Annotated in this window: 41 protein-coding genes and 1 pseudogene (1 of these 42 cut by a window edge); 16 read left to right on the plus strand and 26 right to left on the minus strand. The window is 72.6% G+C overall.

The features are described from left to right. On the plus strand, positions 1 to 598 hold a 598-nt coding region (locus tag RZ84_RS41705; protein ID WP_241777851.1), incomplete at its 5' end, for a GDP-mannose 4,6-dehydratase. 71 nt (positions 599 to 669) lie between these two features. On the opposite strand, the gene RZ84_RS24955 is transcribed toward RZ84_RS41705, so the two are convergent. Continuing rightward, positions 670 to 1,305 carry a TetR/AcrR family transcriptional regulator gene (locus RZ84_RS24955; RefSeq protein WP_043270769.1) on the minus strand — a complete coding sequence of 212 codons (636 nt, stop codon included), beginning with the start codon at positions 1,303 to 1,305 and terminating at the stop codon, positions 670 to 672. Between the two features lie 394 nt (positions 1,306 to 1,699). Here RZ84_RS24955 and RZ84_RS24960 point away from each other — a divergent pair, with 394 nt between their 5' ends. The 4 genes from RZ84_RS24960 (at position 1,700) to RZ84_RS24975 (ending at position 5,997) form a co-directional block, all read left to right on the plus strand. After that, positions 1,700 to 2,671 carry a tetratricopeptide repeat protein gene (locus RZ84_RS24960; protein ID WP_043266169.1) on the plus strand — a complete coding sequence of 324 codons (972 nt, stop codon included), beginning with the start codon at positions 1,700 to 1,702 and terminating at the stop codon, positions 2,669 to 2,671. Between the two features lie 641 nt (positions 2,672 to 3,312). After that, positions 3,313 to 3,927, plus strand: a complete 615-nt coding sequence (locus RZ84_RS24965) for a DUF6230 family protein (protein ID WP_043266170.1) — start codon at positions 3,313 to 3,315, stop codon at positions 3,925 to 3,927. Positions 3,928 to 4,166: 239 nt separating this feature from the next. Continuing rightward, on the plus strand, positions 4,167 to 4,730 hold the full coding sequence (locus RZ84_RS24970; protein ID WP_043266171.1) for a DUF6114 domain-containing protein: 564 nt from the start codon (positions 4,167 to 4,169) through the stop codon (positions 4,728 to 4,730). After that, on the plus strand, positions 4,720 to 5,997 hold the full coding sequence (locus RZ84_RS24975) for a hypothetical protein (RefSeq protein WP_043266172.1): 1,278 nt from the start codon (positions 4,720 to 4,722) through the stop codon (positions 5,995 to 5,997). The genes RZ84_RS24970 and RZ84_RS24975 overlap by 11 nt, the downstream gene beginning before the upstream one ends. Positions 5,998 to 6,103: 106 nt before the next feature. On the opposite strand, the gene pyk is transcribed toward RZ84_RS24975, so the two are convergent. The 3 genes from pyk to pta form a co-directional block, all read right to left on the minus strand. After that, positions 6,104 to 7,531: a pyruvate kinase gene (pyk, locus tag RZ84_RS24980; RefSeq protein ID WP_043266173.1), complete on the minus strand. Its 1,428-nt coding sequence runs from the start codon at positions 7,529 to 7,531 to the stop codon at positions 6,104 to 6,106. Positions 7,532 to 7,648: 117 nt separating this feature from the next. Next, entirely contained in the window at positions 7,649 to 8,890 is a 1,242-nt protein-coding gene (locus RZ84_RS24985) for an acetate kinase (RefSeq protein ID WP_043266174.1), read from the minus strand. Between the two features lie 39 nt (positions 8,891 to 8,929). Then, positions 8,930 to 11,077, minus strand: coding sequence for a phosphate acetyltransferase (pta, locus tag RZ84_RS24990; RefSeq protein WP_043266175.1), 2,148 nt, complete (start codon positions 11,075 to 11,077; stop codon positions 8,930 to 8,932). 263 nt (positions 11,078 to 11,340) lie between these two features. Here pta and RZ84_RS24995 point away from each other — a divergent pair, with 263 nt between their 5' ends. Further along, entirely contained in the window at positions 11,341 to 12,366 is a 1,026-nt protein-coding gene (locus tag RZ84_RS24995) for an ATP-dependent 6-phosphofructokinase (RefSeq protein WP_043266176.1), read from the plus strand. Between the two features lie 64 nt (positions 12,367 to 12,430). On the opposite strand, the gene RZ84_RS25000 is transcribed toward RZ84_RS24995, so the two are convergent. From RZ84_RS25000 to RZ84_RS25035, 8 genes are all read right to left on the minus strand, one after another. Next, positions 12,431 to 15,013 (minus strand): ABC transporter permease, encoded by a 2,583-nt coding sequence (locus tag RZ84_RS25000; RefSeq protein ID WP_043266177.1) that lies wholly within the window; start codon positions 15,011 to 15,013, stop codon positions 12,431 to 12,433. 160 nt (positions 15,014 to 15,173) lie between these two features. Then, a complete protein-coding gene (locus RZ84_RS25005; RefSeq protein WP_052230151.1) occupies positions 15,174 to 15,995 on the minus strand; it encodes an ABC transporter ATP-binding protein in 822 nt (273 codons plus the stop codon). Positions 15,996 to 16,151: 156 nt separating this feature from the next. After that, entirely contained in the window at positions 16,152 to 16,868 is a 717-nt protein-coding gene (locus RZ84_RS25010) for a helix-turn-helix domain-containing protein (RefSeq protein ID WP_043266179.1), read from the minus strand. 176 nt (positions 16,869 to 17,044) lie between these two features. Beyond that, complete coding sequence (locus RZ84_RS25015) at positions 17,045 to 17,944, minus strand: carbohydrate ABC transporter permease (RefSeq protein ID WP_078894153.1); 900 nt, start codon at positions 17,942 to 17,944, stop codon at positions 17,045 to 17,047. Then, a complete protein-coding gene (locus tag RZ84_RS25020) occupies positions 17,944 to 18,801 on the minus strand; it encodes a carbohydrate ABC transporter permease (protein WP_043266180.1) in 858 nt (285 codons plus the stop codon). The genes RZ84_RS25015 and RZ84_RS25020 overlap by 1 nt, the downstream gene beginning before the upstream one ends. After that, positions 18,798 to 20,162, minus strand: coding sequence for an extracellular solute-binding protein (locus RZ84_RS25025; protein WP_043266181.1), 1,365 nt, complete (start codon positions 20,160 to 20,162; stop codon positions 18,798 to 18,800). Before RZ84_RS25025 ends, RZ84_RS25020 begins: the two co-directional genes overlap by 4 nt. 77 nt (positions 20,163 to 20,239) lie before the next feature. After that, positions 20,240 to 20,920, minus strand: a complete 681-nt coding sequence (locus RZ84_RS25030) for a response regulator (protein ID WP_043266182.1) — start codon at positions 20,918 to 20,920, stop codon at positions 20,240 to 20,242. Between the two features lie 52 nt (positions 20,921 to 20,972). Next, on the minus strand, positions 20,973 to 22,616 hold the full coding sequence (locus RZ84_RS25035) for a sensor histidine kinase (protein WP_043266183.1): 1,644 nt from the start codon (positions 22,614 to 22,616) through the stop codon (positions 20,973 to 20,975). A 143-nt stretch (positions 22,617 to 22,759) separates the two neighbouring features. On the opposite strand from RZ84_RS25035, the gene RZ84_RS25040 reads away from it, so the two are divergent. Continuing rightward, the gene (locus RZ84_RS25040) at positions 22,760 to 24,163 is read left to right on the plus strand and encodes a cation:dicarboxylate symporter family transporter (RefSeq protein WP_043266184.1); all 1,404 of its coding nucleotides are present in this window, start codon (positions 22,760 to 22,762) and stop codon (positions 24,161 to 24,163) included. Between the two features lie 83 nt (positions 24,164 to 24,246). On the opposite strand, the gene glgB is transcribed toward RZ84_RS25040, so the two are convergent. The 9 genes and pseudogenes from glgB to glgX all read right to left on the minus strand — a co-directional run bounded on the left by glgB (position 24,247) and on the right by glgX (position 43,411). Next, positions 24,247 to 26,442 (minus strand): 1,4-alpha-glucan branching enzyme, encoded by a 2,196-nt coding sequence (gene glgB, locus RZ84_RS25045; protein ID WP_043270774.1) that lies wholly within the window; start codon positions 26,440 to 26,442, stop codon positions 24,247 to 24,249. Positions 26,443 to 26,712: 270 nt separating this feature from the next. Continuing rightward, a complete protein-coding gene (locus RZ84_RS25050; RefSeq protein WP_043266185.1) occupies positions 26,713 to 28,176 on the minus strand; it encodes a maltokinase N-terminal cap-like domain-containing protein in 1,464 nt (487 codons plus the stop codon). A 332-nt stretch (positions 28,177 to 28,508) separates the two neighbouring features. Beyond that, positions 28,509 to 30,227, minus strand: coding sequence for a maltose alpha-D-glucosyltransferase (treS, locus tag RZ84_RS25055; protein WP_043266186.1), 1,719 nt, complete (start codon positions 30,225 to 30,227; stop codon positions 28,509 to 28,511). Beyond that, positions 30,224 to 32,227 (minus strand): alpha-1,4-glucan--maltose-1-phosphate maltosyltransferase, encoded by a 2,004-nt coding sequence (locus tag RZ84_RS25060; RefSeq protein WP_043266187.1) that lies wholly within the window; start codon positions 32,225 to 32,227, stop codon positions 30,224 to 30,226. Before RZ84_RS25060 ends, treS begins: the two co-directional genes overlap by 4 nt. Positions 32,228 to 32,855: 628 nt before the next feature. Further along, the gene (locus tag RZ84_RS25065) at positions 32,856 to 34,490 is read right to left on the minus strand and encodes a M4 family metallopeptidase (protein ID WP_043266188.1); all 1,635 of its coding nucleotides are present in this window, start codon (positions 34,488 to 34,490) and stop codon (positions 32,856 to 32,858) included. 320 nt (positions 34,491 to 34,810) lie between these two features. Next, positions 34,811 to 36,493, minus strand: a pseudogene (locus RZ84_RS25070) (M4 family metallopeptidase); the annotation flags it as partial. Between the two features lie 304 nt (positions 36,494 to 36,797). Continuing rightward, positions 36,798 to 38,684 carry an ABC transporter ATP-binding protein gene (locus tag RZ84_RS25075; RefSeq protein ID WP_043266190.1) on the minus strand — a complete coding sequence of 629 codons (1,887 nt, stop codon included), beginning with the start codon at positions 38,682 to 38,684 and terminating at the stop codon, positions 36,798 to 36,800. Beyond that, positions 38,681 to 40,864 carry an ABC transporter ATP-binding protein gene (locus RZ84_RS37045; RefSeq protein WP_043270776.1) on the minus strand — a complete coding sequence of 728 codons (2,184 nt, stop codon included), beginning with the start codon at positions 40,862 to 40,864 and terminating at the stop codon, positions 38,681 to 38,683. Before RZ84_RS37045 ends, RZ84_RS25075 begins: the two co-directional genes overlap by 4 nt. A gap of 252 nt (positions 40,865 to 41,116) precedes the next feature. Next, positions 41,117 to 43,411 (minus strand): glycogen debranching protein GlgX, encoded by a 2,295-nt coding sequence (glgX, locus tag RZ84_RS25085; RefSeq protein ID WP_043266191.1) that lies wholly within the window; start codon positions 43,409 to 43,411, stop codon positions 41,117 to 41,119. A 436-nt stretch (positions 43,412 to 43,847) separates the two neighbouring features. Here glgX and RZ84_RS25090 point away from each other — a divergent pair, with 436 nt between their 5' ends. From RZ84_RS25090 to RZ84_RS25120, 7 genes are all read left to right on the plus strand, one after another. After that, on the plus strand, positions 43,848 to 45,152 hold the full coding sequence (locus RZ84_RS25090) for a L,D-transpeptidase (protein ID WP_043266192.1): 1,305 nt from the start codon (positions 43,848 to 43,850) through the stop codon (positions 45,150 to 45,152). Positions 45,153 to 45,332: 180 nt separating this feature from the next. Continuing rightward, on the plus strand, positions 45,333 to 46,568 hold the full coding sequence (locus RZ84_RS25095) for a L,D-transpeptidase (RefSeq protein ID WP_107068168.1): 1,236 nt from the start codon (positions 45,333 to 45,335) through the stop codon (positions 46,566 to 46,568). Between the two features lie 52 nt (positions 46,569 to 46,620). After that, on the plus strand, positions 46,621 to 47,388 hold the full coding sequence (locus tag RZ84_RS25100) for an enoyl-CoA hydratase/isomerase family protein (protein WP_043266193.1): 768 nt from the start codon (positions 46,621 to 46,623) through the stop codon (positions 47,386 to 47,388). A 274-nt stretch (positions 47,389 to 47,662) separates the two neighbouring features. After that, on the plus strand, positions 47,663 to 48,190 hold the full coding sequence (locus RZ84_RS25105; protein WP_043266194.1) for an ATP-binding protein: 528 nt from the start codon (positions 47,663 to 47,665) through the stop codon (positions 48,188 to 48,190). Positions 48,191 to 48,617: 427 nt separating this feature from the next. Beyond that, positions 48,618 to 49,040, plus strand: coding sequence for a hypothetical protein (locus RZ84_RS25110; protein ID WP_043266195.1), 423 nt, complete (start codon positions 48,618 to 48,620; stop codon positions 49,038 to 49,040). Positions 49,041 to 49,099: 59 nt separating this feature from the next. Beyond that, positions 49,100 to 49,882 (plus strand): DsbA family protein, encoded by a 783-nt coding sequence (locus tag RZ84_RS25115; protein ID WP_043266196.1) that lies wholly within the window; start codon positions 49,100 to 49,102, stop codon positions 49,880 to 49,882. Next, on the plus strand, positions 49,879 to 50,805 hold the full coding sequence (locus tag RZ84_RS25120) for a cytochrome c biogenesis CcdA family protein (RefSeq protein ID WP_043266197.1): 927 nt from the start codon (positions 49,879 to 49,881) through the stop codon (positions 50,803 to 50,805). Before RZ84_RS25115 ends, RZ84_RS25120 begins: the two co-directional genes overlap by 4 nt. Here the strand turns inward: RZ84_RS25120 and RZ84_RS25125 are convergent. From RZ84_RS25125 to RZ84_RS25140, 4 genes are all read right to left on the minus strand, one after another. Next, positions 50,802 to 51,158: a hypothetical protein gene (locus tag RZ84_RS25125; RefSeq protein WP_043266198.1), complete on the minus strand. Its 357-nt coding sequence runs from the start codon at positions 51,156 to 51,158 to the stop codon at positions 50,802 to 50,804. The genes RZ84_RS25120 and RZ84_RS25125 overlap by 4 nt on opposite strands. Positions 51,159 to 51,336: 178 nt before the next feature. Then, the gene (nadE, locus tag RZ84_RS25130; RefSeq protein WP_043266199.1) at positions 51,337 to 52,176 is read right to left on the minus strand and encodes an ammonia-dependent NAD(+) synthetase; all 840 of its coding nucleotides are present in this window, start codon (positions 52,174 to 52,176) and stop codon (positions 51,337 to 51,339) included. Between the two features lie 97 nt (positions 52,177 to 52,273). Then, positions 52,274 to 52,828: a GH25 family lysozyme gene (locus RZ84_RS25135; RefSeq protein ID WP_043266200.1), complete on the minus strand. Its 555-nt coding sequence runs from the start codon at positions 52,826 to 52,828 to the stop codon at positions 52,274 to 52,276. Between the two features lie 195 nt (positions 52,829 to 53,023). Continuing rightward, complete coding sequence (locus RZ84_RS25140; RefSeq protein WP_052230546.1) at positions 53,024 to 54,295, minus strand: glycosyltransferase family 4 protein; 1,272 nt, start codon at positions 54,293 to 54,295, stop codon at positions 53,024 to 53,026. 345 nt (positions 54,296 to 54,640) lie between these two features. On the opposite strand from RZ84_RS25140, the gene RZ84_RS25145 reads away from it, so the two are divergent. Next, positions 54,641 to 55,387: a response regulator transcription factor gene (locus RZ84_RS25145; RefSeq protein WP_043266201.1), complete on the plus strand. Its 747-nt coding sequence runs from the start codon at positions 54,641 to 54,643 to the stop codon at positions 55,385 to 55,387. 66 nt (positions 55,388 to 55,453) lie between these two features. Further along, positions 55,454 to 56,890, plus strand: a complete 1,437-nt coding sequence (locus tag RZ84_RS25150; RefSeq protein WP_052230547.1) for a HAMP domain-containing sensor histidine kinase — start codon at positions 55,454 to 55,456, stop codon at positions 56,888 to 56,890. 253 nt (positions 56,891 to 57,143) lie between these two features. Here the strand turns inward: RZ84_RS25150 and RZ84_RS25155 are convergent, their stop codons facing one another. Next, positions 57,144 to 57,671, minus strand: the 3' portion of a protein-coding gene (locus RZ84_RS25155; protein ID WP_043266202.1) for a M56 family metallopeptidase. The gene runs 435 nt beyond the window's last position; only the last 528 of its 963 coding nucleotides appear in the window; the start codon falls outside the window, past its right edge; its stop codon occupies positions 57,144 to 57,146.

Below are 57,671 nucleotides of genomic sequence, written 5' to 3' on the forward strand. Positions count from 1 at the left end.
CGGGACCGCGCGGACCGCCCCGATCGGCGAGGAGCACCCGCTCCAGCCGCAGTCGCCCTACTCCGCCTCGAAGATCGGCGCGGACATGATGGCGCTGTCGCACTGGCACGCCTTCGAGCTGCCGGTGACGGTGGTCCGCCCGTTCAACACCTACGGTCCGCGGCAGTCCGCGCGCGCCGTGATCCCGACGATCCTGGCCCAACTCCACTCCGGCGCCCGGCAGATCAAGCTCGGCTCGCTCACCCCGACCCGGGACTTCACCTACGTCACCGACACCGCGGCCGGGTTCCTGGCGCTGGCCGACTGCGACCGGGCGCTGGGGCAGGTCGTCAACCTCGGCAGCGGCCGGGAGATCGCCATCGGGGCGCTGGCCGAGGCGCTGATCGCGGCCTCCGGGCGCCAGGCCGAGGTGGTGGTGGACCGTACGCGGCTGCGGCCGTCGGGCAGTGAGGTGGAGCGGCTGCTTTCGGACAACTCCCGGGCGCGGCAGTGGGCGTCGTGGGAGCCGCGGGTCCCGCTGAAGGAGGGGCTGGAGCGGACCTCGGAGTGGGTCGCGGACCATCTGCACCTGTTCCGGGCGGACCGCTACCAGGTCTGACCGACCCGGCGGGTGACGGCACGTCAGCCGCCTCAATCGGCCGGTCGGCCCGGTCGGCCCGGTCGGCCCGGTCAGCCCAGTCCGCCCAGGCCGGTCAGCAGCAGTGTCGAGAACTGGTGGGCCCAGGCGGCGTCCACCGGCTCGGCGCTGACCAGGGTGCGGTGCACGATCGCACCGGCGATCACGTCGAAGATCAGCCCGACGGCCCGGGTGGCGGCCAGCGCGCCCTCGGGCCCGGCGCCGTCGGGCGGCAGTTCGCCGCGCCGCTGGGCGCGTTCCCGGCCCAGCAGCACCAGCCGCTTCTGCCGGTCGACGATCGCCGACCGGATCCGCTCGCGCAGCGCGTCGTCGGTGGTCGACTCGGCGACCACCGCCATCAGCGCGGTCTTGGTCTCGGGCCGGGCGAGCAGCGCGCCGAACTGGAGCACCACGCCCTCGATGTCGGCCTGGAGGCAGCCGCGGTCGGGGAGTTCGAGTTCGTCGAAGAGGACCGCCACCGCGTCCACGACCAGCTCGTTCTTGTTGGCCCAGCGGCGGTAGAGGGTCGTCTTGGCGACGCCGGCGCGGGTCGCCACCTCGCTCATGGTGAGCTTCCCCCAGCCCACGTCGACGAGCGCCGCACGGGTCGCGTCGAGGATCGCGCGGTCCGTCTCGACGCTGCGAGGGCGGCCCGTGCGGCCTTTCCGGGGGCAGGGGGAGCGGTGCATGCGGGCGACCATACCGGCGGGTAAGGGGGCGGGCGGGACACCCCGTGAGCGAGATCACTCCCCGGCGTCCGGGAACCGGTTGCCGGGCGGGGGCGGCTACGAGTTACGCTACGACCCGTAGCGAAAGAGCGATAGCCACTGGCCGTGGGTGGGGACCCATGGCCGCGCGACACCGGCCCCTCGGGGCCGTACGCCGGTCCTCCCGGGACCGGACCGGGCACCGGTTTCCCGACGTACGCCGCATTCCGGCAGCGCGTACGGACGGATGCGGAGCCCACCGTCAGGCCCGGTCCGACCGCCGGTCCGGCGTGTGTACGAGGCATTCCGGGGTGTTCTCCGGACCGCTTTCCGGATCGCTTTCCGGAACCGGCCGCACAGGGGGGAGGATGGACTCATGCAGCCACGCAACATGTCCATGAGCGGAGTCGTCGATCTCGCAGCGGTGAAGGCGGCCGGCGAAGCGAAGCAGAAGGCGGAGCAGGCACGAGCCGAGGCCGCCCGTACGGGCGCGGCGCCCGCGACCGGCGCCCGTCTGGTGTTCGACGTCGACGAGGCGGGGTTCCAGCAGGAGGTCCTCCAGCGTTCCACCGAGGTCCCCGTCGTCATCGACTTCTGGGCCGAGTGGTGCGAGCCGTGCAAGCAGCTGGGCCCGCTGCTGGAGCGCCTCGCGATGGAGTACGCCGGCAAGTTCGTGCTGGCCAGGATCGACGTCGACGCCAACCAGATGCTGTTCCAGCAGTTCGGGGTGCAGGGCATCCCGGCGGTGTTCGCGGTCATCGCGGGCCAGCCGGTCCCGCTGTTCCAGGGGGCCGCCCCCGAGGCGCAGATCCGGCAGGTGCTGGACCAGCTCGTGCAGGCCGCCGAGCAGCAGTTCGGCATCGTGGGCGCGCCCGTCGACACCGCGGCGGCGGCCGAGGAGCCGGCCGCCCCGGCGCCGGCCCCGGCCGGTCCGTACGACGCGGCGCTGACCGCGGCGAGCGAAGCCCTGGACTCCGGCGACCTCGGCGGCGCCATCCGCGCGTACCGCAACGTCCTGTCCGACGACCCGGGCAACCCGGAGGCCAAGCTCGGCCTCGCGCAGGCCGAACTCCTCTCCCGGGTGCGGGACCTGGACGCGCAGCAGGTGCGCACCGCCGCCGCGGAGAACCCCTCCGACGTCACGGCGCAGGTCCGGGCCGCGGACCTGGAGCTGGTGGGCGGCCATGTCGAGGACGCCTTCGGCCGGCTGGTCGAGACGGTGCGGCGGACCGCCGGCGAGGACCGGGAGGCCGCGCGGGTGCGGCTGCTGGAGCTGTTCGACGTCATCGGCGCGGACGACCCCCGGGTGACCAAGGCGCGGACCGCGCTGGCCCGCGTCCTGTTCTGAGCCGACCCGCCCCGACTCACCTGCTCCTTCCGTCCTGCCCGCTTCTGACCTGTACGAACCCGCAGCAGCACCCGTGAGCCGGTCCGGCAAACGGAACCGCGGCCACGTTTTACCAAATCTTGGTAAGCGTGGCCGCTGTTACTTGGAGTAAGTCCAGACGGTCAACTTGTGGCCCTATGTCGGTAATTGCCCCATGTCCTCTTGCCGTTAGCGGCGACGCTGGGTACCTGGTCGATCCCGGTCCGTCGTGGCGTGGTTATCGGTCCGTTACCCGCAAGTAACGAGGGCCTTGTGCGGCGGGCTTGAATGCACGACGATCGGCCACGCTCGGTCCATTCCCGCAGCCCGGCATCCGGTCGGCGCCGCGGGGCACTTGGGTCCCCACCGAGTCGGCCGGCGGCAACACCGCCGACCGTGGACAGGGGGGTCTCTGCCGCAACCGGCAGGGCCTGTCCGGTGAGGTTGCGCGAGAGCGTGGCCAGTGGTTGTCGCTCGGGGGTGATCGCCGGTATTCGGAAGCACGCAACTCCGAGGACGGGCGCTCTCCTTCCCGAGGACGTAGCACTTCTCCCATCCCAGGTACGACCGCCCCAACTGAGGCGGAGCGTCCCGGAGATGTACGTCCGAGAAGGAGGAAAGTCATGGAGTCCCTGGCTCGTGGCGGGACCAGATGGAAGCGGTTCGCCGTTGTCATGGTGCCGAGCGTGGCGGCGACCGCCGCGATCGGCGTGGCCCTTTCGCAGGGTGCGCTCGCGGCGTCGTTCAGCGTGTCCGGCCAGCAGTTCAAGGTCAGCACTGACCGGCTGGACGGCACCGGCTTCGTTCAGTACGGAGCGGTCGACGCCCAGAAGGGCGGCAAGAACGTTCCGGTGGCGGTCTCGGGGTTCTCGAACGCCAAGATCCACAACCTGTGCCAGTCCGTCGTCGTGCCGGTTCCGGTCTTCGGCGACGTGTCGATGAAGCTCCAGGCCGGCGGCAGCCAGCCGGTCGAGGCCAAGAACCTCTACATCGACCTCGACCAGCTCAACGCGGACGCGACCTTCAACAACATCAACATCGGTGTTGCCGCGGGTTCGACGTCCAAGGGTCCCGGCATGCACAAGGGCGACAAGGCGGACCCGGGCTCCTTCGCCCAGGAAGCCGACTCGGCCACGCTGACCCACGTCCAGCAGCGTGCCTGGGCCACCACCGCCGGCACGTTCAAGCTCAGCGGCCTGAAGATGAGCGTCGCCAAGGGCAAGAGCGAGTGCTACTGACGCGCTGAGGCGGCGTGCGGGTGCGGGGTGGAGCCGCACGGCGAGAGCCGTTTCCCGTACCCGTACGCCGGGCAGCGCCGGGTAGCACCCACAGAACTACCGACTTGCCAGTCCGAGGAGCCGTACGACATGAGCGAGCGGAGCACGGGGGTCCTTCCGGCCGGAGGCTGGGGGAGAGTCAAGAACAGGCGCGCGCGGCACGACTTTTGCGGGCCCGCCGACCGCAGGGAGGCTGGTGTATGAGCGCCGAAACGCGAACAGGGCTGATCGGAATCCTCGGCCGGAAGCGGCTTGCGTTCCGGGAGTGGCGCGGGCACCGCCCGTTCTGGGGTGGCCTGCTGACACTGCTGGCCGGCATCCCGATCATGTACATCCCCTATGCGAACCTCACCATCGGTTCCCTGACCGTCCGCATGGCGACCACCGCCGGAGCCGGCTCGCTGATCATCGGCGTGCTGCTGGTGGTGCTCGGTCTGACCATGTGGTTCCAGCCGGCCTCGCGGGTCTTCGCGGGGGTCGCGGCGATCCTGCTCTCCCTGGTCTCCCTGGTCGTCTCGAACTTCGGCGCCTTCCTGATCGGCTTCCTGCTGGGGCTGATCGGCGGTGCGCTGGGTGTCGCCTGGGCGCCGGGCGAGCCCGTGCGGAGCGCGGACGAATCCGGTGAACCGGACCGCGTGGTGGGACCGGTGGTCGCCACCAACCCCGCGCCGACGGCGAGCGGTCCCGGGTCGGGCAACGGACTGGACAACCTCTCGGGAACGAGCCCGACCAACGGAGAGAACGGGAGGCACCGTGCCGGGTGACGAGCTGCACCAGGAGAACGCAGCCGCCGGGGCGAGATCCGGGCCGAGGCACGCGGCCCCCCGAAAGCCGCTGCTGACCCGGTTGCACGTGCCCGCGGGCAAGGCCATCGCGATCGCCGCGATGCCGTCCGCCGTGCTCATGGGCATGGGGCTGACGCCCCAGATGGCGATCGCCAAGTCGGCGCCGCCGGAGAGCCCCTTCAAGGACGGTCCGTGCGTCAGCGCCCCGGACACCTCCGGGCAGAACGCCAAGGCCAAGGACGACGCGAAGAGCAAGGACGGCACGGCCGGCAAGAGCACCGCCTCGCCGCCCGCCGCGCCCTCCGCGACGCCCTCGCCGTCCCCGGGCAAGGACACCGCGAAGCCCGCCGCCACCCCGTCCGCCACGCCCTCCGCCACCCCGAAGACCGACACGCCCTCGGACTCCGCGACGCCGTCACCGTCGGCCTCTCCGGAGAAGAAGGACGACGGCGGGCTGCTGGGCGGGATCGGCGATGCGCTCGGCGGTCTCTTCGGCGGCGGCAAGAAGGCCGACCCGCCGTCGGCCGCGCCGAGCCCCTCGCCGTCCCCGTCCGCCACCAAGGCACCGGCCCCGTCCACGCCGGCCCCGTCGTCCCCGGCAGCGTCGCCGGCGGACTCCGGGCCCGGTCTGAACGAGGTCACCAAGCCGGTCAAGGACGCGCTCACGAACCCGTCGAAGGCGGTCAACGACACCGTGCACGGCGCGGTGGGCACCGCCGACAACGCGGTCGGCGGCGGGCTGAGCGGCAAGGACAGCAGCGGCAAGCAGTCCTATCCCTGCGTCGTCGAGAACAAGCAGAAGGGCAAGGACGAGCAGACGCCCGTCACCCTGCCGGACCTCCCGTGGCACCTGGAGTCCAGCGGGCTGACCCTGCGCGGTCTGAACTACGAGGGCGTCGTCAACGTCACGACGCAGAGCGGCCACGTCAAGCAGGCCCTGAAGTTCACCGCGGACAGCATCGACATCGGCGACCTGCACCAGATCGTCGACGACCCGTCGTCGGGCAAGCACTACCACGTGCGGTCGACGCCGGGCTCCACGTCCACCATCCGCGGCGGCAAGGTGACGCTCTACACCGAGCGGTTGCAGGGCAACCTCTTCGGGCTGATCCCGATCGTCTTCGACCCGGAGCACCCGCCGCCGCTCAACGTCCCGTACGCCTACTTCAGCAAGGTGAAGCTCGACCAGGCCGGCCAGTTCGGCGGCAATCTGCACGTCCCTGGCATGGCCGTGTCCATCGAGTGACCGGGGAACCCCCGGCCGGAATCTTCCGGGAGCCGCGGAAACGGCGGTGGGCCGCCCCCGAGTCGAGGGGGCGGCCCACCGCCGTTGTGCGTCCGGGGACGGCGCGTCAGCAGCGCTCGCCGCCGAGGTGGTGCACCCGGACCATGTTGGTGGTGCCGGGGACGCCGGGGGGCGAACCGGCGGTGATGAGCATGGTGTCGCCCTCGCTGTAGCGCTTGAGCTTGAGCAGCTCGGCGTCCACCAGGTCCACCATCGCGTCGGTGTTGTCGACGTGCGGGACGACGAAGGAGTCCACGCCCCAGCTCAGCGTGAGCTGGTTGCGGGTGGCGATGTCGGTGGTGAAGGCGAGGATCGGCTGGGCGGCGCGATAGCGCGACAGCCGGCGGGCGGTGTCGCCGGACTTGGTGAAGGCGACCAGCGCCTTGCCGTCCAGGAAGTCGGCCATCTCGCAGGCCGCGCGGGCCACCGCACCGCCCTGCGTACGCGGCTTCTTGCCGGGCACCAGCGGCTGGAGGCCCTTGGACAGCAGCTCCTCCTCGGCCGCCTCGACGATCTTCGACATCGTCTTGACGGTCTCGATCGGGTACTGGCCCACCGAGGACTCCGCGGAGAGCATCACCGCGTCGGCGCCGTCGAGGATCGCGTTCGCGACGTCGGACGCCTCGGCGCGGGTCGGCCGGGAGTTGGTGATCATCGACTCCATCATCTGGGTCGCCACGATCACCGGCTTGGCGTTCCGGCGGCACATCTCGATGAGCCGCTTCTGCACCATCGGGACCTTCTCCAGCGGGTACTCCACCGCCAGGTCGCCGCGGGCCACCATGATGGCGTCGAAGGCCATCACGACCTCCTGCATGTTGGCGACCGCCTGCGGCTTCTCGACCTTGGCGACGACCGGGACCCGGCGGCCCACCTCGTCCATGACGCGGTGCACGTCCTGGACGTCCTTGGCGTCCCGCACGAAGGACAGCGCGACCATGTCGCAGCCCATGTGCAGGGCGAACTTGAGGTCCTCGATGTCCTTCTCGGACAGCGCCGGGACGTTGACCGCGGCGCCGGGCAGGTTGATGCCCTTGTGGTCGGAGATGACCCCGCCCTCGATGACGATGGTGCGCACCTGCGGGCCGTCGACCTCGACGACCTGGAGGGCCACGTTGCCGTCGTTGATCAGGACCGGGTCGCCCTTGGAGACGTCGCCGGGCAGGCCCTTGTAGGTCGTGCCGCAGATGTGCTTGTCGCCGGGCACGTCCTCGGTGGTGATGACGAACTCGTCACCGCGCACCAGCTCGACGGGGCCCTCGGCGAAGGTCTCCAGACGGATCTTGGGGCCCTGGAGGTCGGCCAGCACGCCGACGGCGCGGCCGGTCTCCTCGGCGGCCTTGCGGAGGCGGTGGTACCGCTCCTCGTGCTCCGAGTGGGTCCCGTGGCTCATGTTGAAACGGGCCACGTTCATGCCGGCCTCGATCAGCGTCTTCAGCTGGTCGTAGGAGTCGACGGCGGGGCCCAGGGTGCAGACGATTTTGGAACGGCGCATGGCTGGAATCCTATCGGTTTGTTTCAGAGCGGAATATTCCAGCTCTGCCTCCGGAAGCCGATGTCGAGCAGAGGCGGAGCGAGCGAAGCGGATGGAGCGTGCTGGAAGCACCAACGGCTACGCGTTGACCAGGGCGTATGTCTGCTGGGCGATCTCCAGTTCCTCGTCGGTGGGCACCACGGCGACCGCGACCCGGGCGTACTCGGGCGAGATCAGCCGGGCCTCGCCGGACCGTACGGCGTTGAGCGAGGCGTCCACCGCCATGCCCAGCTCCTCCAGCCCGGCGATGGCGGCGGCCCGCACCGGGGCGGCGTTCTCGCCGACGCCCGCGGTGAAGGCCACCGCGTCGACCTTGCCGAGAACCGCGGTGTAGGCGCCGATGTACTTCTTCAGCCGGTGGATGTAGATGTCGAAGGCGAGCGCGGCGCGCGCCCCGTCCTCTCCGCCCGCGTCGATCCGGCGGCGGATCTCCCGCATGTCGTTGTCGCCGCACAGCCCGAGCAGCCCGCTCTTCTTGTTGAGCAGCTCGTCGATCTCGTCCGTCGACATCCCGGCCACCCGCTCGAGGTGGAAGGTGACCGCCGGGTCGATGTCGCCGGAGCGGGTGCCCATGACCAGGCCCTCCAGCGGGGTCAGGCCCATGGACGTGTCGACGCACCGGCCGCCCCGGACGGCGGACGCGGAGGCGCCGTTGCCCAGGTGCAGCACGATCACGTTGACGTCCTCCGGCGCCTTGCCGAGCAGCTCCGCGGCCTTGCGGGAGACATAGGCGTGCGAGGTGCCGTGGAAGCCGTAGCGGCGGATGCGGTGCGCGTCGGCGGTGGCCACGTCGATGGCGTAACGGGCCGCGTACTCCGGCATCGTGGTGTGGAAGGCGGTGTCGAAGACCGCGACCTGCGGGAGGTCGGGGCGCAGCGCCCGGGCGGTGCGGATGCCGGTGATGTTCGCCGGGTTGTGCAGCGGGGCGACCGGCACCAGCCGCTCGATCTCCTTGAGCACCGCGTCGTCGATGACGGTCGGCGCGGTGAACTCCATCCCGCCGTGCACCACCCGGTGCCCGATCGCGGCCAGCTCCGGGGAGTCCAGCCCGAGCCCGTCGGCGGCCAGCTCCGCGGCGACCGCCTTCAGCGCGGCCTCGTGGTCGGGTATCGCCCCCTCGGCCACACGCCGGTCGCCGCCGGCCGAGGGGGTGTGCACCAGGCGCGAGGTCTCCTCGCCGATCCGCTCGACCAGGCCGGTGGCGAGCCGGGCACCCGCGGCCGAGCCGCTGTCCGGCGCCGGTCGCATGTCGAGCAGCTGGTACTTCACCGACGAGGAGCCGGAGTTGAGGACGAGGACGCGGGTGGCGTTGGCAGTCATGAAGCGGCTTTCCGATGGGGGAGAGAGGGTCAGGCGGTGTCAGGCGGCGGGTCCGGCGCCGGGCTGGGCGCCCTGGGCCTGGATGGCGGTGATGGCGACGGTGTTGACGATGTCCTGGACGAGGGCGCCGCGCGAGAGGTCGTTGACCGGCTTGCGCAGGCCCTGGAGGACCGGGCCGACCGCCACCGCGCCCGCCGAGCGCTGGACGGCCTTGTAGGTGTTGTTGCCGGTGTTGAGGTCCGGGAAGATCAGCACGGTGGCCTTGCCCGCCACCTCGGAGTCCGGCAGCTTGGTCCGCGCGACCGCCGCGTCCACCGCCGCGTCGTACTGGATCGGCCCCTCGACCAGCAGGTCGGGCCGCAGCTCGCGGACGATCTCGGTGGCCTTGCGGACCTTGTCGACGTCCGCACCCGACCCGGAGGTGCCGGTGGAGTACGACAGCATCGCGATCCGCGGCTCCACGCCGAACCGGGCGGCGGTGGTGGCGGACTGGATCGCGATGTCGGCCAGCTGCTCGGCGTCCGGGTCCGGGTTGACCGCGCAGTCGCCGTAGACCAGCACCCGGTCGGCCAGGCACATGAAGAAGACCGACGAGACGATCTGGGCGCCCGACTTGGCCCGCCCGTCGCCCGCCACCGCCCCAGCCGACGCGCTACGCGCGGCCCCGTTGGTCTTTATGATCTCGAAGGCGGGGCGGATGGTGGCGGCGGTGGAGTGCACGGCGCCGGACACCATGCCGTCGGCCAGCCCCTCCTGGACCATCAGCGTGCCGAAGTACGAGACGTCCGCGACCATGTCGTAGGCCAGCTCGTAGCTGACGCCCTTGTGGGCGCGCAGCCGGGCGTACAGCTCGGCGAACCGCTCGCGCAGCTCGGAGGTCTGCGGGTCGATGATCTGCGCGTTCGCCAGGTCGATGGCCAGGTCGGCGGCGCGCTTGCGGATCGCCTCCGCCTCGCCCAGCAGCGTCAGATCGCAGACGTCGCGGCGCAGCAGCACATCGGCGGCGCGCAGCACCCGCTCCTCGGTGCCCTCGGGGAGGACCACCCGGCGGCGGCCGGCGCGGGAGCGCTCGATCAGCTCGTGCTCGAACATCATCGGGGTGACCCGGCCGGAGCGGGCGACGGAGATGCGGTTGGTCAGCTCGGCGGTGTCGACGTGCCGCTCGAAGAGGCCGAGCGCGGTCTCCGCCTTGCGCGGCGAGGCGGCGTTCAGCTTGCCCTCGATGGCGAACAGTTCGGCGGCGGTCGGGAACGAGCCGGCCGGTACGGAGATGACCGGGGTGCCGGGCGCCAGCCGGGCGGCCAGCGCCATGATGTCGGGGCCGGGCCGCTCGTCGAGGGTGAGCACCACGCCGGCGATCGGCGGGGCCCCGGCGCTGTGCGCGGCGAGCGAGCCGATGACCAGGTCGGCCCGGTCCCCGGGGGTGATCACCATGCAGCCGGGGGTCAGCGCCTTCAGGAAGGTCGGCAGCATGGCGCCGCCGAAGACGAAGTCCCGCGCGTCCCGGGCGAGCCCGGAGTCGTCGCCGAGCAGCACCTCGGCGCCCAGCGCGTGCACGATCTGGTTCACGGTCGGCGCGGAGAGCGAGCCCTCCTCGGGGAGCGCGTAGCAGGGCACCGGCAGCCGGGCGGCGAGCCGCTCCACGACGGCCTCGCGCAGCCCGGGGGCGACGCGGTTGACGACCATGGCGACGACGTCGCAGCCCAGCGAGGTGTAGGCGCGGTAGGCGTTGCGGGCCTCGGCGCGGACGGCCTCGGCCTCCTGGCCCTGGCCGCCCACGACCGGTATCACCGCGGCGCCGAACTCGTTGGCGAGCCGGGCGTTGAGGTTCAGCTCGGCCGGCAGGCTGGTGCCGGCGTAGTCCGAGCCGAGGACCAGGACGTACTCGTAGTCCCGGGCGACCTGGTGGAAGCGGTCGACGAGCCGGGAGACCAGCTCGTCGGTGCCGCGCTCGGCCTGGAGGGTGGCCGCCTCCTCGTAGCTGATGCCGTAGACGGTCTCGGCGGGCTGGGTGAGCCGGTAGCGGGCCCGGAGCAGTTCGAAGAGCCGGTCGGGTCCGTCGTGGATCAGCGGGCGGAAGACCCCCACCCGGTCGACGTGGCGGGTCAGGAGCTCCATGACTCCCAGTTCGACGACCTGGCGGCCGTCGCCGCGTTCGATACCGGTCACGTACACGCTGCGCGTCACGTGTGCTCTCCGTCCGTCTCCGATGCCCGCGAGCGTGCCAGCTCACGAGTTTTCCCTGCTCGCAAGGTCAAATTACCCGTTATTGTGGGCTTGCCCCTCTTGACAATACCTGCGCGTGTGGCTAAGCCGCTCTCCCAGTTTCCCCGGTGCGCTCGGGGTGGGGACAGTGGGGGTGGTCCCTGTGTGAGGCCGGGGCCGGCCGGCCCGTGAAAGAATCGGACCGGCTCACACGAACCGACAGCGAGCACAGGAGACACAGCACGATGCGTATCGGAGTCCTCACCGCGGGCGGCGACTGCCCTGGCCTGAATGCTGTGATCCGGTCTGTCGTCCACCGTGCGCTCACCGGCCACGGTGACGAGGTCATCGGCTTCGAGGACGGCTTCAAGGGCCTGCTCGACGGCCGCTTCCGCAAGCTCGACCTCGACGCGGTCAGCGGCATCCTGGCCCGCGGCGGCACCATCCTCGGCTCCGCCCGGCTGGAGCGCGCCCGGCTGCGCGAGGCGTGCGAGAGCGCCAAGGACTTCTCGCGGGAGTACGGCATGGACGTGCTGATCCCGATCGGCGGCGAGGGCACGCTGACCGCGGCGCGGATGCTCTCCGACGCCGGGCTGCCGGTCGTCGGCGTCCCGAAGACCATCGACAACGACATCTCGTCGACCGACCGGACCTTCGGCTTCGACACCGCCGTCGGCGTCGCGACCGAGGCCATCGACCGCCTCAAGACCACCGCCGAGTCGCATCAGCGGGTCATGGTCGTCGAGGTCATGGGACGGCACGCCGGCTGGATCGCGCTGGAGTCCGGGATGGCCGGCGGCGCCCACGGCATCTGCCTGCCGGAGCGCGAGTTCGACGTCAACGACCTGGTCGAGATGGTCGAGGAGCGGTTCGACCGCGGCAAGAAGTTCGCCGTGGTCTGCGTCGCCGAGGGCGCCCATCCGCTCGCCGGCACCATGGACTACAAGAAGGGCGCCATCGACCAGTTCGGCCACGAGCGGTTCTCCGGCATCGGCACCGCGCTCGCCCGCGAACTGGAGCGGCGCCTCGGCAAGGAGGCCCGCCCGGTCATCCTCGGCCACGTCCAGCGCGGCGGCACCCCGACCGCGTACGACCGGGTGCTGGCCACCCGCTTCGGCTGGCACGCCGTCGAGGCCGCGCACCGCGGCGAGTTCGGCAGGATGACCGCGCTGCGCGGCACCGACATCACGATGGTCCCGCTGGCCGAGGCGGTCACCGAGCTCAAGCGGGTCCCGGCGAACCGCATGGACGAGGCCGAGTCGGTCTTCTGACCTCCCCTCAACACGCCGCGGGCGGCGTGCCGTTGGGCGCGCCGCCCGGGTGCTTTCCGGGACCTCACTGGTCGCCGATGGCCTCCAGCATGTTCAGCCGGGCGGCCCGGCGGGCCGGCCAGAGCGCGGCCAGGACGCCGACGACCAGGGCGATCAGCAGGAAGAGTCCCAACCTCCCCCAGGGCAGCACCATCTCGTACGCCTTGAAGGAGTCGCTGGAGCCGATCATCCGGCCGCCGGCCCAGGACAGGAAGATCCCCACGCCCATGCCGAGCGCTGCGCCGAAGAGCGAGATGACCACCGACTCCAGCCGGACCATCTGCTTGACACCGCGCCGGTCCAGGCCGATGGCGCGCAGCATGCCGATCTCGCGGACGCGCTCGAAGACCGACATGGCGAGGGTGTTGACGACGCCGACCACGGCGATGACGACGGCCACCCCGAGCAGCCCGTAGACCATGTACACCAGGGTGTCGATCTGCCCGGCGGTCTCCTTGCGCAGGTCGTCGTGGTTCTGGATCTTCAGCAGCGGGCTGTCGCCCAGCGTCCGCCGGATCTCCGTGGCCAGTGCCGCGGAACCGCCGTGGTCAGCCTTGACCAGGAGTTCCTGGTCCCGGAACCGGTCCAGGTGCGGATCGACCAGCGTGGTGGAGCCGAAGGAGTCGCCGAGGACCTCGTTGTCCTGGTAGACGGCGGCGATCCGCAGTGCCGCCCGCTTCTTGTCGGGGAACTCGACGGTGACGGTGTCACCGGCCTGCCAGCCGTGCTTCTCGGCCATGGTCCGCGAGACGGCGATCCCGCCGCTCCGGACGGCGTCCAGCGAGCCGTCGGTGAAGACGAGCCGGGTGACCTTGTCGATCTGGCTGAGATCGGTGCCGTGCAGCAGGCCGAAGCCGGTGGCGTCGCCGGCGGCGTTCTTGAGGCTGTAGCTGGTCTCGCGCACCGGGGCCGCCGCCGTCACGCCCGGGAGCTTCCCGACCCGCTCGGAGAGCTTGGGGTCCAGGCCCGCATACGTCGAGGTGGAGACCTTGTAGTCGGCCGTCAGCCCGTTGCCCGCCATCTTGTCCATCGCCAGCTGCGCGGAATGGCCGGTCACGGTCAGGCCGGTGATCAGGGTGAGACCGATCATCAGCGCGGAGCCGGTGGCCGCGGTGCGCCGCGGGTTGCGCAGCGCGTTCTCCTTGGCGAGCTTGCCGGCGACGCCGAAGAGGCGGGTGGTGACGGCGCCGGCGAGGGAGACCAGCGGACGGGACAGCAGCGGCGCCAGGACGATCATCCCGACCAGCGTCACCGCCGAACCGAGCATGGCCAGTTCGAGGTTCTTGGTGCCCTTGAGCGTGGAGACGTAGAGCATCAGCGCGACGCCGGCGGCGGTGAGCAGGCCGCCGAGGGTGTTGCGGAGGAGGAGGCTGCGCGGGGCGGGCGGCGCCTCGACGGTGCTCAGCGCCTCCACCGGGGCGATCCGCGCGGCCCTGCGGGACGGCAGCCAGGCCGCGAGCACGGTGATCACGACGCCCACACCCAGCGAGGCGAGGACCGTGGTCGGGCTGATGACGAGCGGCCCGTCCGGGAAACCGGCGCCCTGCGCGTCCATGATGGACCGCAGCCCCGCCGCGATCCCCGTGCCCAGCGCGAGGCCGACGGCCGAGGAGACCAGCCCCAGCAGGCCCGCCTCGGCGAGCACCGAGCGCACCACCTGACGGCGGGAGGCGCCGACCGCGCGCAGCAGCGCGATCTCGCGGCTGCGCTGGGAGATCAGCATGGTGAAGGTGTTGGCGATGATGAAGACGCCGACGAACAGCGCGATCCCGGCGAAGGTCAGCAGGGTCTGGCTCAGCGCGTGGTTCTGGGAGGCGATCATCTCGGCCTGCTGGGTGGCGAGTTGCCTGCCGCTCACGGCCTCGGCGCGCTTGGCGGGCAGCACCTTGCGGACGTCGGCGGTCAGCGCCGCCTGGTCGGTGCCGGGGGCCGCCGACACCACCAGCTCGTCGAACTGGCCGGGATGCAGGAACATCTTCTGCGCGGTGGCGGTGTCGAACAGCGCCAGGCTGCCGCGTGCGTTCACCGACGGGTCGTCGGTCGCCACGATCCCGACCAGCTTCTTCTTCATCACCGGTCCGTCGGTGGCGAACCGCACGGTGTCGCCGAGGGAGTACCCGGCGGCCTTCGCGGTGGACTCGGCCAGCGCGATCTCGTCCGCGTGGGCCGGGCCGCGGCCTCGGACCACCGGGTAACGGGGGTCCGAACCGTCCTTGCCCGGCTGGTAGTTGACGGCGCGGTTCTGCCAGCCGTTGCCGACCGGGTGGCCGTCGTCGCGGGCGGCCAGGGTCGCCTGGCCCGTGACGTCGGACCGTACGCCGGCCACTCCGGGCAGGACGCGTATCCGGTCCGCCAGCTTCTCGTCGAGGGCGGTGGCCCGCTTGCCGTCCTTCGCCTCGCCGGAGGGGGCGCTGCGGTCGGGCGCGGCGGTGACGGAGACGGCCACGTCGTTGAGGTTCTTGGCGGAGGCGTTCTTGACGGCCTCGCCGACGGAGTCGCTGAAGACCAGGGTGCCGGCGACGAAGGCGACGCCGAGCAGGACCGCGAGCGCGGTCATCAGCAGCCGGGCTTTGTGCGCGAGGAGATTGCGCAGGGCGGTTCGGAGCATGGTGGTGGTGTCAGTCCTGGGGTCCGGAGTGGTGGGGGAGTGCGGCGAAGGGAGGGCCGCGTCAGGCCGTCGGGCCTGCGGCCGGTTCGTCCGGCCTTCGGTCAGGGCCTGTCCGAAGGGTCACGGTCGGACGGGCCCTGGGTGTGCTGTCCCGGCACGCCTAGTTCGTCCGGCCTTTGGTCTCGAACATCCGCATCCGGTCCAGTACGGCGTCCGCGGTCGGCTCGGGCAGCTCCTCGACGATCCGGCCGTCCGCGAGGAAGACCACCCGGTCCGCGTACCCGGCGGCGACCGGGTCGTGGGTCACCATCACCACGGTCTGGTCCATCGCGCGCACCGACTCCCGCAGGAAGCCCAGGACTTCGGCGCCGGACCGGGAGTCGAGGTTGCCGGTCGGCTCGTCCGCGAAGATGATCTCCGGCCGGGCGGCCAGCGCGCGGGCCACCGCGACCCGCTGCTGCTGGCCGCCGGAGAGCTGCGCGGGCCGGTGGCTGAGCCGCCCGGAGAGGCCGACGGTCTCCACGACCCGGTTGATCCAGTCCTGGTCGGGGCGGCGGCCGGCGATGGCCATCGGGAGCGTGATGTTCTCCAGCGCGGTCAGCGTCGGCAGCAGGTTGAACGCCTGGAAGATGAAGCCGATCTTGTCCCGGCGCAGCCGGGTCAGCTGCTTGTCGCCCAGCGACGCCAGCTCGACGTCCCCGATCCGGGCGGAGCCGGCGGAGATCGAGTCCAGTCCGGCCATGCAGTGCATCAGGGTGGACTTGCCGGAGCCCGACGGGCCCATGATCGCGGTGAACCGGGCCCGGCCGAACTCCACGTTGACGGAGTCCAGCGCGACCACCCGGGTCTCGCCCTGGCCGTAGACCTTGCTGAGGTCGGTGGCGCGGGCGGCGACGGCGGCGGTGCGGGCGGGGGCGGTGGGAAAGGGGGTGGCGTGCGGCACCGGGACTCCTGAAGGGGGCGGAAAAGACGATGTCCCCATCCTCGATCCCGCAGGTCAGCAGGTCTTCGCCCGCAGGGACCGAAAGCCGCACCGGTCGGAAGTGCCATCCCGGCTGCCCGTGTAGTCCTCCGGACGGACGGGGCTCCGCCCCCAGACCGACGGGGACACGTCAGGGTCAGGGTCGGCCGAGGCCGGTCACCGCGGCGGCTCCGCCTCGCCGGTCCGGCGCCAGAACTCCGCCACGATGCCGTCGAGGAAGTCCCGTCCGGCCCTGCCGGACTCGTCGGGGGCGTCCCCGCCGGTCCAGCTCAGCGAGGCCGCCATGGTCGCGTGGTACTCCTCGTGCAACTGCTGGAGAACGTCCTGGAGCAGTTCCTTGGGCAGCGGTGCCAGCTTGCCGACCGGGCGGACAAAGCCCTGCCAGCGGGTGGTGGCGGCGCTGGTCAACAGCTCGGCGAGCCGCTCCTCCTGGCCGGTGAAGCGCACCAGCGCGGGCAGCGGCAGCCGCAGCACCTCGGCGAGGGCCGCCGCCTGGCGCTCGGTGCCGCGCCAGGGCCCGCCGCCTTCCAGACGCTGGTACGCGGCCTGGTCCATGCCGATCCGCAGGGCCAGGTCGGCCGGGGCGAGGCCGAGCGCGAGGCGGTACTGGCGCAGGGTGCCGGGCGTACCGAGGAGTTCGGCGGGAGCGCACCACAAAGCGCCCGCGAGTGCGGTCAGCTCGGCTTCCGTGGGGGAGCTCTCGCCCCGTTCCCAGGAGGCCACCGTCGCCGGTTGCAGCTGAATTCCGTAAGCCGCCCAGATTCCGTAGGCGACATGCGCAGGGGTCATGCCGAGCGCCTCACGCAGCCGGCGGGCGGCGGCGGCATGGAAAGGGGGCCTGCGCGCGTCCCCGTCGTGCGTGTTCACCGGCACACGGTAAGTGACGGTACGGCTTCGCACCTATCGTGCGGATATCCAAGTTTCCGGGTTGGAGGAAGGTACGTGGCGACAGAGGGTTCCCGGCCGTCTTTCGCCGCTTTTCGGCCACTGGACCGCCGCCGGCCGGTTCGCCGCCGCCTCACGGCTCCTGTTCCGGATGCCCCGGCCGGTCAGCCCTTCACCGCGCCGCCGAGCGCGAAGCCGCCGCCCAGCCGCCTGGAGACAAGGATGTACAGCAAGATCACCGGTGTCGAGTAGAGAATCGAGAAAGCGGCGAGTTCACCGAAGGCGACGGCGCCGTAATTGCCGAAGAAAGTGAAGATGCTGACCGACGCCGGAAGGTTCTCGGGAGAGAGCAGCAGCATGAACGGGACGAAGAAGTTCCCCCACATCATGATGAAGGTGTAGATCGCGACGACTCCGCAGCCGGGCCCCATGAGCGGCAGGATGATCCGCCGCAGGGTCTGCCACCAGGACGCGCCGTCCGTCCAGGCGGCCTCCTCCAGCACCTTCGGCACCCCGTCCATGAAATTCTTCATGAGCCAGATGGCGAACGGGAGTTGTGCCGCGGCCAGGAACAGCGCGGTGCCGTACCGGGTGTCGATCAGGTCGACCCGTACGAACAGCGCGTAGACCGGGACCATCACCGCGGTGATCGGCAGGCAGGTCGCGAACAGGACGGTGAGCAGGTACGGGCGGCTGAAGCGGGAGCGGTGGCGGGACAGCGGGTAGCCGGCGAGCGCCGCGCAGACCACCGTGAGCAGGGTCGCGCCGCCGCAGATCAGCAGGCTGTTGAGCATCGGCGTGAAGGTGATCTCGTCGGTCAGCACCGCCGAGAAGTTGTCCAGGGTGGGCGGGTCCGGCAGCCCCACCCGGAGCGTGGCGTGCGGGTCCAGCGACGCCAGCACCAGCCAGGCCAGCGGGACGGCGAACGCCACCGCGGCGACCAGCAGCGCGGCGTCGGCGGCGAGTCGGTGCCGGGTGGCGCGCCGGAGCACCGGGCGCCCGCGGCCCGTGCGCCACCGCGCCGCCACCGCCGGCCCTCGCGGTCCCGTACGCACCGGCCGCATCAGGTGTTCTCCCGCAGCAGCCGCAGGTACACCGCCGAGAACAGCGCGCCCACCACGAGCAGCAGCAGCGCCACCGCCGTGCCGTACCCGATCAGGGACTTCAGGAACGCCTGGTCGTACATGAACACCGGCAGCGTCTGGCTGCGGTTGCCGGGGCCGCCGCGGGTGATCGCCCAGATCAGCCCGAACACGGAGAGCGTCTGGAGGGTGTTGAGCATCAGGTTGGTGCCGATGGAGCGGCGGATCATCGGGAGCGTGATGTGCCACAGCCGGCGCAGCCCGCCCGCGCCGTCCACCGCCGCGGACTCGGCGACCTCCTGGGGGATGTCGGAGAGCGCCGCGGAGTAGATCAGCATCGAGAAGGCCGTGCCGCGCCAGACGTTGGCGAACGACACGGCCAGGATGGGCAGTGTGAACAGCCAGTCCTGGGTGGGGAGATGGAGCCAGGCCAGGAGGGCGTTGAGGGTGCCGCGCCGCTCGAAGAAGGTGTAGAGGAGAAAGCCCGCGACGATCTCCGGGAGCACCCAGGCGGTGATCACCACCGCGCCGGTCAGCGTCCGCACCGGCCGTGAGGCGTGCCGCATCAGCCCGGCCAGCGCCAGCCCGAGTGTGTTCTGGCCGAGGAGCGACGAGACGACCGTGAACACCAGCGTCAGCACCACCGCGTTGCGGAAGGCCGGATCGGCGAACGCGTGGCGGAAGTTGGCCGGCCCGACGAAGGACGCCGACTCCTGGCCGGTGAGCTGGGTGTCGGTGAAGGCGAGGTAGCAGCAGTAGCCGATGGGCCCGGCCAGGAAGAGCAGCAGCAGGACGGTGGCCGGGGCCAGCGGCGACCAGCGCAGCAGGCGCCGCTTCATGGTTTGGCGACGACCCGGCCGCCGACCACGGACCGCACCGTGGCGTCGTACTGCCCGGCCGCCTTGTCCGGCGAGGCGTCACCGGCGGTGACGGACTCCGTCGCCTCGCCGATCGCCGCGGCGATCCTGGGGTATTCGGGCAGCGCGGGCCGGTACCGGCTGACCGGCACCAGACCGGTGAAGAAGCCGATGCCCGGCACCGACGTCAGATACCGCGGATCGGCCGCGACGTCCTTGCGGACGGTGATCTGGGCGCCCCGCACGCACCACTCCAGCGCGTTGTCCCGCGACTGGAACGTCTCGATCAACTTCCAGGCGAGATCGGGGTGTTGGGCCCGCTGCGGTACCGACCAGGTCCAGCCGCCGGCCAGGCTGACCCGGCCGGGCGGGGCGCCGTGCTGGGTCGGGAACGGCGCCTGGCCGAGCGTCGTCGACCAGGCCGGCCACGGCTTCCCGCCGCCCGTCTTCTGCCACTGCTGGGCGAGCCAGGAGCCGTCGAGGTCGATGGCGAGCTTCTGGTCGGGCAGCAGCTCGGCGGCCACGTTGGTCTGGATGTTGGGGCTGAGCGCGTCGGAGACGTCGGGCCCCAGCTTCTCCTTGTAGACGGTGTCGAGGAAGCCGAGGCTGTCCTTGAACCCCTGGGTGCCGGTGACCCATTTCCGCGTGCCCGGGTCGTAGAGCTGGTTCTGCCCGGTGCCGTACAGCAGCATCTCGAAGCCCTGCATCACGGCGGCCTCGCCCGCGCCCTTGCCGGTGAAGACGTTCAGCGGGATGACGCCGGGGACCCGCTGCTTGATGGTGCGGGCGGCCGTCAGGACGTCGTCCCAGGTGCGCGGGTGCCAGTCGGCGGACAGTCCGGCCTTGTGGAAGATGTTCTTGTTGAACCACAGCCCGCGGGTGTCGGTGCCGTCCGGGACGCCGTACGTCCGGCCGTCCTGCCCCCGGGCCGCGGCCCGGGCGGCCGGCTCGAACTGCCGCCAGGCGGGCCACTTCGCGAGGTACGGGTCCAGGGGCCGCAACAGCCCCGCCGTGATGTCGGAGTTGACCAGGAAGGTGTCCTCGTAGACCAGGTCGGGCGCGGTCTTCGGGGAGCGCATCATCTGCTGGATCTTGGTGTAGTAGTCGTTCTCCGCGGCCTGGACGGGGATCAGCCGGACCTTCTTGCCGGGGTTCGCCTTCTCGAACTGCCGCGCCACGAGGGCGACATAGTCGTCCCGGACGCGGACCGCGTTGTTGGTGTCCTTGATGAAGGCGACCGTGACGGTGTTCCGGTCGCTCCCGGATCCGCTGCCGCAGGCGGTGAGCGCGCCGGCGGCCAGCACGGCGGCGGTGAACAACATCAGCGGGGTGGTGGAGCGCACGGCACGACCTCCAACGGACCACGGTCAACTCACCACGGCATACTGCCTGCTGAAAGTAAGTCACCGGTCACACCGGGTCAATGCCCCGACCAGCGATAGCGCAACTCCGGGCGGCCGACCTGGCCGTACTGCGGGGCGCGGGCGGCCTGGCCGCCGGCCACCAGGTGCTCCAGGTAGCGGCGCGCGGTGATCCGGGAGATCCCGACGTCCGCGGCGGTCTCGGCCGCGGTCAGCCCCTCGGCGGCGCCCCGCAGCACCTCGGTCACCGCCTGCAGGGTGGCCGCGGTCAGCCCCTTGGGCAGCGCGACCGGACGCGGGGCGCGCAGCGCGGCGATCGCCCGGTCCACCTCGTCCTGCCCGCTGGCCTCCCCGCTGGTCGCGCGGAACGCGGCGTAACGCACCAGCCGGTCGCGCAGGGTGGCGAAGGTGAACGGCTTGAGCACGTACTGGACCACGCCCAGCGAGACGCCCTCGCGCACCATCGCCAGATCGCGGGCGGAGGTCACCGCGATGATGTCCGCGCCGTGCCCGGCCGCGCGCAGCGTCCGCACCAGCTGGAGTCCGTGCCCGTCCGGCAGGTAGAGGTCGAGCAGCAGCAGGTCGACCGGGTGGTGGTCGAGATGCCGGACCGCGCCCGCGCCGGAGTGCACGGTGCCGGACACCGTGAAGCCCGGCACCCGCCCCACGTACAGGGCATGGGCGTCGGCGGCGACCGGATCGTCCTCGACGACCAGGACCCGGATGTCGGCAGGGCTCACCGGGCACGTCCTTTCGTCGCCGGGCGGCCGGCGGGGCGGGGGAGAGGGCGCCTCATGGTGCCACCCGCAGCGGCAGCCGGACGGTGAACCGGGCGCCGCCGTCCGGCCCCCGGTCGAGGACGATCGTGCCGCCGTTGCGCCGGACCGCCTGCCGGACCAGGGCCAGCCCCAGGCCGCGGGGGCCGCCGCCGGCGGTCTCCTTGGTGCTCCAGCCGCGCCGGAACACCTCCTCGGTCGCGTCCGCGGCGACCCCGGGCCCGTTGTCCGCGACGCACAGCAGCAGTTCCCCGGCGTCCGCCCGCGCGCTCACCCGCACCCGCGGGGGCGCGCCGTGCTCCTGCGGCGGGGCCGCGGCGTCGATGGCGTTGTCGACGAGGTTGCCCAGCACGGTCACCAGGTCGCGGGCCGGCAGCCGCGGCGGGAGCAGCCCGTCGTCGATCCGGCTGTCCGGGGTGAGGACCAGCTCGACGCCGCGCTCGTTGGCCTGGGCGGCCTTGCCGAGCAGCAGCGCGGCCAGCACCGGTTCGGCGACCGCGCCGACGACCCGGTCGGTCAGCGCCTGGGCCAGCTCCAGCTCGGCGGTGGCGAACTCCACCGCCTCCTCGGCGCGCCCCAGTTCGATCAGCGAGACCACCGTGTGCAGCCGGTTGGCGGCCTCGTGCGCCTGCGAGCGCAGCGCCTCGGCGAAGCCGCGTACGGAGTCCAACTCGCCGGACAGCGCCTGGAGTTCGGTGTGGTCGCGGAGGGTGACGACGCTGCCGCGGCGCTCCCCGCCGGAGACCGGGGAGGAGTTGACGACCAGCACCCGCTCGCCGGTCAGATGCAGCTCGTCGACCCGCGGGCCGGCCGCCCGCAGCGCCTCGGTCAGCGGCTCCGGCAGCCCCAGTTCGCCGACGGTGCGGCCCACCGCGTCCGGTGACAGGCCCAGCAGCTCCCGCCCGCCGTCGTTGATCAGCGCGACCCTGCGCTCTCCGTCGAGCAGCAGCAGCCCCTCGCGGACGGCGTGCAGCGCGGCCTGGTGGTAGTCGTGCATCCGGCTCAGCTCGGCGGCGTTCATCCCGTGGGTGTGCCGGCGCAGCCGGGCGTTGATCACGTACGTGCCGGCGCCGCCCAGCGCCAGCGCCGCCGCGGCCACCCCGACCAGCGCGAGGACCTGGTCCCGCAGCTGCTGGCTGATCGTCGCGATGGTGATCCCGGAGCTGACCAGCGCGGTGATCCGGCCGCCCCGCCCCGGGTCGCGGACCGGTGCGACGACCCGCACGGACGGGCCGAGCACGCCCAGGTGCGTCTCCGCGAAGATCGCGCCGTGCAGCGCGGGCCCGGTGTGCCCGAGGTACTTCCCGCCGATCGCGGACGGCTCCGGATGCGTCCAGCGGGTCCCGTCCGGCGCCATGATCACCACGAAGTCGACCCCGGCGTCCCGGCGCAGCCGCTCGGCGTACGGCTGGAGCGCGGCCGTCGGGTCCGTCGTCCGGGCCGCCGCCACCACCGCCGGGGAGTCGGCGACGGCGGTGGCCGCCGCGGTCGCCTGCCGGCGCGCGGTCTCCTCCGCCTGCCGCCCCGCGCTGAGGTACGCGAACACCGCGCAGCCCACGACCACCACCGCGACCAGCACCACCTGCATGGCGAAGAGCTGCCCGGCCAGGCTGCGGGGGCCGCGCAGCCGCCGGGGCGGCCGGGGACGGGGGAGGCGCATGCGGAACAGTCTGCACGGTCACTTTTACGTGAACGAAATGTACGCAAGGGTGACGGGTGCCACACGGCCGTGCATAGTCGCCGGGACTTGTTGTGCGCCGGAGCCGCAGATCGGCGCAGAACCGCAGACCCGAGGAGGCAGCCGTGGCTGCACAGACCCCGCCGTCCGGGGACACCGCCGAGGAGACCCCGCCGGCCAAGCGGGACCGGACCCATTTCCTCTACATCGCCGTCATCGCGGCGGTCCTGCTCGGCATCGCCGTGGGCTTCGCGGCCCCCGGCGTCGCCGTCCAGCTCAAGCCGCTCGGCACGGGGTTCGTCAACCTCATCAAGATGATGATTTCGCCCATCATCTTCTGCACCATCGTGCTGGGCGTCGGCTCGGTCCGCAAGGCGGCGAAGGTCGGCGCGGTGGGTGGGCTGGCCCTCGGCTACTTCATGGCGATGTCCACCGTCGCGCTGGCCATCGGCCTGGTCGTCGGCAACATCCTGGAGCCCGGTTCCGGCCTCCACCTGACCGAGGCGCTCCGGCACGCGGGTCAGGCGCAGACCGCCGGCGCCCACGAGTCGACCACCGACTTCCTCCTCGGCATCATCCCGACCACCCTGGTCTCCGCCTTCACCCAGGGCGAGGTGCTCCAGACCCTGCTGGTGGCGCTGCTGGTCGGCTTCGGGCTCCAGGCGCTGGGCCCGGCGGGCGAGCCGGTGCTGCGCGGGATCGGCCACCTCCAGAAGCTGGTCTTCCGTGTGCTCTCGATGATCATGTGGGTGGCGCCGGTGGGCGCCTTCGGCGCCATGGCCGCGGTCGTCGGCGCCACCGGCGTGAAGGCGCTGACGTCCCTGTTCGTCATCATGTCCGGCTTCTACGTCACCTGTCTGCTCTTCGTGGTCGTGGTGCTCGGCGCGCTGCTGCGGCTCTGCGCCGGGGTGAACATCCTCGCGCTGCTGAAGTACCTCGGCCGGGAGTTCCTGCTGATCCTGTCCACCTCCTCCTCGGAGTCGGCGCTGCCCCGGCTGATCGCGAAGATGGAGCACCTGGGCGTCAGCCGCCCGGTCGTCGGCGTCACCGTCCCGACCGGCTACAGCTTCAACCTCGACGGCACCGCCATCTACCTGACGATGTCCTCGCTGTTCGTCGCCGACGCGATGGGCAAGCCGCTCTCCCTCGGCCAGCAGGTCTCGCTCCTGGTCTTCATGATCATCGCCTCCAAGGGCGCGGCCGGCGTCACCGGCGCGGGCCTGTCGACCCTGGCCGGCGGCCTCCAGTCGCACCGCCCCGACCTCGTCGACGGCGTCGGCCTGATCGTCGGCATCGACCGCTTCATGAGCGAGGCCCGCGCGATGACCAACTTCGCCGGCAACGCGGTGGCCACCGTCCTGATCGGCACCTGGACCAAGGAGATCGACAGGGCCCGGGTCGCCGAAGTGCTCGCCGGCCGGCTGCCGTTCGACGAGCGGGCGTCGGCCGTCGACGCCCACGGCGCACCGCCCGCCCCCGAGGCCGCCGCGCCGCGGGACGGTGCGCGGCAGACGTCCGCGACGGTCTGACGCGGGACGCGCAGGAGGGGAGAAGGGGCGGGCGCCACCGGGCGCCCGCCCCTTCGGCGCGGACCGCCTGTCCGCCTGCCCCGCTAACCGGGCAGCAGCCAGAGCGTGGCCAGCGGCGGGGGGGCCGCCGTGACGGAGCGCTCGCGGCCGTTCCAGGGGACCGGTTCGGCGGGCAGGGAGGCGGGGTTGGCGACGCCGCTGCCGCCGTAGCGGGGCTCGTCGGTGTTGAGGACCTCGCGCCAGGCGCGCACCTGGTCCGGGACGCCGATGCGGTACGCGTGGCGTACGACGGGCGAGAAGTTGGTCACCGCGACGAGCGGGCTGCCGTCGGCCGCGAAGCGCAGGAAGGAGAAGACGTTGTCCTCGCTCGCGTCGCCGTCGATCCACGAGAAGCCCGCGGGGTCGGTGTCCCGCTCCCAGAGAGCGGGGAGGGCCGCGTACCGGCGGTTGAGGTCGCGCACCAGGTCGCGCACGCCCCGGTGGTCCGGCTCCGCCTCGTACGACGGGTCCAGCAGCCACCAGTCCGGGCCGTGGCTCTCCGCCCACTCCGCGCCCTGGGCGAACTCCTGCCCCATGAAGAGGAGTTGCTTGCCCGGGTGGGCCCACATGAAGCCCAGGTACGCGCGGTGGTTGGCGCGCTGCTGCCACCAGTCGCCGGGCATCTTCGACACCAGCGCGCGCTTGCCGTGCACCACCTCGTCGTGCGAGATCGGCAGCACGTAGTTCTCCGAGTAGGCGTAGATCATCGAGAAGGTCATCTCGCCGTGGTGGTACTTGCGGTGCACCGGCTCCTTCTCGACGTAGCCGAGGGAGTCGTGCATCCAGCCCATGTTCCACTTCAGCCCGAAGCCCAGCCCGCCGAAGCCGCCCGCCCCGACGTGGTGCGTGGCACGGGTGACGCCGTCCCAGGCGGTGGACTCCTCGGCGATGGTGACGACGCCGGGGCAGCGCCGGTAGACCGTCGCGTTCATCTCCTGGAGGAAGGCGACCGCGTCCAGGTTCTCCCGCCCGCCGTGGACGTTCGGCGTCCAGCCGCCGTCCCCGCGCGAGTAGTCGAGGTAGAGCATCGAGGCGACCGCGTCCACCCGCAGCCCGTCGATGTGGAACTCCTCGCACCAGTACACCGCGTTGGCGACCAGGAAGTTGCGCACCTCGGTACGGCCGTAGTCGAACTCCAGCGTGCCCCAGTCCGGGTGCGCGGCCCGCGCCGGGTCCCCCGGCTCGTACAGCGGGCGCCCGTCGAACTCGGCCAGCGCCCAGTCGTCGCGCGGGAAGTGCGCCGGCACCCAGTCCATCAGCACGCCGATCCCGGCCCGGTGCAGCGCGTCGATCAGGAACCTGAAGTCGTCCGGGGTGCCCATCCGGGCGGTCGGCGCGTAGAAACCGGTCACCTGGTAGCCCCAGGAGCCGCCGAAGGGGTGCTCGGCGACCGGCATGAACTCCACGTGCGTGAAGCCCAGGTCCTTGACGTAGGAGGGGAGTTGGGCGGCCAGCTGGCGGTAGCTGAGACCGGGCCGCCAGGACGGCAGGTGGATCTCGTAGACCGAGAACGGCGAGGTGTGCACCGGCCGCGCACCGCGCCGGGCCATCCAGTCGGCGTCTCGCCAGCGGTGGTGCGACGACTCCACCACCGAGGCGTTGGCCGGCGGGCACTCGGTCCGGCGCGCCATCGGGTCGGCGCGCAGGGTCTTCGAGCCGTCCGGCCGGGTGATCTCGAACTTGTACAGCTCGCCCTCGCCGATGCCCGGCAGGAACAGCTCCCAGACCCCGGACGAGCCCAGCGACCGCATCGGGAAGCCGGTGCCGTCCCAGTAGTTGAAGTCCCCGACGACCCGCACTCCTCGGGCGTTCGGTGCCCACACCGTGAAGCGGGTGCCGAGCACGCCCTGGTGCTCCATGGTCCGCGCACCCAGCGCCTGCCACAGCTGCTCGTGCCGGCCCTCGCCGAACAGGTGCAGATCCAGCTCCCCGAGCGCCGGCAGAAAGCGGTACGGGTCCCGTACGGTCAGCCGGCCGCCGTCGCCGTAGTCGACCAGCAACTCGTAGTCCGGGACGGTGCGCAGCGGCAGGACGCCGGCGAACAGCCCGCCTCCTTCGGAGCGGAGCGCGGCCCGCAGCCCCTCCGCCACGACCGTGACGCCCTTCGCGTACGGCCGCAGCACCCGGATCCGCAGCCCGCCGGGCACCGGGTGCGCGCCGAGCAGGGCATGCGGATCGTGGTGCGCGCCGTCGAGCAGCCGCCCGCGGTCCTCGTCGGACAGCGGCTCGGCGGCGGGCACCTGCCGGCCGCCGGCGGCCGGGGCGGCGGGGGCGCCGGTCCGTGCGGCGGGGTCGCGCGGCGGGGGGCCGCCCGGACGGAGCCCGGGGGAGTGCCTGTCCGGGGTGGTGGCGGGTGACGGCGATGTGGGGGAGTGTCGCGAAGCGATTCCGTCCGGGGTGGTGGTGGGCGACGGGCGGGCGGTCACGAGGGGGCCTCCTAAGGGCGGGGTCGGTCGGTGCCTGGCGGGGTGGGGCGGGCGCGGGCGGCGGGCCCGTCGCATCGGCGCGGGTCAGCCGGCCGCCCCCGGCTCCCCGCAGGCCGCCAGCCTGCGGATCGCCGCCATCGGCACGGACAGCCAGTCGGGCCGGTGCCGCGCCTCGTACAGCACCTCGTAGACGGCCTTGTCCGTCTCGTAGGCGCGCATCAGTTCCGGGGCGGAGCGCGGGTCCAGGCCGCCGGCCTCGGCATAGCCCAGGCAGTAGGCGGCGCGGGTGCGGCGGGCCCCGTCCAGCGCCCAGGGGTCGCCGCCGGCCGGTCCGCTGCGCGCCGCGTAGTCGAACGAGCGGAGCATCGCGGCCACATCGCGGACGGCCGGCTGCGGGCGGCGCCGCTCGGCAAGCGGCCGGGCCGGTTCGCCCTCGAAGTCGATCAGCGCCCAGTGGCCTCCCTGGACCGTGCGCAGCGTCTGGCCCAGATGGAGGTCGCCGTGGATGCGCTGGGCGGCCCAGCTGCGGCCGTCGCGGCCGACCGCGGCGAGCGCGTCGAAGGCGGCGCGCAGCCGCCCGCGGTAGGGCTGGAGAACCGGTACGGCGCGCGCGGTGGCCTCCAGCCGCTCATGCATCTGAGCCGCGATCACATCCAGCTGTGGACGGCGCAGTTCGGTGGTGGGCAGGGTCTGGGCGAGCGCGGTGTGCACCTCGGCGGTGGCATGGCCGAGGGCCCGCGCCGACCCGGTGAAGTCGGCGCGCACCGCGAGCGCGTTGAGCGCCAGCTGCCAGCCGTCCGCCGAACCGCGCAGGAACGGCTGGAGGACGCCCAGAGTGGTCGCCTCGCCGTTCTCCTCGGGGGTCGCCGCCTCGAACCAGGCGGCGGGGGCCGGGACCCGGGCGCACCTGGCGCCGGCCAGTGCGCGCGGCAGCTCCAGGTCCGGGTTGATCCCGGGCTCGATCCGCCGGAAGACCTTCAGGATGAACGTATCTCCGTAGACGACCGAGGAGTTGGACTGCTCGACGGCGATCGGCCGGGCGGGCAGCCCGGAGGGGATGTCGGTGTCCGGCTCCCGGCAGAAGCGCAGCGCCCCGATCCGGCCGGGGGCCCGCAGCCGCTCCAGCAGCAGCCCGCACAGCCGATTGTCGACCAGCGCGTCGTAGACGGTACGGCCGCGCAGCGGGCCGCCGGCCGGGCGGCCGATCACCGCGGGCGCCAGCTGCGGCGGCGGCGCGGGGTGGGTGCCCAGCAACAGCTGGTAGCAGTCCCCGCCGGCCGGCGGGCGGCCCGGCGGGGCGCTCTGCTGGGCGCGGATCAGCAGCTGCACCAGGCCCGGTGTGCCGCCGCCGGCGCCGTTCGACGGCAGCAGTTCGGTCGCCGAGACCAGGGTGAAGCCGGTGATCAGCCGTCCCTTGCCGGCGAACCAGCGCTGCCGGGGCACCCATTCGGCGAGCAGCGGTGCCAGCGAGGACAGCAGGTCGGGGGCGGTGACGAGCGGGCGGTCAGGGGTGTTTCGGGTGGCACGGGTCGAGGCGGTGTCCGACATGGCGTCGCGTCCTTTCCCCGGGCACACGACAGACAGGGCAAAGTGTCCCGGAATGCGGCCTTCACTGAGCGGCGGTATGGGACGTGTCGGGCGAGATCGTCCGTACGCGCGCGCGTTTTCGGCGTTGCTCGGCGTTCGCTTCGCTGTGCGGCGGTGCTCCCCCGGGCTCTGGCGAACAGGGGGAACCGACCGAGCCGGGGGAACCGTCCATGGCCCTCCCGGCCCCCGTGCGGTAGTAGGGAGGTTGCCCGAGCCAAAGGTCAGAAAACGCCCGTACGCGCCGGCCGCGTACGGGCGCAGGTGCCGGGGGCCGGTGCCCGGTGGGGCGGGTGCTACGCGGGGTTCTTCCGCAGCCGGAACCAGTAGAAGCCGTGGCCCGCCAGGGTCAGCAGGTACGGCAGCTGGCCGATGGCGGGGAAGCGCACGCCGCCGATGAGTTCCACCGGATGGCGGCCGTTGAAGGACTGGAGGTCCAGTTCCGTCGGCTGCGGGAAACGCGAGAAGTTGTGCACGCACAGCACCAGGTCGTCGTCCGCGCCGTCGCCGCCCGGCGCCTCCCGCAGGAACGCCAGCACCGCGGGGTTCGAGGAGGGCAGTTCGGTGTAGCTGCCGAGCCCGAACGCCGGGTTCTGCTTGCGGATCTCGATCATCCGGCGGGTCCAGTGCAGCAGCGAGGACGGCGAGCTCATCGCGGCCTCGACGTTGGTGACCTGGTAGCCGTAGACGGGATCCATGATGGTCGGCAGGAACAGCCGGCCCGGGTCGGACGAGGAGAACCCGGCGTTGCGGTCCGGCGTCCACTGCATCGGCGTCCGCACCGCGTCGCGGTCGCCGAGCCAGATGTTGTCGCCCATCCCGATCTCGTCGCCGTAGTAGAGGATCGGCGAGCCGGGCAGCGAGAGCAGCAGCGCGGTGAAGAGCTCGATCTGGTTGCGGTCGTTGTCCAGCAGCGGGGCGAGCCGGCGGCGGATGCCGATGTTGGCGCGCATCCGCGGGTCCTTCGCGTACTCCGCGTACATGTAGTCGCGCTCTTCGTCCGTGACCATTTCGAGGGTCAGCTCGTCGTGGTTGCGCAGGAAGATGCCCCACTGGCAGCCGGAGGGAATCGCCGGGGTCTTGGCGAGGATTTCCGAGACCGGGTAGCGGGATTCCCGGCGCACCGCCATGAAGATGCGCGGCATGACCGGGAAGTGAAAGGCCATATGGCATTCGTCGCCGCCGACCGCGTAGTCGCCGAAGTAGTCGACCACGTCCTCCGGCCACTGGTTGGCCTCGGCCAGCAGCACGGTGTCCGGGTAGTGCGCGTCGATCTCCGCGCGGACCCGCTTGAGGAAGGCGTGCGAGGCGGGCAGGTTCTCGCAGTTGGTGCCCTCCTCGGCGTAGAGGTACGGCACCGCGTCCAGCCGGAAGCCGTCGATCCCCAGGTCGAGCCAGAACCGCAGGGCGGAGATCATCTCCTCCTGGACCGCCGGGTTCTCGTAGTTGAGGTCCGGCTGGTGGGAGAAGAACCGGTGCCAGTAGTACTGCTTGCGGACCGGGTCGAAGGTCCAGTTGGAGGCCTCGGTGTCGACGAAGATGATCCGGGCGTCGGCGTACTGCTTGTCGTCGTCGGCCCAGACGTAGTAGTCGCCGTACGGCCCTTCCGGATCGGTGCGGGATTCCTGGAACCACGGGTGCTGATCGCTGGTGTGGTTCATCACCATGTCGATGATGACCCGCATCCCGCGGTGGTGCGCGGCGTCCACGAATTCCACGAAATCGGCCAGATCGCCGAAATCGGGGAGTACCGCGGTGTAGTCGGCGACGTCGTAACCGCCGTCCCGCAGTGGGGACTTGAAGAACGGCGGCAGCCAGAGACAGTCCACCCCCAGCCATTGCAGGTAGTCCAGCTTGGCCGTGATGCCTTTGAGGTCCCCGATGCCGTCGCCGTTGCTGTCCTGGAACGAGCGCACCAGGACCTCGTAGAAGACGGCCCGTTTGAACCATCCGGGGTCCCGGTCCTTCTCCGGGGTGTCTTCGAACGTGTCGGGAACGGGCTCATTGACGATCAATTGGGTGACCCTCCGATCGGTGAGGACGGTCGCAGTGACAGCACATGAGCGGGCGCGAGCGAGCTGCCCGGCTCCAGGCGCACATAGTTGTCCCTGCCCCAGTGGTAGGTGTCGCCGGTGAGCTCGTCGCGCACCGGGAAGGACTCGTGCCGGCCGAGGCCGAGTTCCGGCATGTCCAACGACACCGTCGCCTCGTGGGTGTGGTGCGGGTCGAGGTTGACCACCGTGAGCACCGTGTCGGCTCGGTCGCCGTGCCCCTCGCGTTTCGAGTAGGCGATGACGGCGTCGTCGTCGACGTGGTGGAAGTGCAGGTTGCGCAGCTGCTGGAGTGCGGGATGACGGCGGCGGACCCGGTTGAGGGCGGTGATGAGCGGGGCGATGGTACGCCCCTCGCGGGCCGCGGTTTCCCAGTCGCGGGGCCTGAGTTGGTACTTCTCCGAGTCGAGGTACTCCTCGCTGCCGGGCCGCAGCGGGGTCGCCTCGCACAGCTCGTACCCCGCGTACACGCCCCAGGTGGGGGAGAGGGTGGCGGCCAGTACTGCGCGCGCCTCGAAGGCGGCCCGGCCGCCCTCCTGGAGGTAGGCGTGCAGGATGTCGGGGGTGTTCACGAAGAAGTTGGGCCGCAGGTAGCTCGCGCTCTCGCCGGCCAGCTCGGTGAGGTACTCGGTCAGCTCCTGCTTGGTGTTGCGCCAGGTGAAGTAGGTGTACGACTGGTGGAAGCCGATCTGGGCGAGGGTGTGCAGCATGGCGGGGCGGGTGAACGCCTCGGCCAGGAACAGCACGTCCGGGTCGGTGCGGTTGATGTCGCTGATGACCTTCTCCCAGAACGCCACCGGCTTGGTGTGCGGATTGTCCACCCGGAAGATCCGGACGCCCTTGGCCATCCAGAAGCGCAGCAGCCGCTCGGTCTCGCGGACCAGCCCGCGGAAGTCGCGGTCGAAGGCGATCGGGTAGATGTCCTGGTACTTCTTCGGCGGGTTCTCCGCGTACGCGATGGAGCCGTCGGAGCGGTGGTGGAACCACTGGGGGTGCAGGGTGACCCAGGGGTGGTCGGGGGAGCACTGGAGGGCGAAGTCCAGCGCCACCTCCATCCGCAGGTCGCGGGCGGTCCGCACGAAGTGGTCGAAGTCCTCGAAGGTGCCCAGGTCGGGGTGGAGCGCGTCGTGGCCGCCGGCCGGCGAGCCGATGGCCCAGGGGGAGCCGACGTCGTCCGGGCCCGCGGACAGCGCGTTGTTGGGGCCCTTGCGGAAGGACGTGCCGATGGGGTGGACCGGTGGGAGGTAGACCACGTCGAAACCCATCGCGGCGACCGCCGGCAGCCGCTCGGCGGCGGTGCGCAGGGTGCCGCTGACGCCGCTGCCGTCCGGGCCGGTGACGGCGCCCTCGGAGCGCGGGAAGAGCTCGTACCACGAGCCGTAGAGGGCTCTGCGGCGCTCGACGACGAGCGGCATCGGGCGCGAGACGGTGAGCAGTTCGCGCAGCGGATGGCGGTCCAGGGCCTCGACGACCTCCGGGGCGAGCGCGGTGGCGAGCCGGGTGGCGGCCGGCAGGCCGGTGTCGCGCAGCGCGTCGACGGCGGCCAGGACGCACTCCCGGCCGTCGCTCTTGGGGACCTCGGCGGCGGCCCGTTCGTGCAGCTCGGCGCCCTCGGCGAGCACCAGCTCGGTGTCGATACCGGCCCGGACCTTGATCGCGGCGTGCTTGCGCCAGGTGGCGACAGGGTCGGACCACGCCTCCACGGTGAACGTCCAGCGACCCTCGATCTCCGGCGTGACCTCCGCCGTCCACCGGTCGGTGCCCGGTGCCCGCTCCCGCATCGGGGTCCACGGGCCGCAGCGGCCCGCGGGGTTGCGCAGCACCACGTTCGCGGCGACGGCGTCGGGCCCTTCGCGGAAGACGGTGGCCGAGACCTCGAAGGTCTCGGCCACCACCGCCTTCGCGGGGCGACGGCCGCAATCGATCTGCGGGCGGATGTCCAGGACAGGGATGCGACCGATCATGGGCTCACCTGGGATTGTGATGCTTTGCTGGGTTTTGTCCTTTGTATCCGCTCCACGGTAGGAGGACGGGGTGCGGGCATGGGCGCTCCTGTCCGCTTTCACTCTGCTGGCGGATGGCACGGCGGACCGGATCGGGCCCTGCGGATCGTGTGCGAGGAACGGCGTACGCGGTGAGCCTTCCCGGGCGCGGTGGCCGGGAAATCAGCCGGAACGTGAACTACTGATACGTAACCGCTCACGCCCCGCGATCCGGCGGGCAGGGCCCGGCGCCCTGGTGGGCGGCGGTGGCTCGGTGCTGCCACGGTCGGCGTTCGCCTCCTCAACTCGGTGTGATCACAGCGGAGTTGCGGTGTGCGGAAGTCCGTTGCCGCGCCGGGGCCCGTCGGCGCACCACCGCAGCCTCTCGCCACGGAGGGGTCCGTACAAGAGCGCCTGAGGGGGTGGAATCGGCCATATCGGCGGACCGGGCGGTAGCGGTGGGGCGCATGCGAGCGGGGCGGTGTCCGGAATACTTCCGGACACCGCCCCGCTCCTGGGGTGCTTACGCCCCGGTGCGCTCGGTGCGCGATCGGGTGTCCACCCAACCAGCCGTTATCTAGCCATACTTGACGCTATGTCGGCGTCCCGCTCACTTGACGTTGACGCCGGCCCAGGCCGACTCGACGCCCTTGACCTCGGCGCCGTTCGCGCCGTAGAGGTCGGTGGCGGCCTTGACGGTCGCCTCGCGGGCGGCCTTGTAGTCGGTGGTCGAGGTCATGTAGGCGGTCAGCGCCTTGAACCAGATCTTCTCGGCCTTGTCCCGGCCGATGCCGGTGACCTTGGAGCCGTCGGCGGTCGGGCTGTCGTAGTGGTCGCCGTTGGCGTCCTTCGGACCGCTGCCCTCGGACAGCAGGTAGAAGAAGTGGTTGGCGATGCCCGAGGAGTAGTGGACGTCCACGTTGCCGGCGTCCGGGCTCCAGTTGTCCAGGGACTGGCCGTCCTTGCTGGGCTTGTCCATGTAGCGCAGCGGCTTGCCGTCGCCGTTGATGTCGATCTTCTTGCCGATGAAGTAGCTGCCCGGCTCGGTGGGGTTCTTGGCGTGGAACGCGACGGAGGCGCCGAAGATGTCCGAGGTGGCCTCGTTCAGGCCGCCGGACTCGCCGCTGTACTCCAGTTTCGCGGTGGCCGCGGTGACGCCGTGCGACATCTCGTGGCCGGCCACGTCCAGTGCGGTCAGCGGCTTCTTGTTGCCCTGGCCGTCGCCGTACGTCATGCAGAAGCAGCCGTCGTCCCAGAAGGCGTTGACGTAGTTCTGGCCGTAGTGGACCCGGGAGGTCGCGCCCTTGCCGTCGCCCTTGATGCCGCTGCGGCCGTGCACGTCCTTGTAGTAGTCCCAGGTCTGCTGGGCGCCGTAGGCGGCGTCGACGGCGGCGGTCTGCGGGTTGTCCGGCTTGCCGTTGCCCCACGTGTCGGTGGAGTTGGTGAAGAGCTTGCCGTTGCCGCTCTCGCTGCCGCCGAGGTCGAACGTCTGGTGGCCGCCGCGGGTGTCGTCGGTCAGCTCGTAGCCGTTGCCGCCCTTCTTGCTGGCGACGTCGACCTTGCCGGCGTACTCGCTGTTGCCGACGCCGTTCTCGATGCCCTGGTACTGGAAGAGCTTCTTGCCGGTGTTGGCGTCGGTGATGACGTGCAGCTGGTTGGGGGTGCCGTCCTTCTGGACGCCGCCGACCACGGTCTCGTACGCCAGCACCGGGGTGCCGTTGGCGGCCCAGATCACCTTGCGCGGCGTCTGCGCGTCGGCCTTCTTGGCGCCGATGGTCCTGGTGGCGGTCGACTCGGCGGCCAGCGCGGCCGTCTTCGGGGCGATCTTCGCCGTGGTGGAGGCCACCTTGATGCCGGCCCGGGTCGCCTTGGTGGTGCTCTTGATCGCGCCGCCCTTGGCGGTGTGCACCACCAAGTCGCCGCCGAGGACCGGCAGTCCGGCGTAGGTGCGGTCGTAGCGGGTGTGCGTGGTGCCGTCGGCGTCCTTGACGACGTCCTTGACGACCAGCTGCTCCTGGGGGCCGAGCCCGAGCGCCTTCGCGGTCTGTGCGCGGGCGGCACCGGCGTCGCGGAGCAGTTCCGCGCGGTGCGAGGAGCTCAGCTTGAGCGGGGAGCCGCCCTGGGCGGCGGCGGTGGGGGCGGGGGAGGCTCCGGCGGTACCGGCGGTGATGCCGGCGGCTATCAGGGCCGCCGCCGCGAAGGCGGTACCGGTCACCCGGGTCTTACGGGATATGCGGGGGGTCACGCGTGCTCCTTCAACTTTGCCAAACGGTGGGGGTGCAAAGCGATGCGGGTGTGACATGCAGTCGGGAAGACTGCCATTCGAATGCGTGTATGTCAGGAGGTGGCAAAGAGGTTGTCCGAAACTCGTGCGTGCAGAGGTGCGCGCCGTTCGTGCGACGGAGCCGGGCGCCGCCCCCGGAGAACCGGGAACGGCGCCCAACTTGTCCGTATGCCAGGTGAGTTGTCGGACTGTGCGAAGTGCTGTACCGCCTATGTCACATACGGGTGGCGGTCGGGTGGACACGCACCGTCAGAACGTCAGCTTCCAGCCGTTGATCCCGAGACGCGGGAGCCGACGTTGACCGCGGCCCAGGTGTCGGCGACCGTGTTGTACGTGGCGCTGCCCTGGCCGAAGAGGTCGGCCGCGGCCTGGAGGGTGGCGGTGCGGGCGCCGGCGTAGTCGGTGTTGGCGTTCATGTACTGGGTGAGCGCCTTGAACCACACCTGTTCCGCGTTGGCCCGGCCGATGCCCGGGACCGGCTGGTTGTCGTAGGTCGGGCTGTCGTAGTGGACGCCGTTGATGTCCTTCGGGCCGCTGCCCTCGGACAGCAGGTAGAAGAAGTGGTTGGCGACGCCGGAGGAGAAGTGGACGTCGAGGTTGCCGACGTCGCTCGACCAGTAGTCGGCCGAGGAGCCGTCCTTGGACGGCTTGTCCATGTAGCGCAGCGGGGTGCCGTCGCCGTTGATGTCGATCTTCTTGCCGATGAGGTAACTGCCCGGGTCGCTCGGGTTGTTGGCGTGGAACGCGACGGAGACGCCGAAGATGTCCGAGGTGCCCTCGTTGAGACCGCCGGACTCGCCGCTGTACTCCAGTGCCGCGGTGGCCGCGGTGACGCCGTGCGTCATCTCGTGGCCGGCCACGTCCAGTTCGGTCAGCGGCTTCTGGTTGCCCTGGCCGTCACCGTAGGTCATGCAGAAGCAGCCGTCGTCCCAGAAGGCGTTGACGTAGCCGTCGCCGTAGTGGACGCGGGAGTAGGCGCCGACGCCGTCGCCCCGGATGCCGGTGCGGCCGTGCACGTTCTTGTAGTAGTCCCAGGTCTCCTGGGCGCCGTAGGCGGCGTCGACGCCGGCGGTCTCGGCGTTCTGCGGGGTGCCGTCGCCCCAGGTGTCGGTGGAGTTGGTGAAGAGCGAACCGGTCCCGGACGAGTCGTGGTTGAGGTCGTAGGTCTTGTGGTTGCCGCGGGCGGTGTCGGTCATCGTGAAGTTCGGCGCCGAGCCCGAGGTCCCGAGGGTGACCTGGCCGCTGTACTCGCTGTTGCCGATGCCGTTCTCGATGCCCTGGTACGCGTAGATCCTGGCGCCGGTGGTGGCGTCGGTGACGACGTGCAGCTGGTTGGGGGTGCCGTCGTCCTGGAGGCCGCCGACCACCGTCTCGTACGCCAGCCGCGGGGTGCCGTCGGCGGCCCAGACCACCTTGCGCGGCGCCTTCGCCGCCGCCGTCTTCCGCGAGCCGCGGGCCTGCGCCGCCTTGACGGCCTTCGCCGCGGCGGCGGCCGGTGTGATCCTGGCGGTGGTGCCCGCGAGCGTGAGCCGCGCGCGGACGGCCCTGGTGACGCCCTTGAGCGCCCCGCTCCCGGCCCGGTGCACCACGAGGTCGCCGCCGAGGACCGGTAAGCCCTGGTAGGTGCGCTCGTAGCGGGTGTGCAGGGTGCCGTCGGCGTCCTTCTCGATGTCCTTGACGACCAGCTTCTCCTGGGCGCCGAGCCGGAGTTGCCGGGCGGTGGCCGCGGTGGTGGCGGTGGCCTTCCGTATCAGCTCCGCACGCTGGGACGGGGAGAGCCTGGCCGGCAGCGCGCCGGCGAACGGCGTGGCGTGCACGGTGCCGGGACGTGCCGCGGCGCGGGGCTGGGCCGCCGCTCCGGCGCCGGCCTGTACGCCGACGGCCAGCAGTGCGGTGGCCGCGACGAGCGCGCCGGCGGCGGTGGTGCGTCTGCGGGGGGTCGAGGCATGGGGGGTGGGTCTCACACTGACTCCTTCTGCGGGGCCACCGGCCTCGGGGAGGGCGGCGGCTGAGGGGGACCGGGCGGCGGAGACGCCGTCCGGGCAGAGCGAGGCAGAACGCGTGGAGCGTGTGGGGGGAACAGGTGGTGCGAACGAGGCGACCGCTCGGGATGGAGATGTGGGGGATCCGTGCGGTGGTTGCCGGGAAGAGTGCCACCGCCGCCGGGCGATTGTCAGGTGCAGTCCAACTAATTGGCCGGAAAACGTTCGTTGGGCGAAATCCGGTGTCCGTAAGCCGGACGGCCGGCCGGATTCCGGTGCCCGGCCGTCAGCCGACACTCTCCCGCCATGCCCGGTGCAGCTGCGTGAACCGTCCCCGGGCGGCGGCCAGTTCGGCCGGTGTGCCGTCCTCGACGATCCGGCCGCCGGCCATCACCAGCACCCGGTCGGCGATCTGCACCGTCGACAGCCGGTGCGCGATCACCAGCGCCGTACGGTCCCGCAGCACCGTGGCCATGGCGCGCTGCACCGCCCGCTCGCCCGGGATGTCCAGCGAACTGGTCGCCTCGTCCAGGATGAGGACGGCCGGGTCGGCGAGCAGCGCGCGGGCGAAGCCGACCAACTGCCGCTGGCCCGCGGAGATCCGGCCGCCGCGCTTGCGGACGTCGGTGTCGTAGCCGTCCGGGAGGGCGGCGATGAAGTCATGGGCGCCGATCGCCTTCGCGGCCCGCTCGACCTCCTCGCGGCTGGCGTCCGGGCGGCCGATGGCGATGTTGTCGGCGACCGTACCGGAGAACAGGAACGCCTCCTGGGTGACCATGACGACCTCCCGGCGCAGCTCGGCGCCGGCCAGTTCGCGCAGGTCGACGCCGTCCAGCAGGACCCGGCCCTCGGTGGGGTCGTAGAAGCGGGCCAGCAGCTTGGCCAGGGTGGACTTGCCGGCGCCGGTGGCGCCGACCACCGCCACGGTCGTGCCGGGCGCGAGCGCGAGGTCGAAGCGCGGCAGTACCTCACCGCCGGTCCGGTACGCGAACCGGACGCCGCGGAAGGCCACTTCGCGGCCCGGCCGGGCGGGCGCGGCGGCCGGCAGCGCGCGCGGTGCGGCGGGCTCGGGCACGGTCGGCCGCTGGGCGAGCAGCCCGGCGATCTTCTCCAGTGAAGCCGCCGCCGACTGGTAGGCGTTGAGGAACATCCCGAGCCGGTCGATGGGGTCGTACAGCCGGCGCAGGTACAGCACCGAGGCGGCCAGCACGCCGAGGGCGAGAGTGCCGGTGGCGACGCGGTAGGCGCCCCACAGGACGATCGCGGCGACCGCGATGTTGGCCACCGCCCGGGAACCGACGACATAGCGCGCCATCTCCAGTATCGCGTCGCCGTTGATCCGCAGATGGCGGTCGTTCAGCCGGGCGAAGGCCGCGTCGTTGGCCCGCTCGCGGCGGAACGCCTGCACCGGGCGGATGCCGTTGATGGTCTCGGTGAACCGCACGATGACGGCCGCGATGGCGGTGGACCGCCTCCCGTACACCCGCTTCGAGCGGCGCTGGAAGGAGCGGACGAGGAGCGCCAGCGGCACCGCCGAGACCAGGGCGGCGGCGCCGAACCCCCAGTCCAGCCAGAGGAGGGTGACGGTGATGTAGACCGTCGAGAGGACGACCGTTACCAGCTCCTGGAGGCCCTCGTCGAGGAGTTCGCGCAGCGCCTCCACGTCGGTGGTGGCCCGGGATATCAGCCGGCCGGAGGTGTAGCGCTCGTGGAAATCCAGGCTCAGCGCCTGCCCGTGCCGGAAGATCCGGTCGCGCAGATCGACCAGCACGTCCTGACTGGCCCGGGCGGAGAGCCGCACGAAGGCGCACTGGAGCCCGCCGGCCGCCGTGGCGCACAGCGCCGCCGCCACCGCCACCGCGATCAGCGGGCCGCGGTCGCCGGCCCGCAGCGCCGGCACCGCACGGTCGAGGGCGTAGGCGACCAGCAGCGGTCCGGCCTGCACGGCGGCCTGCTGGAGCAGCAGCACGAGGGCGGCGGCCCGGACGCGCCCGCGGTAGGGCGCCAGTAAGGACCGCAGCAGCGCGCGTGAGGCGCCCTTGGGGGTGGGCAGCAGGTCCGTCGCGAAGACGTCGGGGGTGGCTTCCGAGCGGTGCCGTCCGGAGGGGGCGCCGTCCCGTTCGCCGCGGCTGTCCGGGTCGTCGGCCGGCAGGCCGGTCGCCGTGGTCGTCATCGGGCGCTCTCCCCCTCGCGCGGTGCGCTGCCGGTGGTACGGGCGGGGCCGGCTCCGGTGACCGGGCCGGCGCCCCGGACGGGACCGGCGCCTTGGACGGGACCGCCGACGCCGGGCTCCGCCGTCCCGGACATCAGCGCGGCGTACTCCGGGCTGTCCCGCAGGAGTTGGCGGTGCGTGCCGACCGCGGCTATGCGGCCGTCCGACAGCAGCGCCACCCGGTCGGCGAGCAGCACCGTGGACGGGCGGTGCGCGACGACCAGCGCGGTGGTGCCCGCCAGGACCTTCCGCAGCGCCGCCTCCACCAGGGCCTCGGTGTGGACGTCGAGGGCGGAGAGCGGATCGTCGAGGATCAGGAAGCGCGGCCGGCCGACCACGGCGCGGGCCAGGGCCAGCCGCTGCCGCTGCCCGCCGGACAGGCTCAGCCCCTGCTCGCCGACCTCGGTGGCGGCGCCCTGGGGGAGCGCGGCCACGAAACCGTCGGCCTGCGCCACCTCCAACGCCCGCCGCAGGGCGGCGTCTTGGTCCGCATGGTGGGTTCCGGCGTGGTCGGCGGGGGCGTCGTGGTCGGTGGGGTCCTGGTCGGTGTGATGGGCGTGGTCGGTGGGGGGATCGGCGCCGAGGGCGAAGCCGTGGTCGTCGTGGTCGTTCCGGCCCGTTGTGCGGTCCGCGCCCTGGGCGCCCCAGGTGCCAGACCTGCCCGACGTGTCCGACGCGGCCGACGCACCCGACGCGCCCATGAGGACGTTCTCCGCCACGGTCGCCGAGAACAGGGTGGGCTCCTCGAAGGCCACCGCCACCAGCGCCCGCGCCTCGTCCCGGTCGAGCGTGGCCAGATCACGGCCGTCCAGGGTGATCCGGCCCGCCGTGGGGTCGTACAGCCGCGGTACCAGCGCCGTCAGCGTGGTCTTCCCGCTGCCGGTCGCCCCGACCAGCGCCATCGTCTCCCCGGGCCGGATGTGCAGATCGACGCCCCGGAGGGTGGCCGGGGTGCCCGGCGCCGCGTCCGGATACCGGAACTCGACCCCTTCGAAGACCAGGCCGCCCACGGGCGGCGCACCGCCGGCCGGGCCGCCGCCGGCGTCCGCGGCGCGGGCCCCGTCCTCGTCCGCTGCCCGGTCCACCGTCCGGTCCACCGTCCGGTCCGCCGTCCGGTCCGCCGTCCGGCCCGGTGCTGCCGGGGTGTCCTCCAGGGGCTCGTCCGCCAAGGGCTCGTCCAGCACCTCGAAATAGCGGTCGGCCGCCGTCGCCGCCGCGCTGCTCATCGCCAGCAGGAAGCCGATCGAATCCACCGGCCAGCGCAGCGCCAGCGCCGTGGACAGGAAGGCGACGAGCGTCCCCGCCGACAGCCGGCCGTCGGCCACCCGGACCGCCCCCAGCACCAGCGCGGTGGCCACCGCGAGCTCCGGGAGCAGGGTGTTGAAACCCCAGATGACGGACAGCAGCCGGGCCTTGCGCAGTTCGGTCGTCCGGACCGACCGGGTCAGCTCCTTGAACGCGCGGGCCTGGCTGCGGTGGCGGCCGAACCCCTTGATGATCCGGATGCCGAGGACCGACTCCTCGACGACCGTCGTCAGATCGCCCACCTGGTCCTGCGCCCGGCGCGCGGCCTGCCCGTACTTCGCCTGGAAGACCGAGCACATCACCATCAGTGGCAGCATCGGCGCCAGCAGCACCAGCCCGAGCGACCAGCGCTGGGCCAGCAGGATCGCACAACCCACCACTATCGTCGCGCCGTTGACCAGCAGGAACGTCAGCGGGAAGACCAGGAACAGGCGCAGCAGCTGAAGATCCGTGGTGGCCCGCGAGAGCAACTGCCCCGATGGCCAGCGGTCGTGGAAGGCCACCGGCAGCCGCTGCACCCGGCGGTAGAGCGCCTCGCGCATCGCCGCCTCCACCCCGGCCGTCGGCCGCGCCACCAGCCACCGCCGCAGTCCGAACAGGCCCGCCTCGGCGAGCCCGAGCAGCAGCAGGCAGCCGCCGCCCCACCACACCCCTCCGGTGTCGCCGGCCGCCACCGGCCCGTCCACCAGCCACTTGAGAACCAGCGGGATGACCACGCCGATGCACGATGCGACCACCGCCACGAACGCGGCGGTGAACAGCCGCGCCCGCACCGGCCGCACGAACGGCCACAGGCGCAACAGTGAGCGCACGGCGGAGTGTTGGACCGGCTGCATCGGGTCAGCCGGGTCCGCCGGGTCGGTCCGGGGCGTCGGGTGCGTGGTGAGTGCCATCACTCGCGAGCGTACGGCGAGCCACTGACAACGCTCATGCGGTTTTCCGGCACACGCTCTTCCGCCGGCCGTCAACCGTCCTCCGGCTGCGGTCAGTTGTCAGCCGCCAACCGTCAACCGTCTTGCGCCGGCGGTCAGTTACCGGCAGCCCCCGCCGGCCGTCAGCCGCTCCCGCCGGCCGTCGGCCGGCCTCCGCTACCCCGGCACCACCCGGAACAGCAGCACCGTCCGCCCGGGCACCTCCACCCCGGCCCCCGCCACGTACCGCACGCCCGCCCGCGCCCCGCCGCCCGCCATACCGCCCGCCGTACCGTTTGCCGCCTCCGCGTCCGCGTCGGCCCCCTCGGCCGAGGTGTCCACGACCAGCTCGTACGCGCTCGCCCACGGCGGCCCGGGCAGGGTCACCGCCCGCGGCTGCGCGCCGGCGTGCAGCACGGCCAGGAAGCTGTCGTCGACGACCCGGATGCCGCGGTCGTCGCGCTGCGGGATGTCGTTGCCGGACAGGTACATGGCCAGGGTGGCGCCCGGCGCGTACCAGTCCGGTTCGGTCATCTCCGTGCCGTCCGCGCCGAACCACGCCAGATCGCGCAACCCGCCGTGCCGCTGCGGCCGGCCGGAGAAGAACGCCCGGCGGCGGAGCACCGGATGGCCGCGGCGCAGCGCTATCAGCCGGGCGGTGAGGGCGGCGAGCGCCCGCCAGTGGGGGTCGTCGAGGAGCGACCAGTCCAGCCAACTGGTGGGACCGTCCTGGCAGTAGGCGTTGTTGTTGCCGTGTTGAGTGCGGCCCAGCTCGTCGCCGGCGACCAGCATCGGGACCCCGGTCGACAGCAGCAGGGTGGTCAGCAGGTTGCGCAGCTGGCGGCGGCGCAGCGCGGTGACGCCTGGGTCGTCGGTCTCGCCCTCGGCGCCGCAGTTCCAGGACCGGTTGTCGTGGGTGCCGTCCCGGTTGTCCTCGCCGTTGGCCTCGTTGCGCTTGTGCTCGTAGGTGACCAGGTCGCGCAGGGTGAAGCCGTCGTGCGCGGTGATGAAGTTGACCGAGGCGTACGGGCGCCGGCCGCCCCAGGCGTACAGGTCGCTCGACCCGGAGAGCCGGTAGCCCAGGTCGCGGACGTCGTGCGTGGCGCCGCGCCAGAAGTCGCGGACGGTGTCGCGGTAGCGGTCGTTCCACTCCGTCCACAGGGGCGGGAACGCGCCGACCTGATAGCCGCCGGAACCCACGTCCCAGGGCTCGGCGATCAGCTTGACCCGGCGCAGCACCGGGTCCTGGGCGATCACCGCGAGGAACGGCGAGAGCATGTCGACGTCGTGCATGGAGCGGGCCAGCGCCGCCGCCAGGTCGAAGCGGAAGCCGTCCACCCCCATCTCGGTGACCCAGTAGCGCAGCGAGTCGGTGATCAGCCGCAGCACGTTGGGCTGGACGACGTGCAGGGTGTTGCCGCAGCCGGTGTAGTCGGCGTAGCGGCGGGCGTCGCCCTGGAGGCGGTAGTAGCCGCGGTTGTCGATGCCCCGGAGGGAGAGCGTCGGACCCAGTTCACCGGCCTCCGCGGTGTGGTTGTAGACGACGTCCAGGATCACCTCGATACCGGCGTCGTGCAGCGCCCGCACCATCCGCTGGAACTCGCCGACCTGCTGGCCCCGGGTGCCGGTGGCGGCGTACCCCGCGTGCGGCGCGAAATAGCCGATGGAGTTGTAGCCCCAGTAGTTGCGCAGCCCCCGGCGCACCAGGTGGTCCTCGTGCGCGAACTGATGGACCGGCAGCAGCTCGACCGCGGTGACGCCGAGCCGGGTCAGATGGTCCAGCGCGGCGGGGTGCGCCAGTCCCGCGTAGGTGCCGCGCAGCTCCTCCGGGATGCCGGGGTGGCGCATCGTGAAGCCCCGGACGTGCAGTTCGTAGAGGACGGAATCCGGCCAGGGGGTCTTGGGACGCCGGTCGTCCCGCCACCCGTCCCCGCCCTCGTCGTCGGCCACCACCACCCCCTTGGGGACGTACGGCGCCGAGTCGCGGTCGTCGCGCACGGTGTCCGCGTACTGCTGCTGCGGCCAGTCCCGGGCGTGCCCGTAGAGCTGGGCGGGCAGCGCGGGCCCGCCGGGGCCGGCCTCCGTGCACGTGCCGAAGTCGCCGTCCACCGCCCTGGCGTACGGGTCGAGCAGCAGCTTGGCCGGATTCCAGCGGGCGCCCGTCCAGGGGTCCCAGCGGCCGTGCACCCGGTAGCCGTAGCGCTGCCCCGGGCCGGCGCCGGGCAGGAAGCCGTGCCAGATCTCGTGGGTCAGCTCGGTGAGGGGGTGGCGGGTCTCCTGCCCCTCGTCGTCGAAGAGGCAGAGCTCGACGGCCTCGGCGCCGCCCGCCCACAGGGCGAAGTTGGTGCCCGGGACGCCGTCCGGCCCGGTGCGGCAGCGGGCCCCGAGGGGCGTCGGGCTGCCGGGGCGGACGTCCACGGGCGCGGCGAGCGGTTCCCCCGCCACCGCCTCCTGCTCGGGTGCGCTGGACACTGCCGGCCTCCTGCGGCTTCGGGCTCGGTCGAGTGGTGGCCCGAGCCCGGGGGCACCGCCCAGCGTGAGCTGGGGGAGTCCCGGCCGCGCGCGGGCCCACCGCCCGCAATGTCGTGCTGCGTCGTGCGGTGCCTGCTGCGTGGTGCTGTGTCGCGCTGCGCCGTTCCGCGTCGTTCCCGGTCGCACGGTGTCGTTCCCGGTCGTACGGTGCCCCCCGTCGTTTCGGTGTCGTCCCCCGTCGTGCTGCGGTGTTCAGCGTTGTCCAGCGTTGTTCTGCCCGCAACCGGGCGTTGCCTCACGCTTCCCGCCGCCGCTTGCGCCCGGTACCCCCGCCACCCGCCCGCGCCCCCTACCCACCCCCGCCGCGATCCCCGGCATGACATTCCGAACCGTGGCATACCGCCCAACCCGCGCATCATCCGTCACAATCCGGCGTATGACCGGCCATCAGCACGACCGAGCAGGGGACCATGCGGGGGAACGACCGGCGGACGGGACGACGGTGCCGGGCCTGCCGGTCCGCCGCGCGCCCTCCGTGGTCCCGCGGGCACCCCGTTTCCGCGCCGCCCACGCGCTGCTGGCCGCGCTCGCGAGCTGGGCGGCGCTGGCCGGCTGCGGCGGTCCGGACGCGCTGCTCGGCAGCCCGCCGGCCGCCCCGGAGGAGGCGATCCGGATCCTGCCGGGTGACGGCGCGCGCGGCGTACGGGCCAACGGGCGGCTGGAGGTCCGGGCCCAGGAGGGGCGGCTGGAACGGGTGGAGGTCACCCGGACCGGGAGCGACGGTCGGGATTCCGTGAACGGCCGGTTCTCGCCGGACGGGACGATCTGGCGGCCGGCGGCCGACGCCCTCGAACTCGGCGCCCGCTACACCGTCGACGCCGTCGCGCGGGACGGCGCCGGCCGCCTCCTGGCCCGCCACACCACCTTCACCACCTACCTGCCCCCGCACCGGATCATCGGCTCCTACACGCCCGAGAACGGCACCACGGTCGGCACCGGCCTGATCTTCTCGATGGTCTTCAACCGGGCGGTCGCCGACCGCGCGGCCGTCGAGCACGCCATCACGGTCAGCGCCCAGCCGGCCGTCGAGATCGCCCCCCACTGGTTCGGCCGCCGGCGGCTGGACTTCCGGCCCCGGCACCGGTGGCGGCCGGGCACCCGGATCACCGTGCACCTGGGGCTGCGCGACGTGAAGGCCGGGCCCGGCTCCTACGGGCTCCAGCGCAAGACCCTCCACTACCGGGTCGACCGGGACCAGATCAGCGTCATCGACGCGGCCCTGCACACCCTGACCGTGCACCGCTCGGGCCGGGTGCTGGCGACCCTGCCGGTGACCACGGGCAACGCCGACAACCCCACCTACAACGGGAAGATGGTGATCCTGGAGCGCCATGCGGTGACCCGGATGGACGGCGGAACCGTCGGCTTCGGCGCCGAGTACGACATCCCCGACGTGCCGCACGCGATGCGGCTGACCCGGTCCGGGACCTTCCTGCACGGCAACTACTGGGCGCCGCCGCGGGTCTTCGGCGGTGCCAACACCAGCCACGGCTGCGTCGGGCTCAAGGACGTCAAGGGCGGCGGCCAGGACACCCCGGCCGGCTGGCTCTACCGGAACTCGATCGTCGGGGACACCGTGGAGGTCCGCAACTCCCGGGACCGCACGGTCGCCCCGGACAACGGCCTGGGCGGCTGGAACATGTCGTGGCCGGCCTGGCGGGCGGGTGGCGCGCGCCACTGAACGAGCCCCCGTCCGCGCTCGTACGCACGAACGAGAACCCACCCTCCCCTTGGGACTGAACAGTGACATCCGGGGGGAGTTGAGTGTCAGTGCGGTGTGGTTATCTAGCGGCACGCGCGCGGCCCGCGGGTGCCGGCGCGCGGTGGTCCGCGGGCGGTGCGAGGGGAAGAGGGGCCAGTCGTGAACGTCCAGATATCGGGGGAGCCGGTTCGCCGGCGGGCGTGGCGGCGCCGGGGACGCGCCCCGCTCGGGCTGCTGCTCGGTTCGCTGCTGCTGGTGACGGCGTGCGGAGGCGGCGCGGAGGGCCGCGGAGAGCCGGCCGGCAAAGCGGGGCCGGACACCTCCGCCTCGCAGGCCGTCGTGACGATCGCGCCCAAGGACGGCGCGCACGACGTCGCCACCAGCGGCGCGCTGAAGGTGTCCGCCCAGAAGGGCCGGCTACGGTCCGTCAAGGTCAGGGACGTCAGGGGCAATGAGGTCGACGGGAAGATATCCGGCGGCGGTGCCCTGTGGGAGCCGAGCGGTCATCTCGGCCCCTCGACGCAGTACACCGTCGACGCGGTGGCCGTGGACGCCCGGGGCCGGCGGGCCGCCGAGCACGCCACGTTCACCACGCTCGTCCCGAAGAACACCTTCATCGGCCAGTACAGCCCCGAGAACGGCCAGCAGGTCGGCGTCGGGATGCCGGTCTCCCTCCACTTCACCCGGGGGATCACCGACCCCGCGGCCGTCGAGAAGGCCATCACGGTCACGGCCCGGCCGGCCGTCCCGATCGCCGGCCACTGGTTCGGCAACGACCGGCTCGACTTCCGCCCCGAGAAATACTGGGCGCCCGGCACCAAGGTCACCCTCAAGCTCGACCTCAACGGTGTCGAGGGCCGCCCCGGCGTCTACGGCACCCAGACCAAGGAGGTCTCCTTCACGGTCGGCCGCAGCCAGATCAGCACCGTCGACGCCCGCTCGAAGCAGATGACGGTGGTCCGCGACGGCAGGACCCTGAAGACCCTCCCGATCACCGCCGGCGCGCCGGGCACCGAGACGTACAACGGCCGGATGGTGATCAGCGAGAAGCACCCGGTGACGCGGATGAACGGGGACACCGTCGGCTTCGGCGGCGAGTACGACATCAAGGACGTCCCGCACGCGATGCGGCTGAGCACGTCCGGCACCTTCCTCCACGGCAACTACTGGTCGGGCCGGGACACGTTCGGCACCCGCAACGCCAGCCACGGCTGTGTCGGCCTGTTCGACGTGCGGGGCGGCGACGACGGATCCACGCCGGCGGCCTGGTTCTACCGGAACTCCCTCATCGGCGACGTCGTCATCGTCGAGAACGCCCACGACGAAACGATCCAGCCGGACAACGGCTTCGGTGACTGGAACCTGTCCTGGGACGCCTGGCGGGCCGGCGGGTAGCCCGGCCGGACGCGGGGCGGCGGGCGGCGTTAACGCGTACTAACCTGCCCGCATGACTGTGAATCTTGAGGTAGCCGACGGTGTCGGCACCATCCGCCTGGACCGCCCGCCGATGAACGCGCTGGACGTCGCCACCCAGGACCGGCTCCACGAGCTGGCGGTGGAGGCCGGCCGGCGCGACGACATCCGTGCCGTCGTGGTCTGGGGCGGCGAGAAGGTGTTCGCGGCCGGCGCGGACATCAAGGAAATGCAGGCCATGGACCACGCCGCCATGGTCGTCCGCTCCAAGGGGCTCCAGGACGCGTTCACCGCCGTGGCCCGGATCCCCAAGCCGGTGGTCGCCGCGATCACCGGCTACGCGCTGGGCGGCGGCTGCGAGTTGGCGCTCTGCGCCGACTTCCGGATCGCCGCCGACGACGCCAGGCTGGGCCAGCCCGAGATCCTGCTGGGGCTGATCCCGGGCGCCGGCGGCACCCAGCGGCTGGCCCGGCTGGTCGGCCCGTCCAAGGCCAAGGACCTGATCTTCACCGGCCGTCACGTCAAGGCCGAGGAGGCGCTCACCATCGGCCTGGTCGACCGCGTGGTGCCGGCCGCCGAGGTCTACGCCCAGGCGCACGCCTGGGCGGCCCGGCTGGCGTCCGGCCCGGCGCTCGCCCTGCGGGCCGCCAAGGAGTCCGTCGACGCCGGGCTGGAGACGGACATCGACACCGGGCTGACGATCGAACGCAACTGGTTCGCCGGGCTGTTCGCGACCGAGGACCGGGAGATCGGGATGCGCAGTTTCGTCGAGGAGGGACCCGGCAAGGCCAAGTTCCGCTGATGCGCCTGGTGTTGACGGGACATCTGGGGTTTGCCCGCGGCGTGGTGCCCCGTGCGGGCGAATTGCCGAAAACCTCGTTGCACCTTAAGAAAACCTTTCGCGTCCGCTCCGCCGGTTCGCCGCCGGTACGCGGTCGGCGCAGGTCAGCGGGGTGACGCGGCACCTTAACTGCCGTTGGCATATGTCCAGTCGGGGGTGTGGAGCCGGCGATTCCGGACAACTGATTACGCCGGTTCCGCCCCCCGCGGCGCCGAGGAGCGGCCATGATGGGGGCATGGCGGGCCTCGAAGGAATGGAGCAGCCGCGGCCGGGCAGTGGCACGGCCGCGGCGCGTCGGTGCGCTCCCGGTGCGGACCCGGAGGCGGCTCCGGCGCCCGTCGGTCCGGTGCCCGCGCCGTTCGACCTGGTCGGCGAACCGACCCTGGACGAGATCAGACTCCCCTCGCGCCCCCAGTCCGCCGGCACCGCACGGCGGTTGACCGCCGCGGTGCTCCTCAAGCAGTGGTCGCTCTCGCCGCAGCTCGCCGAGCACGCGGTACTGCTGGTCTCCGAGTTGGTCGGCAACGCCGTACGGCACACCGGGGCCCGGACGTTCGGGCTGCGGATGCTGCGCCGGCGCGGCTGGATCCGTGTCGAGGTGCGCGATCCGTCCCGCGGGCTGCCCTGCCTGATGCCGGTGCAGGAGATGGACACCAGTGGCCGCGGTCTCTTCCTCGTCGACAAGCTCTCCGACCGGTGGGGCGTGGACCTGCTGCCGCGCGGCAAGACCACGTGGTTCGAGGTGCGGGTCAACGACCGCTGACCGGAGCGTCCCCCAGGACGGGACCGGGGCCCTCCCGCGGGTGTCGCGGGGTGGCCCCGGTAGCCCGACCTCCGGCGGACGGAAGGGGTGGGGTCCGCCGGGTCGTGGACGGCCCGGACCGCATCGGCGGGGCCGCCGCGGTCGACTATGGCAGGCGGGACAGGGGCTGGCCAAAGACGCCGAACGGTAGATATTCGGGCATAGCGCAATTAGTCGGGCGGTCTCGTGGGGTGAGGTATGCCACCGCGGGCCACTGCGGGCCACCGCGGGCCGTCCTGCGGCGGCGGTCCGTAGGATGGGACGTTCATCCGCGCGCCGGCCCGGACCGCCGGCCCGGACCGCCGGGCGCGGACCACCGGACCACCGGACCACCGAGCCCGCCGGACACGCACCACCGGATCGGGACCGCCATCGAGGGGGAGGGAACATGCGCCAGCTGCGCCGGTCGGCGACGCTGACCCTGCTGCTCCTCCTCGCGGTCACCTTCGGGCCGATGCTCTGCCGGATCGGCGGCGACCAGGCATGGCTCGCGGGCCGGGCAGCCAGCGCCGCGGTGGCCCGGGAGTCCGGCCCGGCCGGCCCGGCCGCGCAGCGCGGTCTGCCGCTCGCCGAGGCCGCCCCGGTCGCGGTCGCCGACACGTCCAAGAAGTGCTCCGACCACCACGCGCCGAGCCCCGACGAATCGGCCCCGATCCCCGCACCGCACCGCGCCGAGCCGCTCGCCCCGGCCACCACCGGACCCGGGCCGCTCGCCGCGGACCTGCCCGCACAGTTCGCGCGGGCCCGCCCGCCGACCGGCGCCGCCCCCGCCACCGACCACACCGCGCTCCTGCCCGTACTGCGGATATAGGCCGCTGCCCCGACGCACCCGCCTGTTGTTTTCCGCTTCCGTACGTCTGGAGCCCCCGCATGCCCACTTCCGCTTCCCCCACCCGAAAACTGGCCGCCGTCGGCGCGGTCGTCGCGCTCGTCGTGGCCGTGATCGCCATCGCGGTCGCCGTCGGCAAGGCCGTCGAGGGCGGCCGGGACGAGGGCGGCACCGCCGCACCCGACACCGCCGCCTCCGCACAGTCCCAGGAGAACCCCGCACAGCAGAAGCTGTACGACGACCTCGCCCGGCGCACCAGCCGGCGCACCGCCGGCGACCCGCTGGCCGTCGGCAAGCCGGACGCCCCGGTGGTCCTGGTCGAGTACGCCGACTACCAGTGCTCGTTCTGCGGGCGCTTCACCCGCGAGACCCAGCCCGCGCTGATCAAGAAGTTCGTCGACGCGGGCACCCTGCGCATCGAGTTCCGCAACTTCCCGGTCTTCGGCGCCGACTCCGAGCGCGCCGCCCGCGCCTCCTGGGCAGCCGGCCGGCAGGGCAGGTTCTGGCAGCTGCACGACCAGCTCTACGCCAAGACCCGCAAGGGCGACGCCCTGGCCGAGGAAAAGCTCGTCGAGCTGGCGCGCGCGAGCGGGGTGCCGGACATCGAGAAGTTCCGTGCCGACCTGAAGAGCCCCGCCGCCGACCAGGCCCTGAAGAAGGACCAGGACGAGGGCTACCAGCTCGGCGTGCAGTCCACCCCGTCCTTCCTGATCAACGGCCGGCCGGTGGCCGGGGCCCAGCCCACCGGGGTCTTCGAGCAGGCGATCACCCAGGCCGCCGCCGCGGCGAAGGGCGGGCACGGCACCGCGGGGGCCGGGAAGTGACCACCGACATCGGCTACCTCGCGGCATTCCTGGGCGGCGCGCTGGCGCTGGTCAGCCCGTGCAGCGCGCTGCTGCTGCCGGCCTTCTTCGCGTACTCCCTCGCCAACCCCGGCCGGCTGCTGGCCCGCACCGGGGTGTTCTACCTGGGGCTCGCCACCACCCTGGTGCCGCTGGGCGCGGCCAGTACGGCGGCCAGCCGGCTGTTCAACGGCCACCGCGATCTGCTGGTCGCGGTCGGCGGCTGGGTGGTGATCGCGATGGGGGTCGCGCAGATCCTGGGTCTGGGCTTCGCCTCGAAGCGCGCCCAGGCCGCCGCCGCCCGGATCACCCCGCGCTCGGCGCTGTCCACCTTCCTGCTCGGCTGCGTCTACGGGCTCGCCGGCTTCTGCGCGGGGCCGATCCTGGGCGCGGTGCTGACCGTGACCGCGGTCAGCGGCTCACCGCTCTACGGCGCCTCTATGCTCGCCGTCTACGCCCTGGGCATGGCGCTGCCGCTGTTCGTCCTGGCGCTGCTGTGGGACCGCTTCCGGCTCGGCACCCGGGGCTGGCTGCGCGGCCGGGCCTTCCGCCTCGGCCGGCTGCAACTGCACACCACGTCCGTGCTCTCCGGCGTCTTCTTCATCGGCATCGGGGTGCTGTTCCTGCGCTTCAACGGGACCAGCGCGCTGCCCGGAATCCTGGACCCGGACACCGAGCTGTGGCTGGAGGAGTGGGCGACCCGGATCGGCGACGGCGTACCGGATTTCGTGCTGATCGCGCTGGCCGCGCTGGCCGCCGCCGCGGTGCTGGGCCGGATCGCGCTGCGCCCGGAGCGCACGCCGCGACCCGCGGACGACGCCGCCGGGCCGACGGCGGGGACCTCCGACCGCGACCGGGGCCGGTCGGACGGTGCGGGGCCCGACCACCCGTCGGACCGGTCCTAAGCGCTCAGCCGCCGGTGCCGGTGCGGATGCGGCCGGGGGCGCGGGCGGGCGTGCGGGGGGTGGGCGTCCGCCCGGCGCCGCCGGTCGTTGCAGAGCAGGCACTTGCCGTAGCCCGGCGGAAGGGGGTCTTCCGGATCGCCGTACAGCGGATCCACCGCGCCGTTGGGGTGCAGGGCGCAGCCCGTCGGGCCGGCGGTGTCCTCGCCCAGCGAGCCGGCGGCGGTCAGCGCGCGCCGGAGGGCGTCGACGAGCCGGTCGGTGTCCCGCCGGGTGGGCGCGGACGGCAAGGCGGAGGCGAGGTCGGAGGCGGTGGTCAGCGCGGTACGGAGTTCGCGCAGGCTTGCGTAACCCATGTCCTGGAGAGTAGGCGGCCCCACTGACAGTTGATCTTCCGATCGCACTTCGTGGCTTCCCATGGCCGCATGCATGCCCGCTCCGGCCCATGATTTAGCACCGGGACGGTGACCGGCCCCTTGCCGGAGCATGACAGAACGGGGTGCCCGCACCGCGCGGGCGCGGGCACCCGCGGCGTCACGGGGCGATCGGCAGCGCCCGCTTGTGCTCGGTGAGGCGGTAGCGCCGGACGATCGACGCGAAGGCGTCCGCGTCGACCGGGCGGCCCTCCAGGAAGTCGTCGATCTGGTCGTAGCTGACACCGAGCGCGTCCTCGTCGGGCTTGCCCGGGTCGAGGGTCTCCAGGTCGGCGGTCGGGACCTTCCACACCAGCTCGGCCGGGGCGCCCAGGGCCTGAGCCACGGCGCGCACCCGGCGCTTGGTGAGCCCGGTGAGCGGTACCACGTCGGCCGCGCCGTCGCCGAACTTGGTGAAGAAGCCGGAGACCGCCTCGGCGGCGTGGTCGGTGCCGACCACCAGGCCGTCGTGGGCACCCGCGACCGCGTACTGGGCGATCATGCGCTGCCGGGCCTTGATGTTGCCGTGGACGAAGTCCTGGTGGTGGGCGTCGCGGAAGGTGACGCCGCCGGCCACCGCCGCGGCCAGCGCCGCGTCGCTCGCCGGGCGGACGTCCACGGTCAGCAGCCGGTCGGCGCGGATGAACTCCACCGCCAGCTGTGCGTCCTTCTCGTCCGCCTGCTCGCCGTACGGCAGCCGCATCGCGTGGAACGTCGCGTCGTGGCCGGCCGCGCGGGCCCGCTCCACCGCGAGCTGGCAGAGCCGGCCCGTGGTGGTGGAGTCGATACCGCCGCTGATGCCCAGCACCAGGGAGCGCAGGCCCGTGGACGTCAGCCGCTCTGTGAGGAAGGCCACCCGGCGCTCGATCTCCCGCTCGGCGTCGAACGCCGCGGTGGCCGGCGGCACCTGGAGTTCCTGGGCTATGTGCTGCTGCACGTCCTTGGACGCCGGGTCGGTCACGGGTGCTCCTCTGGTTCTCGTCACGCACTGTGCACACATTCCGCGAGATGGTCACGCGATGTGCCCATGGCGCGTATCCGGATACTGCCGGAGAAGTTTATGCGGGGTGCGCCCAGCTCTTGAGTTCGGCCTTGTTGGAGAAAGCCGCGACGTTCTTGTCCAGCGGCTGGTCCGTGTACTGGTGGATACGCCACTTCGCCTTGACCCGCGGATGCCCGGCGGCGACGTAGTCGGCGATCCACAGGCCGTCCGCGGCATAGGACGTGGTGTCGCGATTCAGCCAGAAATCGCGGTTGCAGTAGAGCAGCACGCGGTGCTTGGGCCGGAGTTTCTTGACTTCCTGAAGGAACTGGTCCTTCTGCGCGTTGCTGGCGTACGAGCCCGCCCCGGTGGTCTCCCAGTCGGCCGCCAGCAGGTCGCCGTGGACCGAGGAGCATTTCTCGACGAAGTATTGCGCCTGGGCCGCGATATTCCCCGGCCACAGGAAGTGGTAGAAACCGACCACCGCGCCCGCCTCGCGCGCCCGGGCCGCCTGAGCCGACTGATGCGGATTGACGTAGGAGCGGCCTTCGGTGGCCTTGATGAGGACGAAGTCCAACCCCCGGGCGGAATAATCGGTGTTGTAGGAACTGACATCGACACCGTGCAGCATGAGCGACCTCCTGCCGAATCGGATCTGCGAAATGCGAAGCGTCATCCGCGCGAAACGGCAGTCGCCCCCCAGCAGTTCAGCATGTGCACGACCGGAGACGCCAGATCGACGCGCTGAAGTTCCCGGCGGCGCAGGCGAGTTGGTGACGCATGACACCCGTGGGGCGGGTGGTGCGGGAGGGGTGCGGATGCCCGCTCAGTGGCCGGTCGTCGGAAGACCGCCGGTGCCGGGCTCCGGCCGTGCGTCCAGCCGCCGCCGCAGCCGCCGGGCCTGTTCCCGCCCCCGGGTCCGCCCCACGGCGGCGGCCCGGCGCAGCGCCCGGCCGCGACGGGTCGCCCGCAGGTCCCGGAAGAGGAGTTGGTACCGCTCGGCCATCGGCCCGGGGTCGTAGCGGTGCCCGGCCGCCAGCGCGGCGGCGCCCATCTCCCGGCGGCGCTCCGGGTCCTCGATCAGATCGAGCAGCGCCTCGGCCAGCGCCCGCCCGTCGCCGCGCGGCACCAGCACGCCGGTCACGCCGTCGCGGACGATCTCGGCCGGGCCCAGCGGGCAGTCGGTGCTGACGACCGGTACGCCGCAGCGCATCGCCTCGACCAGGGGCATCCCGAACGACTCGGCGTCCGACGCCGAGGCGACGATCGACGCCTTGGCGAACTCCTCCTCGATCGGCGCCCGCGGTCCGGTGAGCTCGGCCCGCCCGGACAGCCCCAGCCCGTCGATGAGGCTTTGCAGCCGGGTGCGTTCGGCGCCGCCGCCGTGGATGCGGAGCCGCCAGTCGGGGTGCTTGACGGAGACCGCGGAGAACGCCTCGATCAGCAGGTCGAAGCGCTTGCCGCGGACCAGCCGGCCGGCCGCCGCGATGATCTTCGAGCTGCCGTCGGACGGCGGTCCGGCGGGCGTCGGGACGATGTCGGGCACCGCCAGGACCCGTACGCCGGGCAGCGGCATCCGCGCGCGGTAGACCGCCGCGTCCGCCTCGGTCGTGGTGACCACCGCGTCCAACGACCGGTAGTGGCGGGCGAGTTCGGCCCGCAGCGGGGCGCTGTGCGCGTCGTGCCGCGAGTGCTCCTGGGCGATCCGCAGGGCGCGGCGGGGGGCGAAGCGGGCCAGGTAGACGTTGATGCCGGGCCGGGTGCCGATGAGCACGTCGGCGTCGCTGCCGCGCAGGAACTCCGCGGCCCGGAGGTCGACCAGCCGGCTGTACTGGTCGTGCCGCTGCTCGGCGAGCGGGAAGTCCACCGCGGGCTCGCCGAACAGCGGATGCGCCATGTCGTCGCTGCCCACCCGGGTGTCCACCAGCGGGATCAGCCGCACCCGGGGGTCGATCGCGAACCGCGGGACCTCGCGGTGCCGCAGCATCGAGACGACCTCGACGTCGTGCCGGTCGGCGAGCGCGGCGGCGAGGTTCAGGGTGGTGCGGATGGTGCCGCCGACGGCGTACGCGTCGTGCAGCAGGAGGGTCACCTTCAGGCGGCCCCGGCGCCCGGCCCGGCCGGTACGGTCCGTGCGGTCCGCAGGGGCCGTTCGGCCTGCGTCATCGGTGCTCTTCGTGCGGTGCATGGTGTGCTCTTCACGCGGTGTCGACCCGGTGTGCCCGGGTGTGCCGGTTCGCTGCGGCCGTTCGGGGCCCGGGGCGGTGTCGTCCGCCGCGGCCGGCCCGTCCGGCAGCGGCCACCGTCCCGGGACGGGGTAAGCCGAGGACATGTCCCAGGTGAGAGCCCGGTAAGAAACCCACCGGCCCCCCTTCCCCGCTCTCGGCTCCGCTCGTGCGGGGGGACCCGCACCGCGCCGGACCGGTCTTGGCAGACTTGCCGGGTGACCCATTCCGTACTGCTCGCCGAGGATGACCGCCCCATCCGCACCGCGCTGGAGCGTGCCCTGACCCTGGAGGGATACCGGGTCACCGCCGTCGCCGACGGGATCCAGGCGCTGGCCACCGCCCACCGCGAGCGACCCGACGTGATCCTGCTGGACGTGATGATGCCGGGGATCGACGGGCTCCAGGTGTGCCAGGTGCTGCGCGCCGAACAGGACCGCACCCCGATCCTGATGCTCACCGCACGGGTCGGGACCGCGGACCGGATAGCCGGCCTGGACGCCGGAGCCGACGACTACGTGGTCAAGCCCTTCGAGGTCGAGGAGGTGTTCGCCCGGCTGCGGGCGCTGCTGCGGCGGACGACGGCCGGGCCGGTGGCCTCGGGGGACCGCGGGACCGGGTCCGCCGAGGCCGGGGAGGCGTATGACGCGAGGGCGGCGGGCAGCGGCGTCGTCGCGGCGGCCGATCTGCGGATCGACGGCCCCTCGCGGCGGGCCTGGCGCGGGGAGCGGGAGCTGGAGCTGACCCGGACCGAGTTCGAACTGCTGGAGCTGCTGGCCCGCAACGCCGGGATCGTGCTGGACCACGCGATGATCTACGACCGCATCTGGGGCTATGACTTCGGGCCCGGCTCGAAGAACCTCGCGGTGTATGTCGGCTATCTGCGGCGCAAGGTCGACGTACCGGGCAGCCGGCCGCTGATCCACACCGTGCGCGGCGTCGGCTACGTCCTGCGGGAGGACTGAGTGCCCCCGTCCCGCCGCCCCCGGTGGTCCGGCCTGCGGCGGCTCGCCGCCCGGCCGGCCGCCCGGCTGCGGGGCTGCCGTCCGGCCGCCTGGCTGCGCCCCCGCGAGCCCGCCAGCCTGCGCACCTCGTTCGCGCTGGCCTTCGCCGCGCTGGCCGCGGGGGTGACCGTCCTGGTCGGGTTCCTCAGCTACGACGCGGCGGCCCGGCTGGTGCGGATGGACGAGCGGTCGGTCTTCTCCGAGGTCGTACGGGACCTGCGGTCCCAGGTGCGGGAGCGGCCGTACACGCCGGCCGACTACACCGCCGCCGACAGCACCGCCGCCGACCCCGACCACGACGGGCCGCGGGCGGACCTGACCCGGCCGGCCCGGACGGATGTGCAGATCCTGGGCGCCGGCGGGCGGGTCGTCGAACCGGGCCACCCCGCGCTTCCGGCCGGCGGCGCCGAGCGGACCGTCGCCGCCCACCCCGAGGCGGGCCGCTACGCACAGGGCGAGGTGCAGCTCGACGGCGACGCCTACCACCTCGCCACCGTGGCGCTCGGCGGCGGGCGCGGGGCCGTCCAGGTCGCCCGCAAGGTCAGCGGGACCGAGGACCTGCTCGCCGCGCTCCAGAAGCGCACCGTGCTGCTGGCGGCCGGCGTCATCGCGCTGGCCGGCGCCGTCGGCTGGTGGCTGGCCCGCCGGATCACCGGCCGGCTGGTCCGGCTGACGTCGGTCGCCGAGCGCGTCGCGGAACACGGGCCGGCGGACGTCCAGGTGCCGGTCGCCGGGCGCGACGAGGTGGCCCGGCTCGGGCGGGCCTTCGACGACATGCTCGGGCGGCTGACCAGCGCGGTGCAGGACCAGCAGCGGCTCGTCCAGGACGCCGGCCACGAACTGCGCACCCCGCTGACCTCGCTCCGTACGAACATCTCGCTGCTCAGGCGCTTCGACGAGCTGCCGCCGGACGCCCGCGGGGAGCTGCTCGCCGACCTGGCGGGGGGGGCCCGTGAACTGACCGACCTGGTCAACGAGTTGGTGGACCTGGCGGCCGGGCAGCGGGACGACGAGCCGCCGGCGCAGGTGCGGCTGGCCGAGGTGGGGGAGCGCGCCGCCGCCTCCGCCCGCCGCCGCACCGGCCGCGAGATCACCGTGCGCACCGGCCGCCCGGCGGTCGTCGAGGGCCGGCCGGCCGCGCTGCACCGCGCGCTCGGCAACCTCCTGGAGAACGCCGCCAAGTTCGACGCCGACGGCACCGCGCCCATCGAGGTCGTCGTCACCGGCGCCCGCGTCGAGGTCCTCGACCGCGGTCCGGGCCTCGCCGAGGCCGACCTCACCCGGGTCTTCGACCGCTTCTACCGCGCCCCGGCCGCTCGCGGCCTGCCCGGCTCGGGCCTGGGCCTCGCGATCGTCCGGGAGATCGCGGCGGCCCACGGCGGACAGGTCTTCGCGACCGTACGTCCCGGCGGCGGGGCCGGCATCGGCTTCACCGTGGGCGGCGGTCAGCCGGAGGCGGAGTAGGCCGGACCGGGCCCGGTCGTCGAACTCCCGCCCGCCGGCCGACGCCCGGCACGCACTCTCGCCGTACCGGACGACGGCCCGGTACTCCTCCACGGGCCATGTACAGGGGCCATCGCCCCGGCACTCCGAGAGCACGCACCTGCCGCCGCCCGGCCCACCCTCCGGGCGGACGACGGGAGTTCGACGACCGGGCCTGGCACCGCCCGGCCGCCGCCCCGGCCCGGGGTGTCTCAGTCGCCGTGGTGCGGGTGTCTCAGTCCCCGTGGTGCTCGCCCTGGGCCGACTCCACCGTCTGGTGCAGATCGGCCGCAGCCTCCACCGCGGCAGCCGCGGAGAAGGGGACACAGGCCAGCAGGGCGGCGGCTATCAGCCGGCGGCCGTGCAGGCCGGGGGGGTGGTGGGGGGGTTCGGCGGGGGGGTCGGGGGTCAGCAGCGCGGCGACCCGGCGCGGGACCGGACCCGTGGTGGCGGCGAGTGCGGTGCTCGGGCGGGGGACCGCCGTGGCGTGCGCGCGGGCGGCCAGCGCGGCGCGGCCGATGGCGCGGGCGGTGACCCGGCGGTCGCCCACCCGGGAGGCGGCCGATTCGTCGGCCCAGCGCTCCAGGGCGTACGCCAGCGAGGGGCCGAGCCCGCGGAGCAGCGGATGGCAGGCCGAGGCCAGCGCGACCGTCAGCAGGAAGAGGTGGTGGCGGCCGGTGAGGTGGGCCCGCTCGTGGGCGAACAGCGCCTCCCGCTCGGCCGGCGGCAGCGCTCGCAGCATCCCGGCGGTGACCACCACGCG

It is taken from the genome of Streptomyces sp. CT34, assembly GCF_000805335.1.
Classification (GTDB): Bacteria; Actinomycetota; Actinomycetes; order Streptomycetales; family Streptomycetaceae; genus Streptomyces.

Excerpts from the sequence above, each read along its gene's own strand:
- RZ84_RS24955 (WP_043270769.1), bottom strand. The coding sequence starts at position 1,305 with ATGCACCGCTCCCCCTGCCCCCGGAAAGGCCGCACGGGCCGCCCTCGC.
- RZ84_RS24960 (WP_043266169.1), top strand. The coding sequence starts at position 1,700 with ATGCAGCCACGCAACATGTCCATGAGCGGAGTCGTCGATCTCGCAGCG.
- RZ84_RS24965 (WP_043266170.1), top strand. The coding sequence starts at position 3,313 with ATGGAGTCCCTGGCTCGTGGCGGGACCAGATGGAAGCGGTTCGCCGTT.
- RZ84_RS24970 (WP_043266171.1), top strand. The coding sequence starts at position 4,167 with ATGAGCGCCGAAACGCGAACAGGGCTGATCGGAATCCTCGGCCGGAAG.
- pyk (WP_043266173.1), bottom strand. The coding sequence starts at position 7,531 with ATGCGCCGTTCCAAAATCGTCTGCACCCTGGGCCCCGCCGTCGACTCC.
- RZ84_RS24985 (WP_043266174.1), bottom strand. The coding sequence starts at position 8,890 with ATGACTGCCAACGCCACCCGCGTCCTCGTCCTCAACTCCGGCTCCTCG.
- RZ84_RS24995 (WP_043266176.1), top strand. The coding sequence starts at position 11,341 with ATGCGTATCGGAGTCCTCACCGCGGGCGGCGACTGCCCTGGCCTGAAT.
- RZ84_RS25000 (WP_043266177.1), bottom strand. The coding sequence starts at position 15,013 with ATGCTCCGAACCGCCCTGCGCAATCTCCTCGCGCACAAAGCCCGGCTG.
- RZ84_RS25005 (WP_052230151.1), bottom strand. The coding sequence starts at position 15,995 with ATGGGGACATCGTCTTTTCCGCCCCCTTCAGGAGTCCCGGTGCCGCAC.
- RZ84_RS25015 (WP_078894153.1), bottom strand. The coding sequence starts at position 17,944 with ATGCGGCCGGTGCGTACGGGACCGCGAGGGCCGGCGGTGGCGGCGCGG.
- RZ84_RS25020 (WP_043266180.1), bottom strand. The coding sequence starts at position 18,801 with ATGAAGCGGCGCCTGCTGCGCTGGTCGCCGCTGGCCCCGGCCACCGTC.
- RZ84_RS25035 (WP_043266183.1), bottom strand. The coding sequence starts at position 22,616 with ATGCGCCTCCCCCGTCCCCGGCCGCCCCGGCGGCTGCGCGGCCCCCGC.
- RZ84_RS25050 (WP_043266185.1), bottom strand. The coding sequence starts at position 28,176 with ATGTCGGACACCGCCTCGACCCGTGCCACCCGAAACACCCCTGACCGC.
- RZ84_RS25060 (WP_043266187.1), bottom strand. The coding sequence starts at position 32,227 with ATGATCGGTCGCATCCCTGTCCTGGACATCCGCCCGCAGATCGATTGC.
- RZ84_RS25075 (WP_043266190.1), bottom strand. The coding sequence starts at position 38,684 with ATGACGACCACGGCGACCGGCCTGCCGGCCGACGACCCGGACAGCCGC.
- RZ84_RS37045 (WP_043270776.1), bottom strand. The coding sequence starts at position 40,864 with ATGCAGCCGGTCCAACACTCCGCCGTGCGCTCACTGTTGCGCCTGTGG.
- RZ84_RS25090 (WP_043266192.1), top strand. The coding sequence starts at position 43,848 with ATGACCGGCCATCAGCACGACCGAGCAGGGGACCATGCGGGGGAACGA.
- RZ84_RS25100 (WP_043266193.1), top strand. The coding sequence starts at position 46,621 with ATGACTGTGAATCTTGAGGTAGCCGACGGTGTCGGCACCATCCGCCTG.
- RZ84_RS25105 (WP_043266194.1), top strand. The coding sequence starts at position 47,663 with ATGGCGGGCCTCGAAGGAATGGAGCAGCCGCGGCCGGGCAGTGGCACG.
- RZ84_RS25110 (WP_043266195.1), top strand. The coding sequence starts at position 48,618 with ATGCGCCAGCTGCGCCGGTCGGCGACGCTGACCCTGCTGCTCCTCCTC.
- RZ84_RS25115 (WP_043266196.1), top strand. The coding sequence starts at position 49,100 with ATGCCCACTTCCGCTTCCCCCACCCGAAAACTGGCCGCCGTCGGCGCG.
- RZ84_RS25125 (WP_043266198.1), bottom strand. The coding sequence starts at position 51,158 with ATGGGTTACGCAAGCCTGCGCGAACTCCGTACCGCGCTGACCACCGCC.
- RZ84_RS25135 (WP_043266200.1), bottom strand. The coding sequence starts at position 52,828 with ATGCTGCACGGTGTCGATGTCAGTTCCTACAACACCGATTATTCCGCC.